The sequence below is a fragment of the Variovorax sp. VRV01 genome (assembly GCF_014852545.1).
Classification (GTDB): domain Bacteria; phylum Pseudomonadota; class Gammaproteobacteria; order Burkholderiales; family Burkholderiaceae_C; genus Variovorax; species Variovorax beijingensis_A.
The window spans coordinates 169,993-221,493 of the sequence record NZ_JACVBS010000012.1 but is presented as its reverse complement, the minus strand read 5'-3'; the positions used below and the strand labels follow the sequence as shown (position 1 = coordinate 221,493).

40 protein-coding genes, 2 tRNA genes and 1 pseudogene (1 of these 43 only partly in view) are annotated in these 51,501 nt (G+C 67.4%); 29 read left to right on the top strand and 14 right to left on the bottom strand.

The features are described from left to right. From tuf to IB278_RS21785, 17 genes and pseudogenes are all read left to right on the top strand, one after another. Positions 1-129 (top strand): annotated as a pseudogene (tuf, locus tag IB278_RS21865) (elongation factor Tu); the annotation flags it as partial. A 19-nt stretch (positions 130-148) separates the two neighbouring features. Further along, positions 149-224: transfer RNA gene (locus IB278_RS21860), tRNA-Trp, on the top strand. A 137-nt stretch (positions 225-361) separates the two neighbouring features. Continuing rightward, on the top strand, positions 362-745 hold the full coding sequence (gene secE / locus IB278_RS21855) for a preprotein translocase subunit SecE (RefSeq protein WP_025569410.1): 384 nt from the start codon (positions 362-364) through the stop codon (positions 743-745). After that, the gene (gene nusG / locus IB278_RS21850) at positions 746-1,357 is read left to right on the top strand and encodes a transcription termination/antitermination protein NusG (RefSeq protein ID WP_025569411.1); all 612 of its coding nucleotides are present in this window, start codon (positions 746-748) and stop codon (positions 1,355-1,357) included. It begins immediately after the preceding gene. 135 nt (positions 1,358-1,492) lie between these two features. Beyond that, the gene (gene rplK / locus IB278_RS21845) at positions 1,493-1,924 is read left to right on the top strand and encodes a 50S ribosomal protein L11 (protein WP_012745747.1); all 432 of its coding nucleotides are present in this window, start codon (positions 1,493-1,495) and stop codon (positions 1,922-1,924) included. Next, positions 1,925-2,623: a 50S ribosomal protein L1 gene (gene rplA, locus IB278_RS21840; RefSeq protein ID WP_012745748.1), complete on the top strand. Its 699-nt coding sequence runs from the start codon at positions 1,925-1,927 to the stop codon at positions 2,621-2,623. Between the two features lie 248 nt (positions 2,624-2,871). Next, positions 2,872-3,405, top strand: coding sequence for a 50S ribosomal protein L10 (gene rplJ / locus IB278_RS21835; RefSeq protein ID WP_012745749.1), 534 nt, complete (start codon positions 2,872-2,874; stop codon positions 3,403-3,405). Between the two features lie 43 nt (positions 3,406-3,448). Further along, positions 3,449-3,826 (top strand): 50S ribosomal protein L7/L12, encoded by a 378-nt coding sequence (rplL, locus tag IB278_RS21830; protein WP_012745750.1) that lies wholly within the window; start codon positions 3,449-3,451, stop codon positions 3,824-3,826. A gap of 254 nt (positions 3,827-4,080) precedes the next feature. Further along, on the top strand, positions 4,081-8,205 hold the full coding sequence (gene rpoB / locus IB278_RS21825; protein WP_145742366.1) for a DNA-directed RNA polymerase subunit beta: 4,125 nt from the start codon (positions 4,081-4,083) through the stop codon (positions 8,203-8,205). A gap of 21 nt (positions 8,206-8,226) precedes the next feature. Then, positions 8,227-12,456, top strand: coding sequence for a DNA-directed RNA polymerase subunit beta' (rpoC, locus tag IB278_RS21820; protein ID WP_192325386.1), 4,230 nt, complete (start codon positions 8,227-8,229; stop codon positions 12,454-12,456). A 102-nt stretch (positions 12,457-12,558) separates the two neighbouring features. Next, a complete protein-coding gene (locus IB278_RS21815) occupies positions 12,559-13,161 on the top strand; it encodes a LemA family protein (RefSeq protein WP_145742363.1) in 603 nt (200 codons plus the stop codon). A 141-nt stretch (positions 13,162-13,302) separates the two neighbouring features. Next, positions 13,303-14,631, top strand: a complete 1,329-nt coding sequence (rsmB, locus tag IB278_RS21810) for a 16S rRNA (cytosine(967)-C(5))-methyltransferase RsmB (RefSeq protein ID WP_192325384.1) — start codon at positions 13,303-13,305, stop codon at positions 14,629-14,631. Then, a complete protein-coding gene (locus IB278_RS21805) occupies positions 14,612-15,259 on the top strand; it encodes a DUF4390 domain-containing protein (protein WP_192325383.1) in 648 nt (215 codons plus the stop codon). Before rsmB ends, IB278_RS21805 begins: the two co-directional genes overlap by 20 nt. Further along, positions 15,256-17,586, top strand: a complete 2,331-nt coding sequence (locus tag IB278_RS21800; RefSeq protein ID WP_145742357.1) for a sensor histidine kinase — start codon at positions 15,256-15,258, stop codon at positions 17,584-17,586. Before IB278_RS21805 ends, IB278_RS21800 begins: the two co-directional genes overlap by 4 nt. A gap of 91 nt (positions 17,587-17,677) precedes the next feature. Then, on the top strand, positions 17,678-18,379 hold the full coding sequence (locus tag IB278_RS21795) for a response regulator (RefSeq protein ID WP_012745757.1): 702 nt from the start codon (positions 17,678-17,680) through the stop codon (positions 18,377-18,379). Between the two features lie 18 nt (positions 18,380-18,397). Beyond that, positions 18,398-18,473 (top strand) — tRNA-Phe (locus IB278_RS21790). Positions 18,474-18,668: 195 nt separating this feature from the next. Beyond that, on the top strand, positions 18,669-19,970 hold the full coding sequence (locus IB278_RS21785) for a methyl-accepting chemotaxis protein (protein ID WP_145742355.1): 1,302 nt from the start codon (positions 18,669-18,671) through the stop codon (positions 19,968-19,970). A 39-nt stretch (positions 19,971-20,009) separates the two neighbouring features. Here IB278_RS21785 and IB278_RS21780 read toward each other — a convergent pair whose 3' ends face one another. Then, positions 20,010-20,501: an SRPBCC family protein gene (locus tag IB278_RS21780; RefSeq protein ID WP_145742353.1), complete on the bottom strand. Its 492-nt coding sequence runs from the start codon at positions 20,499-20,501 to the stop codon at positions 20,010-20,012. 226 nt (positions 20,502-20,727) lie between these two features. Between IB278_RS21780 and IB278_RS21775 the strand changes: the two genes are divergently transcribed. The 3 genes from IB278_RS21775 to IB278_RS21765 are packed head-to-tail and all read left to right on the top strand — an operon-like array spanning position 20,728 to position 22,943. After that, the gene (locus IB278_RS21775; RefSeq protein ID WP_145742351.1) at positions 20,728-21,417 is read left to right on the top strand and encodes a dienelactone hydrolase family protein; all 690 of its coding nucleotides are present in this window, start codon (positions 20,728-20,730) and stop codon (positions 21,415-21,417) included. Then, a complete protein-coding gene (locus IB278_RS21770) occupies positions 21,414-21,797 on the top strand; it encodes a DUF427 domain-containing protein (protein ID WP_145742349.1) in 384 nt (127 codons plus the stop codon). Before IB278_RS21775 ends, IB278_RS21770 begins: the two co-directional genes overlap by 4 nt. Before the next feature lie 33 nt (positions 21,798-21,830). Then, entirely contained in the window at positions 21,831-22,943 is a 1,113-nt protein-coding gene (locus IB278_RS21765; protein ID WP_192325381.1) for a mechanosensitive ion channel family protein, read from the top strand. On the opposite strand, the gene IB278_RS21760 is transcribed toward IB278_RS21765, so the two are convergent. The 4 genes from IB278_RS21760 to IB278_RS21745 form a co-directional block, all read right to left on the bottom strand. Further along, a complete protein-coding gene (locus IB278_RS21760) occupies positions 22,931-24,337 on the bottom strand; it encodes a hypothetical protein (RefSeq protein ID WP_192325378.1) in 1,407 nt (468 codons plus the stop codon). The two genes, IB278_RS21765 and IB278_RS21760, sit on opposite strands and share 13 nt — an antisense overlap. Positions 24,338-24,558: 221 nt before the next feature. Beyond that, positions 24,559-26,184: a chaperonin GroEL gene (groL, locus tag IB278_RS21755; protein ID WP_145742344.1), complete on the bottom strand. Its 1,626-nt coding sequence runs from the start codon at positions 26,182-26,184 to the stop codon at positions 24,559-24,561. A 50-nt stretch (positions 26,185-26,234) separates the two neighbouring features. Beyond that, positions 26,235-26,555, bottom strand: coding sequence for a co-chaperone GroES (gene groES, locus IB278_RS21750; protein ID WP_145742341.1), 321 nt, complete (start codon positions 26,553-26,555; stop codon positions 26,235-26,237). A gap of 172 nt (positions 26,556-26,727) precedes the next feature. Then, positions 26,728-27,393 (bottom strand): diguanylate cyclase, encoded by a 666-nt coding sequence (locus tag IB278_RS21745; protein WP_192325376.1) that lies wholly within the window; start codon positions 27,391-27,393, stop codon positions 26,728-26,730. A 190-nt stretch (positions 27,394-27,583) separates the two neighbouring features. On the opposite strand from IB278_RS21745, the gene IB278_RS21740 reads away from it, so the two are divergent. Both IB278_RS21740 and IB278_RS21735 read left to right on the top strand, forming a co-directional pair. Beyond that, positions 27,584-28,681 carry a glycosyltransferase family 4 protein gene (locus IB278_RS21740; protein ID WP_192325400.1) on the top strand — a complete coding sequence of 366 codons (1,098 nt, stop codon included), beginning with the start codon at positions 27,584-27,586 and terminating at the stop codon, positions 28,679-28,681. A 2-nt stretch (positions 28,682-28,683) separates the two neighbouring features. After that, positions 28,684-30,834 (top strand): amylo-alpha-1,6-glucosidase, encoded by a 2,151-nt coding sequence (locus IB278_RS21735; RefSeq protein ID WP_145742336.1) that lies wholly within the window; start codon positions 28,684-28,686, stop codon positions 30,832-30,834. Positions 30,835-30,858: 24 nt separating this feature from the next. On the opposite strand, the gene IB278_RS21730 is transcribed toward IB278_RS21735, so the two are convergent. Further along, positions 30,859-31,965, bottom strand: a complete 1,107-nt coding sequence (locus tag IB278_RS21730; RefSeq protein ID WP_192325374.1) for an SMP-30/gluconolactonase/LRE family protein — start codon at positions 31,963-31,965, stop codon at positions 30,859-30,861. A 206-nt stretch (positions 31,966-32,171) separates the two neighbouring features. Here IB278_RS21730 and IB278_RS21725 point away from each other — a divergent pair, with 206 nt between their 5' ends. Beyond that, entirely contained in the window at positions 32,172-32,606 is a 435-nt protein-coding gene (locus tag IB278_RS21725) for a CBS domain-containing protein (RefSeq protein ID WP_145742332.1), read from the top strand. Between the two features lie 38 nt (positions 32,607-32,644). Here IB278_RS21725 and IB278_RS21720 read toward each other — a convergent pair whose 3' ends face one another. From IB278_RS21720 to IB278_RS21705, 4 genes are all read right to left on the bottom strand, one after another. Further along, positions 32,645-32,863: a hypothetical protein gene (locus IB278_RS21720; protein WP_225613058.1), complete on the bottom strand. Its 219-nt coding sequence runs from the start codon at positions 32,861-32,863 to the stop codon at positions 32,645-32,647. Between the two features lie 84 nt (positions 32,864-32,947). Beyond that, positions 32,948-35,146, bottom strand: a complete 2,199-nt coding sequence (locus tag IB278_RS21715; protein ID WP_192325372.1) for a copper-transporting P-type ATPase — start codon at positions 35,144-35,146, stop codon at positions 32,948-32,950. Between the two features lie 118 nt (positions 35,147-35,264). Further along, positions 35,265-36,788, bottom strand: a complete 1,524-nt coding sequence (locus IB278_RS21710) for an amidase (RefSeq protein ID WP_192325371.1) — start codon at positions 36,786-36,788, stop codon at positions 35,265-35,267. A 115-nt stretch (positions 36,789-36,903) separates the two neighbouring features. After that, on the bottom strand, positions 36,904-37,890 hold the full coding sequence (locus IB278_RS21705; RefSeq protein ID WP_145742324.1) for a Bug family tripartite tricarboxylate transporter substrate binding protein: 987 nt from the start codon (positions 37,888-37,890) through the stop codon (positions 36,904-36,906). A 144-nt stretch (positions 37,891-38,034) separates the two neighbouring features. Between IB278_RS21705 and IB278_RS21700 the strand changes: the two genes are divergently transcribed. Both IB278_RS21700 and IB278_RS21695 read left to right on the top strand, forming a co-directional pair. Then, a complete protein-coding gene (locus IB278_RS21700; RefSeq protein ID WP_145742322.1) occupies positions 38,035-38,949 on the top strand; it encodes a LysR family transcriptional regulator in 915 nt (304 codons plus the stop codon). A gap of 103 nt (positions 38,950-39,052) precedes the next feature. Next, a complete protein-coding gene (locus IB278_RS21695) occupies positions 39,053-39,430 on the top strand; it encodes an HU family DNA-binding protein (RefSeq protein WP_021005443.1) in 378 nt (125 codons plus the stop codon). Between the two features lie 75 nt (positions 39,431-39,505). Here IB278_RS21695 and IB278_RS21690 read toward each other — a convergent pair whose 3' ends face one another. Further along, entirely contained in the window at positions 39,506-40,414 is a 909-nt protein-coding gene (locus IB278_RS21690) for a LysR family transcriptional regulator (protein ID WP_145742320.1), read from the bottom strand. 153 nt (positions 40,415-40,567) lie between these two features. Between IB278_RS21690 and IB278_RS21685 the strand changes: the two genes are divergently transcribed. From IB278_RS21685 to IB278_RS21670, 4 genes are all read left to right on the top strand, one after another. Next, positions 40,568-41,671 carry a TRAP transporter substrate-binding protein gene (locus tag IB278_RS21685; protein WP_145742318.1) on the top strand — a complete coding sequence of 368 codons (1,104 nt, stop codon included), beginning with the start codon at positions 40,568-40,570 and terminating at the stop codon, positions 41,669-41,671. Further along, positions 41,668-44,637: an EAL domain-containing protein gene (locus IB278_RS21680; protein ID WP_192325369.1), complete on the top strand. Its 2,970-nt coding sequence runs from the start codon at positions 41,668-41,670 to the stop codon at positions 44,635-44,637. Before IB278_RS21685 ends, IB278_RS21680 begins: the two co-directional genes overlap by 4 nt. Positions 44,638-44,666: 29 nt before the next feature. Beyond that, positions 44,667-47,072: a diguanylate cyclase domain-containing protein gene (locus tag IB278_RS21675; protein ID WP_192325367.1), complete on the top strand. Its 2,406-nt coding sequence runs from the start codon at positions 44,667-44,669 to the stop codon at positions 47,070-47,072. Between the two features lie 147 nt (positions 47,073-47,219). Beyond that, complete coding sequence (locus IB278_RS21670) at positions 47,220-49,145, top strand: PAS domain S-box protein (RefSeq protein ID WP_145742313.1); 1,926 nt, start codon at positions 47,220-47,222, stop codon at positions 49,143-49,145. Between the two features lie 35 nt (positions 49,146-49,180). Here IB278_RS21670 and nadE read toward each other — a convergent pair whose 3' ends face one another. The 3 genes in view from nadE to IB278_RS21655 are tightly spaced (at most 18 nt apart) and all read right to left on the bottom strand, a layout consistent with a single transcriptional unit that may run on beyond the window. Continuing rightward, on the bottom strand, positions 49,181-50,029 hold the full coding sequence (gene nadE / locus IB278_RS21665) for an ammonia-dependent NAD(+) synthetase (protein ID WP_145742311.1): 849 nt from the start codon (positions 50,027-50,029) through the stop codon (positions 49,181-49,183). 18 nt (positions 50,030-50,047) lie between these two features. Then, positions 50,048-51,217, bottom strand: a complete 1,170-nt coding sequence (locus IB278_RS21660) for a phospholipase A (protein WP_145742309.1) — start codon at positions 51,215-51,217, stop codon at positions 50,048-50,050. Further along, positions 51,214-51,501 carry the 3' portion of a hypothetical protein gene (locus tag IB278_RS21655; RefSeq protein ID WP_145742307.1) on the bottom strand. The gene runs 177 nt beyond the window's last position, so the window shows 288 of its 465 coding nt (coding positions 178-465); its start codon lies beyond the right edge, outside the window; it ends in the stop codon at positions 51,214-51,216. Before IB278_RS21655 ends, IB278_RS21660 begins: the two co-directional genes overlap by 4 nt.

The window sequence follows — 51,501 nt, the reverse complement described above, 5'->3', positions numbered from 1 at the left end:
GGCGACAACGTCAGCATCACCGTGAAGCTGATCAACCCGATCGCGATGGAAGAAGGCCTGCGCTTCGCCATCCGCGAAGGCGGCCGCACCGTGGGTTCGGGCGTCGTGGCAAAGATCCTCGACATCTGAGCCGAGCAAAGAGTACCGGAGGGGTATAGCTCAATTGGCAGAGCGTCGGTCTCCAAAACCGAAGGTTGTAGGTTCGATTCCTACTGCCCCTGCCACTTAGGTGGCGCCTCCGAAAAACCCCCGTCGTTCGCCCGGCGGGAGGCTAAAAAGCCCATCGTGACCCGATGGGCTTCGGCGTCTCAAGAAGGCGCATTGAATTGAAGGCCGAAAGGCCACAGGAAATCAGCCGAACATGGCCACTTCTCAAATCGAAACCGTGAGCACGGGTGCCGACAAGGCCAAATTGGCCGCGTCGGTGCTGCTGGCAGTGGGCGCCATCGTGGCGTTCTACCTGCTGGCGCGCCAGGGCTCGCTGGTGCAATGGGCTGCGTTGCTGGTCGGCCTGGCCGCGGCCGTGGGGGCCTTCGGCAGCTCCGAGAATGGCCGCCAGTTGTGGGCTTTCGGCCGCGACTCGTGGCGCGAGGTCAAGAAAGTCGTCTGGCCGACCCGCAAGGAAGCCATGCAGATGACGGCCTACGTGTTTGCCTTCGTGGCGGTCATGTCTGTTTTCCTCTGGCTCACCGACAAGACGCTCGAATGGGTGTTTTTCGACCTAATTCTGGGCTGGAGAAAATAAATGACCGACGACGCAGTTGAAACCACGCCGAGCAGTCCCGAGGAGGAAAACACCTCGGTGCTGGCCCCCGCCGCCAACCCCGATCTGCGCTGGTACGTGGTGCACGCCTATTCGGGCATGGAAAAGGCCGTCGAGCGCAACATCATTGAGCGCATCAACCGTGCCGGCATGCAGGACAAGTTCGGCCGCATCCTGGTGCCGACCGAAGAAGTGGTCGAGATCAAGAACGGCCAGAAGCGCACCACCGAGCGCCGCTTCTTCCCGGGCTACGTGCTGGTCGAAATGATCATGGACGACGAGAGCTGGCACCTGGTGAAGCACACCAACAAGGTGACGGGCTTCGTTGGCGGCGCCAAGAATCGTCCGGCCCCGATCTCGCAGAAAGAGGTCGAGGGCATCGTCAGCCAGATGCAGCAGGGCACCGAGAAGCCGCGCCACAAGGTCGAGTTCACCGTTGGCGAATTCGTGCGCGTCAAGGAAGGCCCGTTCACCGACTTCAACGGCACCGTCGAGGAAGTCAACTACGAGAAGAGCAAGGTCAGCGTGTCGGTCATGATCTTCGGCCGCGCAACGCCTGTGGAGCTCGAGTTCAGCCAGGTCGAGAAGACCTGAGTCCGCCGGTCCTCGGACCGGAACCATTCCCGGCTGCGCGTTGTCCGACTCGGCGCGCGGCCTTGATCGAAGAGTCGTTCAACCCCGGGGAGCCGCGGCGAAAGCCAAGGCGATATCACCCGCAAGGAGCAAAGCATGGCGAAAAAAATCGTCGGCTTCATCAAGCTGCAAGTGCCAGCTGGTAAGGCCAACCCGTCACCACCCATCGGTCCCGCACTGGGCCAGCGTGGTTTGAACATCATGGAGTTCTGCAAGGCGTTCAACGCGCAGACCCAGAGCGTCGAGCCTGGTCTGCCGCTGCCGGTGGTCATCACCGCGTTCGCTGACAAGAGCTTCACCTTCATCATCAAGACGCCGCCGGCGATCACCTTGATCAAGAAGGCCATCAAGCTGGACAAGGGCTCGGCCCGTCCGCACACCGACAAGGTCGGCAAGATCACGCGCGCACAGCTCGAAGAGATCGCCAAGACCAAGATGAAGGACCTGACTGCCGCCGACCTGGACGCAGCAGTTCGCACCATCGCCGGCTCTGCCCGTTCGATGGGCGTGAATGTGGAGGGCGTGTAAATGGCCAAGATCACCAAGAAGCAAAAAGCGCTCGCAGGCAAGGTCGACAGCAACAAGCTGTATCCGCTGGCTGACGCGATCGGCATCGTGAAGGAAGCCGCCACCGCCAAGTTCGACGAATCGATCGACGTGGCCGTGCAGCTGGGCATCGACGCGAAGAAGTCTGACCAGGTCGTGCGTGGCGCCGTCGTGCTGCCCAACGGCACCGGCAAGACCAAGCGCGTGGCCGTGTTCGCCCAGGGCGCCAAGGCAGAAGAAGCCAAGGCCGCCGGCGCCGACATCGTCGGCATGGACGACCTGGCTGCCATGGTCAAGGCTGGCGACATGCCTTTCGACGTCGTGATCGCCGCCCCTGACGCCATGCGCGTGGTCGGTACGCTCGGCCAGATCCTCGGCCCGCGCGGCCTGATGCCCAACCCCAAGGTTGGCACGGTGACCCCGGACGTTGCCACGGCCGTGAAGAATGCCAAGGCTGGCCAGGTCCAGTTCCGCGTCGACAAGGCCGGCATCGTGCACGGCACGATCGGCCGCCGCTCGTTCGACAACGACAAGCTGCAAGGCAACCTCGCCGCGCTGATCGACGCTCTGGTCAAGGCCAAGCCGGCGACCAGCAAGGGCGTGTACCTGCGCAAGGTGGCGGTGTCGTCGACCATGGGCCTGGGTGTCCGCGTGGACACGCAGACCATCGCGGCGAGCTAAGCAAAGAGATTTGCCTCGCCCGCAAGGGCAGGGCGAATGTGGTGGGTCGCGGCAGCTCCGGTTGCCGCGAGCCATCCAAGACCGCTGGTGTGCAGGGCGCTGCACTTAATCGCCGGATCGATCCTTCCGGTATCCAGCGCAGATGGCGACCCCACTGCAAGGAATTTGATTTTTGTTCCTGACAGTTGGTCGCTGCATGAAGCGCGATCCGAGGCCTCGGCCGAAGGTCGCATTAAAAGGAGTAGACCTTGAGTCTGAATCGCAGTGAGAAAGAAGCGGTCATCAGTGATGTGACCAGCCTCGCCGCTAAAGCTCAAACGCTCGTGATGGCGGAATACCGTGGCATCACGGTGGCCGATATGACCAAACTGCGCAGCGAAGCTCGCAGCAAGGGTGTGACCCTCAGCGTGTTGAAGAACACGCTGGCACGCCGTGCTGTCGCTGGTAGCGCATTTGAGATCGTTGGCGACCAGATGACCGGCCCGCTGATCTATGGCTTTTCCGAAGACGCAGTGGCCGCCGCCAAGGTGGTGGCCGATTTCGCGAAGACCAACGACAAGTTGGTGATTCGCGGCGGCGCATTCGGCGGCAAGGCCCTGGACGTGAACGGCGTGAAGCAACTGGCCAACATCCCTTCCAAGGAAGTGCTGCTGGCGCAATTGCTGGGCTTGATGCAATCCCCGATCTCTCGTACCGCCCGCGTGCTCGCGGCGCTGGCCGAGAAGCGCGGTGGTGGCGAAGCTGCACCCGCCGATGCACCGGCCGAAGCGCAGGCTGCTTGAAGCTTGCGTTTGAAATATTCAACCCAATTGTTAGGAAACAAAAATGGCATTCGATAAAGACGCATTTCTGACCGCGCTCGACAGCATGACGGTCCTGGAACTCAACGACCTGGTGAAAGCCATCGAAGAGAAGTTCGGCGTGAGCGCCGCTGCAATGGCTGCCCCCGCCGGCGCTGGCGGTGGTGCTGCCGCTGCCGTGGCCGAAGAGCAGACCGAGTTCAACGTCATGCTGATGGATGCAGGCGCGAACAAGGTTTCGGCGATCAAGGCCGTGCGCGAAATCACCGGCCTGGGCCTCAAGGAAGCCAAGGACCTGGTGGAAGCCGCTCCCAAGGCTGTCAAGGAAGGCCTGTCGAAGGCTGACGCTGAAGCCGCCAAGAAGAAGCTGGAAGACGCCGGCGCCAAGGTGGAACTGAAGTAATTCAGACCCGCTAGAGGGCTGGAGGTGCCTGAAAAGGCCCTCCAGCCTTTGCCGCTTTCAGAGCGCACCCGAAAACCGGAAAAAAGACGGTTTTCGAGTGTCTTCTGACCCCGACTGCAGAAGACCCCTTGGTTCGGGCGATGTGCAACGCATCGCTGTCCGCCAACGGCTGGTAGTGGCCAGCCGCCAAGCAGTGGTGCCGTTCGCCCGGCACCGCTGACAAGTCGCTGAAGATCTCAAGCTCCGGAGCTCTCATGGCCCAATCGTCCGCGTACAGTTACACCGAACGCAAGCGCATCCGAAAAAGTTTCGGCAATCGCGACAGCGTCGTAGAAATCCCCTACCTGCTGCAGATGCAGAAAGACGCGTACACCGCGTTCCTGCAAGCCGGCATTCCTCCCAAACAACGCACCGTCGAAGGCCTGCAGGCCGCGTTCGACGCTGCCTTCCCGATCGTCTCGCACAATGGTTTTGTCGAGATGAAGTTCCTCGAGTACAACCTCGCGAAGCCGGCCTTCGACGTGCGCGAGTGCCAGACCCGCGGCCTGACCTTTGCCTCGGCCGTGCGCGCCAAGGTCCAGCTCATCATCTATGACCGCGAATCGTCGACCTCGCAGTCGAAGGTGGTCAAGGAAGTGAAGGAACAAGAGGTCTACATGGGCGAAGTGCCGCTCATGACCGAAAAGGGTTCGTTCATCATCAATGGCACCGAGCGCGTGATCGTCTCGCAGCTGCACCGTTCGCCGGGCGTGTTCTTCGAACACGACAAGGGCAAGACGCACAGCTCGGGCAAGCTGCTGTTCTCGGCCCGCGTGATTCCCTACCGCGGTTCGTGGCTCGATTTCGAGTTCGACCCGAAGGACATGCTGTACTTCCGCGTCGACCGCCGCCGCAAGATGCCGGTCACGATCCTGCTGAAGGCCATCGGCCTGAACCCGGAATCGATCCTCGCGAACTTCTTCGTGAACGACAACTTCCGCCTGATGGACAGCGGCGCCCAGATGGAATTCGTTCCCGAGCGCCTGCGCGGCGAAGTCGCGCGCTTCGACATCACCGACAAGTCGGGCAAGGTCGTGGTCGCCAAGGACAAGCGCGTGACCGCGCGCCACACGCGTGAACTCGAGCAGTCGGGCACTACGCACATCAGCGTGCCGGAAGACTTCCTGGTCGGCCGCGTGATCGCCCGCAACATCGTCGACGCCGACTCCGGCGAAATCCTGGCCAAGGCCAACGACGAACTGACCGAAGCGCTGCTGAAGAAGCTGCGCACGGCCGGCGTGCAGGACATCCAGGTGATCTACACCAACGAACTCGACCAGGGCGCGTACATCTCGCAGACCCTGCGCATCGACGAGACGGTGGACGAGTTCGCAGCCCGCGTGGCCATCTACCGCATGATGCGCCCCGGCGAGCCGCCGACGGAAGACGCGGTGCAGGCCCTGTTCCAGCGCCTGTTCTACAACCCGGACACGTACGACCTGTCGCGCGTCGGCCGCATGAAGTTCAACGCCAAGGTCGGCCGCGACGAATCGACCGGCCCGATGGTGCTGACCAACGAAGACATCCTGGCCGTGGTCAAGATCCTCGTGGACCTGCGCAACGGCAACGGCGAAGTCGACGACATCGACCACCTGGGCAACCGGCGCGTGCGCTGCGTCGGCGAACTGGCCGAGAACCAGTACCGCACCGGCCTGGCCCGCATCGAGAAGGCCGTGAAGGAACGCCTCGGCCAGGCCGAGCAAGAGCCGCTGATGCCGCACGACCTGATCAACAGCAAGCCGATCTCGGCCGCGCTGAAGGAGTTCTTCGGCGCCTCGCAGCTGTCGCAGTTCATGGACCAGACCAACCCGCTGTCCGAAATCACCCACAAGCGCCGCGTGTCGGCCCTTGGCCCGGGCGGTCTGACGCGCGAACGTGCAGGCTTCGAAGTGCGCGACGTGCACGTGACCCACTACGGCCGCGTGTGCCCGATCGAAACGCCTGAAGGCCCGAACATCGGCTTGATCAACTCGCTGGCCCTGTACGCCCGCCTGAACGAATACGGCTTCATCGAGACGCCGTACCGCCGTGTGGTCGACAGCAAGGTCACCAACGAGATCGACTACCTGTCGGCCATCGAAGAAGGCAAGTACGTCATCGCCCAGGCCAATGCGGCCCTGGACAAGGACGGCAAGCTGACCGGCGACCTGGTTTCGGCGCGTGAGGCCGGCGAGTCGATCCTGGTCGGCGCCGAACGCATCCAGTACATGGACGTGTCGCCCGCGCAGATCGTGTCGGTGGCTGCCTCGCTCGTGCCGTTCCTCGAGCACGACGATGCGAACCGCGCGCTGATGGGCGCCAACATGCAGCGCCAGGCCGTGCCCGTGCTGCGTCCCGAGAAGCCGATGGTCGGTACCGGTATCGAGCGCGTCTCCGCGGTCGACTCGGGCACCGTGGTCACGGCCACCCGCGGCGGTATCGTCGACTACGTCGATGCGACCCGTGTCGTGGTGCGCGTGAACGACGCCGAAGCGGCAGCCGGTGAAGTCGGTGTGGACATCTACAACCTGATCAAGTATCAGCGTTCGAACCAGAACACCAACATCCACCAGCGTCCGATCGTCAAGCGCGGCGACAAGATCGCCAAGGGCGACGTGATCGCCGACGGCGCATCGACCGACCTCGGCGAACTGGCTCTCGGCCAGAACATGCTGATCGCGTTCATGCCCTGGAACGGCTACAACTTCGAAGACTCGATCCTGATCTCGGAACGCGTCGTCGCGGAAGACCGCTACACCTCGATTCACATCGAGGAACTGGTGGTGATGGCCCGCGACACCAAGCTCGGCGCCGAGGAGATCACGCGCGACATCCCGAACCTGGCCGAGCAGCAGCTCAACCGCCTGGACGAATCCGGCATCATCTACGTGGGTGCCGAAGTGCAGCCGGGCGACACGCTGGTGGGCAAGGTCACGCCGAAGGGCGAGACCACGCTGACGCCTGAAGAGAAGCTGCTTCGCGCCATCTTCGGCGAGAAGGCTTCCGACGTGAAGGACACGTCGCTGCGCGTGGACCAGGGCTCGCAAGGCACCGTGATCGATGTGCAGGTCTTCACCCGCGAAGGCATCACGCGCGACAAGCGCGCCCAGCAGATCATCGACGACGAGCTCAAGCGCTTCCGCCTCGACCTGAACGACCAGCTTCGCATCGTCGAAGCCGACGCGTTCGACCGTATCGAGAAGCTGCTGACCGGCAAGGTGGCCAACGGCGGCCCGAACAAGCTGGCCAAGGGCACCAAGCTCGACAAGGCCTACCTGTCGTCGGTCGAGAAGTTCCACTGGTTCGACATCCGCCCGGCGGACGACGAAGTGGCCACGCAGCTCGAGTCGATCAAGAACTCGCTCGAACAGACGCGCCACAGCTTCGACCTCGCGTTCGAGGAAAAGCGCAAGAAGCTCACGCAGGGCGACGAGCTGCCCGCGGGCGTGCTCAAGATGGTCAAGGTCTACCTGGCCGTCAAGCGCCGCCTGCAACCCGGCGACAAGATGGCCGGCCGGCACGGCAACAAGGGTGTGGTGTCGAAGATCGTTCCGGTCGAAGACATGCCCCACATGGCCGACGGCACGCCGTGCGACATCTGCCTGAACCCGCTGGGCGTGCCTTCGCGGATGAACGTGGGCCAGGTGCTCGAAGTGCACCTGGGCTGGGCCGGCAAGGGCATCGGCAACCGCATCGGCGACCTGCTGCAGCAGGAGGCCAAGGTGGCCGAGCTGCGCAAGTTCATGGAGCAGCTGTACAACGGCTCGGGCCGCAAGGAAGACCTCAGCCTGCTGAGCGACACCGACGTGCTCGAAATGGCGGCCAACCTGTCTTCGGGTGCCACCTTCGCCACGCCGGTGTTCGATGGTGCCTCGGAGGAGGAAATCCGCGGCATGCTGAAGCTCGCCTATCCGGACGACATCGCCAAGCTCAAGGGCCTGACCGAGACGCGCACGCAGGCCTACCTGTACGACGGCCGCACCGGCGACCAGTTCGAGCGTCCCGTCACGGTCGGCTACATGCACTTCCTGAAGCTGCACCACTTGGTGGACGACAAGATGCACGCCCGTTCGACCGGCCCGTACTCGCTCGTCACGCAGCAGCCGCTGGGCGGCAAGGCGCAGTTCGGCGGCCAGCGTTTCGGCGAAATGGAAGTGTGGGCGCTGGAAGCCTACGGCGCCGCCTACGTGCTGCAGGAAATGCTGACGGTGAAGTCCGACGACGTGCAAGGCCGTACCAAGGTGTACGAGAGCATCGTCAAGGGCGAACACTCCATCGAAGCCGGCATGCCGGAATCGTTCAATGTGCTGGTCAAGGAAATCCGTTCCCTGGGCCTGGACATCGAACTCGAACGTTCTTAAGTTGAAAAGGGAAAGAGTCTTATGAAATCGCTACTCGACCTGTTCAAGCAATTCACGCCCGATGAGCATTTCGATGCCATCAAGATCGGCATGGCTTCGCCCGAGAAGATCCGTTCGTGGTCCTTCGGCGAGGTGAAGAAGCCCGAGACGATCAACTACCGCACGTTCAAGCCCGAGCGCGACGGCCTCTTCTGCGCCAAGATCTTCGGCCCCATCAAGGACTACGAGTGCCTGTGCGGCAAGTACAAGCGCCTGAAGCACCGCGGCGTGATCTGCGAGAAGTGCGGCGTCGAAGTCACGCAGACCAAGGTGCGCCGCGAGCGCATGGGCCACATCGACCTGGCCGCGCCCTGCGCCCACATCTGGTTCCTGAAGTCGCTGCCGTCGCGCCTGGGCCTCGTGCTCGACATGACGCTGCGCGACATCGAACGCGTGCTGTACTTCGAAGCCTACGTGATCACCGACCCCGGCATGACCCCGCTGAAGAAGTTCGGCATCATGTCCGAGGACGACTATGACGCGAAGCGCAAGGAATACGGCGACGAGTTCGTCGCCAAGATGGGCGCCGAAGGCATCAAGGATCTGCTCGAGGGCATCGAACTCGACAGCGAGATCGAACGCCTGCGCGGCGACCTGACCGGCTCCGAAGTCAAGGTCAAGAAGAACTCCAAGCGCCTCAAGGTGCTGGAGGCCTTCCGCAAGTCGGGCATCAAGCCCGAGTGGATGGTGCTCGACGTGCTGCCCGTGCTGCCGCCGGACCTGCGTCCGCTGGTGCCGCTGGACGGCGGCCGCTTCGCGACCTCCGACCTGAACGACCTGTACCGCCGCGTCATCAACCGCAATTCGCGCCTGCGCCGCCTGCTGGAGCTGAAGGCTCCGGAAATCATCGCGCGCAACGAGAAGCGGATGCTGCAGGAGGCTGTCGACTCGCTGCTGGATAACGGCCGCCGCGGCAAGGCCATGACGGGCGCCAACAAGCGCGCGCTCAAGTCGCTCGCCGACATGATCAAGGGCAAGAGCGGCCGCTTCCGCCAGAACCTGCTGGGTAAGCGCGTCGACTACTCGGGCCGTTCGGTCATCGTGGTGGGCCCGACGCTCAAGCTGCACCAGTGCGGCCTGCCGAAGCTGATGGCGCTCGAGCTGTTCAAGCCCTTCATCTTCTCGCGCCTCGAAGCCATGGGCATCGCGACGACGATCAAGGCTGCGAAGAAGGAAGTCGAATCGGGCACGCCGGTGGTCTGGGACATCCTGGAAGAAGTGATCAAGGAGCACCCGGTGATGCTGAACCGTGCGCCTACGCTGCACCGTTTGGGCATCCAGGCGTTCGAGCCGATCCTGATCGAAGGCAAGGCGATCCAGCTGCACCCGCTGGTTTGCGCGGCCTTCAACGCCGACTTCGACGGCGACCAGATGGCCGTCCACGTGCCGCTGTCGGTGGAAGCGCAGATGGAAGCCCGCACGCTGATGCTGGCCTCCAACAACGTGCTGTTCCCGGCTTCGGGCGAACCCTCGATCGTTCCTTCGCAGGACGTGGTGCTGGGTCTGTACTACACGACCCGCGACCGCATCAACGGCAAGGGCGAGGGCCTGATCTTCTCCGACATCGGTGAAGTGCAGCGCGCGCTCGACGCCAACGAGGTCGAACTCACCGCCAAGGTGGCAGTGCGCATCACGGAGTACACCAAGGACAAGGAAACCGGCGAATTCACGCCTTCCACGTCGCTGGTGGACACCACCGTGGGCCGCGCGCTGCTGTCCGAGATCCTGCCCAAGGGCCTGCCGTTCTCGAACATCAACAAGGCGCTGAAAAAGAAGGAGATCTCCAAGCTCATCAACGTCTCGTTCCGCAAGTGCGGCCTGAAAGAGACCGTGGTGTTCGCCGACAAGCTGCTGCAGAACGGCTTCCGCCTGGCCACCAAGGCCGGCATCTCGATCGCCATCGACGACATGCTGGTGCCCGCCGAGAAGCACGGCATCATCGAGCGCTCGGCCAAGGAAGTGAAGGAGATCGAGCAGCAGTACGTCTCCGGTCTCGTGACCTCCGGCGAGCGCTACAACAAGGTGGTGGACATCTGGGGCAAGGCCGGCGACGAAGTGTCGAAGGTCATGATGGCCAAGCTGTCCAAGCAGAAGGTCATCGACCGCCACGGCAAGGAAGTGGAGCAGGAGTCGTTCAACTCCATCTACATGATGGCCGACTCCGGCGCCCGCGGTTCCGCAGCGCAGATCCGCCAGGTGGCCGGCATGCGTGGCCTGATGGCCAAGCCGGACGGCTCGATCATCGAGACGCCCATCACCGCGAACTTCCGCGAAGGCCTGAACGTGCTGGAGTACTTCATCTCCACTCACGGTGCCCGTAAGGGTCTGGCCGACACGGCGCTGAAGACGGCGAATTCGGGCTACCTGACGCGCCGCCTGGTCGACGTGACGCAGGACCTGGTGGTCACCGAGCAGGACTGCGGCACGCACGGCGGCTACCTGATGCGCGCCATCGTCGAAGGCGGTGAAGTGATCGAGTCGCTGCGCGACCGTATCCTGGGCCGCTCGGCTGCCGACGACGTGCTGCACCCGGAAAACCGCTCGGTGCTGCTGAAGGCCGGCGAGATGTTCGACGAGGACAACATCGAAGAGCTCGAGGCGCAAGGCGTCGACGAGGTCAAGGTGCGTACCGCGCTGACCTGCGAAACCCGCTTCGGCATCTGCGCGACCTGCTACGGGCGCGACCTGGGCCGCGGCGGCCTGATCAACATCGGCGAAGCCGTCGGTGTGATCGCTGCGCAGTCCATCGGCGAACCCGGCACGCAGCTCACGATGCGTACCTTCCACATCGGCGGTGCGGCATCGCGTGCAGCGGTGGCCTCGAGCGTCGAAGCCAAGTCCAACGGCGTGATCGGCTTCAACGCCACGATGCGCTACGTGACCAACAGCAAGAACGAGCTGGTGGTGATTGCACGTTCGGGCGAGATCGTCATCCATGACGAACACGGCCGCGAGCGCGAACGCCACAAGGTGCCGTACGGCGCGATCCTGGCGGTCAAGGCCGACCAGCAGATCAAGGCCGGCCATGTGCTTGCCAACTGGGATCCGCTGACGCGCCCGATCATCACGGAATTCGCCGGCAAGACGCAGTTCGAGAACGTGGAAGAAGGTCTCACCGTCGCCAAGCAGGTGGACGAAGTGACCGGCCTGTCGACCCTGGTCGTGATCGATCCGAAGCGCCGCGGCGCTGCCAAGGTCGTGCGTCCGCAGGTGAAGCTCATCGACGCCTCCGGCGCCGAAGTGAAGATCCCGGGCACCGACCACTCGGTGACGATCGGCTTCCCGATCGGCGCCCTGGTGCAGATCCGCGACGGCCAGGACGTGGGCCCCGGCGAAGTGCTGGCGCGCATCCCGGTCGAAGGCCAGAAGACCCGCGACATCACCGGCGGTCTGCCGCGCGTGGCCGAGCTGTTCGAGGCCCGTTCGCCGAAGGACAAGGGCATGCTGGCCGAGATGACCGGTACCGTGTCGTTCGGCAAGGAAACGAAGGGCAAGATCCGCCTGCAGATCACCGATCCGGAAGGCACGGTCTGGGAAGACCTCGTGCCGAAGGAAAAGAACATCCTGGTGCACGAAGGCCAGGTGGTGAACAAGGGCGAAAGCGTGGTCGACGGCCCGGCGGACCCGCAGGACATCCTGCGCCTTCTGGGTTCGGAAGAACTCGCGCGCTACATCGTGGACGAAGTGCAGGACGTGTACCGCCTGCAGGGTGTGAAGATCAACGACAAGCACATCGAGGTGATCGTTCGCCAGATGCTGCGCCGCGTCGTGGTCGACAACATCGGCGATACCAGCTACATCTCCGGCGAACAGGTCGAACGCAGCGAAATGCTCAACACCAACGACGCCCTGCGCGCCGAAGGCAAGATCCCCGCGACGTTCACCAACCTGCTGCTGGGTATCACGAAGGCATCGCTGTCGACCGACTCGTTCATCTCTGCCGCTTCGTTCCAGGAAACGACGCGCGTGCTGACCGAAGCCGCGATCATGGGCAAGCGCGACGAGCTGCGCGGCCTGAAGGAAAACGTCATCGTCGGCCGCCTGATTCCCGCGGGCACCGGCATGGCCTACCACCAGGCGCGCAAGGCCAAGGATCAGATGGACGAGGCCGAGCGCCGCGCCATCGCCGAATCCGAAGCCGCCGAACTAGCTGGTTCGACCAGCGATGTTCCCACCACGGCCGACGCCAGCGAAGGCGCCGCGTCCGAATAACTGGGTAGCATCACCGGCCATGACCGGTATCCGACGCCCCCCGACCGCCCCCGGTTGGGGGGCGTTTTTCTTTGAGTTGTCTATTGCGAAGCGTTTTTGCCGATGAGCGTGTTGCCCGATTCGATGGTCGGCTGGATCGTCATTGCCGTGCTCCTGTTCTGGTTTGTGGGCGCTTACAACCGGCTCGTGCGTCTGCGCGCGGCCGTGCTCCAGGCCTATGCCACGCTCGATGCGGCCTTGCGGAAGCAGCTGGATTTCGTCCAGGCCAGCATCACGGCCGCCCTGCCGGAAAAGGATGCGTCCAGCCATTCGTCGGCCGTGGCGCCGCTGCAGGCCGCCACCACCCAGCTGGCGACCCTGCTGGGCGCCACCCGGCTGCATCCGCTCGACCCCGGCGGCATGGCCGCGCTGGCCACGGCGCTGCAGGTGCTGATCACGGCCTGGCAGCGCCAGCATCCGGACGCGGTGACGGTCTTCGAGGCGGACGGAACGCTCTCGCGGCCGGCGCCGCTGCTGCCGGCCGGCGCCGGTGCGGCCTCCGGCACGCTCGAACCCATGGCCTGGCCCGAGCCTTCGGCCGCGGCGGAAATCGCACGCAGCCAGTTCAACCTGGCGGTGGGGCAGTACAACGCCGCCATCGTCCAGTTTCCGGCGCTGCTGGTGGCATGGATGGTGCGTTTGCGTCCGGCCGCGCCGTTGCTTTGAAGCCGCCCGGACGCCGGCGCTGCATTTTTTCTTCGTACGCTCGCGGGGCGCCGCGCCTGCGGCGCGCCCGTTGACGCCCATTACCATCGCCCCAACTTGTCAGAACTATCTTCCGATCATTCCGCCGGCACCGCGCCGCCGATGCAACCGCCGCTATGGCGCCAGCTGCAGCTGACTGCGGCGGCGCTCGCGTCGATTCGCGCCGGCAGCTCGGGCAACGTCGCGTTCGAAGCCGTCGAGCCCGCCATGCGCCCCGGCGTGCAGGCGCTCGGTTTCCAGGTGCTGCGTTGGCTCGGCCGCGCCGAGGCCCTGCGCCGCCACCTGGCCAAGCGCACGCCGCCGCCACTGCCCGACGCGCTCCTGTGCACCGCATTGGCGCTGGCCTGGGATGCGCAGCACGCGCCCTACGAGCCCTTCACCCTGGTCGACCAGGCCGTCGAGGCCGCCAAGCGCAATCCCGCCACGCGCGCGCAGGCGAGCTTCATCAATGCCTGCCTGCGCCGCTTCCTGCGCGAGCGCGACGAGCTCGTGGCCGCGACCGACCATGAACCGGTCGCGCAGTGGAACCATCCGCGCTGGTGGATCGAGCGGCTCAAGCGCGACCACCCGCGCGACTGGCAGCGGGTGCTCGCCGCCGACAACGCGCAGCCGCCGATGACCCTGCGCGTCAACCTGCGCAAGACCACCGTGGCTTCCTATCAGCTCGCGCTCCAGGCAGCGGGCCTCGAGGCCGTCCGGGTAGGGCAGGCGGGCCTGCAGCTGGCGCGTGCGCGCCCGGTGCAGCAGCTGCCCGGCTTTGCCGACGGCGAATGCTCGGTGCAGGATGCCGCCGCGCAGCTGGCGGCGCCACTGCTGCTCGAAGGCCTGCTGCCCGCGGCCGGAGCGGCACCCCTGCGCGTGCTCGATGCCTGCGCCGCCCCCGGCGGCAAGACCGCGCACCTGCTGGAATTCGCCGGCCCGGCGGCCGTCGAGGTGACGGCGCTTGAGGTCGATGCCGCCCGCAGCCGCCGCATCGACGAAACCCTGGGCCGGCTCGGCCTGTCCGCCAGGGTGCTGGTGGCCGACGCCGCGCGGCCGTCCGCCTGGTGGGACGGCACGCCATTCGACGCCATCCTGCTCGATGCGCCGTGCACCGCCTCGGGCATCGTGCGGCGCCATCCCGACGTGCGCTGGCTGCGCCGCGAGAGCGACACCGCCCAGCTGGCGGTCCAGCAGGCGGCGCTGCTCGCGGCCCTCTGGCCCCTGGTCCGGCCCGGCGGCCGGCTGCTCTATTGCACCTGTTCCGTCTTCCGGGAAGAGGGCTCGCAACAAATCGATGCGTTCCTTGCGCACAACACCGACGCCCGATTGGAGGCATCGCCAGGCCATTTGCTTCCCCAAAGCGGGGCGAATGCCCGCGCCGTCCCGGACAATCCCTCAGGTGACCACGACGGCTTCTTCTACGCCCTGCTTGAAAAACGTCCGCGCTGAGGCTCGCAGGCGGCGCATCCTGGCGCCGCTGGCCGGGCTCCTGCTGGCCTGGGCATTGCTCTTGACCTGCCTGCTCCCGATTGCGGTGGCGCAGGGGCGCGTCGTGCCATCGGTCACCCAGATGCGGCTGGAGCAGGCCGACGACGGCGTCTATCTCACCGCGGCCGTGCAGTTCGAGCTGCCCTCGCTGGTCGAGGAGGTGCTCGACAAGGGCATTGCCATCTATTTCGTGGCCGAGGCCGAGGTCTTCCAGGAGCGCTGGTACTGGACCGACCGCAAGGTGGCGCAGGTCACGCGCCACATGCGGCTGGCCTACCAGCCGCTCACGCGCCGCTGGCGGCTCAACGTGTCGCCGGTGCCCATCACCGGCGCCGCGGGATTCGGCGTTTCGCTGAACCAGAACTTCGACAGCCTGGCCGACGCCATGGACGCCGTCAAGCGCGTCGGCCGGCTGCGGCTGGGCGACGCGGCCGAAGTGGGCGACGAGCCGCTGCACCAGGTCGTGTTCCGCTTCCGGCTCGACACCTCGCAGCTGCCGCGCCCGTTCCAGATCGGCGTGGTCGGCCAGGCCGACTGGAACATCGTGGCCGAGCGCAGCGCCAAGCTGGCGCTGGAGAAGCAGCGGTGAGCAACAAGCCGCGCAGCGGCGCAGCGGCCACGCCCGCCGCCCGCCGCGCGCGCGCGCTGCGCTGGGCCGTGGGCGTGGGCGCCGCGCTGGTCACGGCCATCGGCCTGGTGCTGATGTTCCTGCTGGCCCAGGCCACCAACAACCGCGCGCTGTACGAGCGCTACTACGTGCGCCTGTTCGGCATCAACGTGGTGGTGGCAGTGCTGCTGGTGCTGGTGATCGGCTGGGTCGCCTTCCGGCTGCTGCGGCGGCTGCGCCAGGGCAAGTTCGGCAGCCGCCTGCTCATCAAGCTCGCGGCCATCTTCGCGCTGGTGGGCGTGGTGCCGGGCGCGCTGGTCTACGTCGTGTCCTACCAGTTCGTCGCGCGTTCGATCGAGAGCTGGTTCGACGTCAAGGTGGAGGGCGCGCTCGACGCCGGCCTGAACCTCGGCCGCGCCACGCTCGATTCGCTCGCGGACGACCTGGCCGCCAAGACGCGCGTGGCCAGCGCCCAGCTGGTGCAGGTGCCCGATGCGAGCGCCGGCCTCGTCCTCGAGCGCATCCGCGACCAGCTCCAGGCCAGCGACGTGGTGCTCTGGACCGGCACTGGCCAGCTGGTCGCCGGCGCCGGCGCCTCGCGCTTCCAGCTCAACCCCGAGCGGCCGACCACCCAGCAGCTGCGGCAGGTGCGCGCCGACCGCGCCATCGCCCACATCGAAGGCCTGGACGAAACCGCGCCGCCGGGCGCCAATGTGCCGCCTGCCAGCGTGCGCGCCCTCGCGATGGTGCAGCGGCCGGGCTTCGACTTCGACACGGCGCCGCGCTTCCTGCAGGTGACGCAGCCGCTGCCGCCTGCGGTGGTGGCCAACGCGCTCGCCGTGCAGGAAGCCAACCGCGAATACCAGGAGCGGGCCCTGGCCCGCGAGGGCCTGCGGCGCATGTACATCGGCACCCTCACGCTGAGCCTTTTCCTGGCCGTGTTCGGCGCCGTGCTGCTGGCCGTGCTGTTCGGCAACCAGCTCGCGCGGCCGCTGCTCGTGCTGGCGGACGGCGTGCGCCAGGTGGCCGGCGGCGACCTGCGGCCGACCGCCGTGCTGCAGGGCAAGGACGAGCTGGGCGGCCTCACGCGCTCCTTCGCCGTCATGACCCAGCAACTGGCCGATGCCCGGGGCGCCGTCGAAAAGACCATGGGCCAGCTCGACGCCGCCCGCGCCAACCTGCAGACCATCCTGGACAACCTGACCTCCGGCGTGATCGTGCTCGACGCCAAGGGCACCATACTTTCCACCAACCCAGGCGCCACCCGCGTGCTGCGCGCGCCTTTGGCCGCCTACGAGGGCATGCCGCTCGCCCAGGTGCCCGGGCTCGCGGACTTCGGCAACAGCGTGCAGCAGCAGTTCGACGAGTTCCAGGTCGAGCGCCTGCAGCATGGGCTGGACCACTGGCAGCACGCCTTCGAACTGCATGCCAGCGGCACCGACCTGCCGCAGCAGGACAGCGCCATCAACATCGTGGCGCGCGGCGCGGAGCTGCCGGGGGCCGCGCGGCTGCTGGTGTTCGACGACATCTCCGAAATCGTTTCCGCCCAGCGCGCCCAGGCCTGGGGCGAAGTGGCACGCCGCCTCGCCCACGAGATCAAGAACCCGCTCACGCCCATCCAGCTCTCGGCCGAGCGGCTCGAAATGAAGCTCTCCGGCAAGGTCGCGCCGCCCGAGCAGGCCGTGCTCGTCAAGTCGGTCAAGACCATCGTCGACCAGGTCGACGCCATGAAGCGGCTGGTCAACGAATTCCGCGACTACGCCCGCCTGCCCGCGGCCGACCTGAAGCCGGTCGACCTCAACGCGCTGCTGGCCGACGTGCTCCAGCTCTACAGCGCCGAGAACGCGCCCATTGCGCTGCGCTCCGAGCTGGACGAGCGCTGCCCGCCGATCCGCGGCGACGCCCAGCAGATCCGCCAGGTCATCCACAACCTGCTGCAGAACGCCCAGGACGCCGCCGAGGCCGCCGCCAGCACCACCGGCCGCGCCGGCGAGGTCGTCATCCGCACCCGCCTGGGCGATTCGGGCCAGCGCGTGCGCCTGACCGTGCAGGACAGCGGCCCGGGCTTTGCCGAGAACATCCTCAAGCGCGCCTTCGAGCCCTACGTCACCACGAAAACAAAAGGTACAGGTTTGGGACTGGCCGTGGTCAAGAAGATCGCGGACGAGCACGGCGCCCGCATCGAGCTTTCCAACCGCGTTGTCGATGGGGCTGTAGCAGGGGCGCAAGTCTCGCTATCATTCGCGCTGGCAGGCGAGCCGCAAACAGCGGTCGCTCACACCGAAGATCCGAAGTCTTCCGCCGCCTGAGCGTGAAAGAAACCCGTCGCGCACAGACGATGGGGCGGCTGGCGGACCCTACACACATTGCAGATACCGGCGCATACAACAAGCAGCACTCATGGCAAACATTCTCGTGGTCGATGACGAGCTGGGCATTAGGGACCTGCTCTTCGAAATTCTCAATGACGAAGGCCACAACGTGGAGTTGGCGGAAAACGCGGCCGAGGCCCGCGCAGCGCGGCAGCGCGCACGGCCCGACCTCGTGCTGCTCGACATCTGGATGCCCGACACCGACGGCGTTACGCTGCTCAAGGAATGGTCCACCGCCGGGCTGCTGAGCATGCCCGTCATCATGATGAGCGGCCACGCCACCATCGACACCGCCGTCGATGCCACCCGCATCGGCGCCTTCGCGTTCCTCGAGAAACCCATCACGCTGCAGAAGCTCCTGAAGGCCGTGGAGCAGGGCCTTGCGCGCGAGAACGCCAGGCGCGCGGCGGCCGGCGTGGTGCCCCCGGCCCCGGGCATCAATCCCTCGGCTGCCATCACCACCACCGGCGACAGCCTGCTGCTGGCCTCGCTCGCCTCCGTGCCGGTGCCCGACGCCGGCCCGCAGTCGACCCAGAGCTTCGACCTCGACCGTCCGCTGCGCGACGCGCGCGACGGCTTCGAGAAGGCCTACTTCGAATTCCACCTGGCCATGGAGAACGGCTCGATGACCCGGGTGGCCGAGAAGACCGGCCTGGAACGCACCCACCTCTACCGCAAGCTCAAACAACTTGGCGTCGATCTTTCGAGAGGGCGCAGAAGCGCTGTATAATTTAAGGCTGCACACCAAGGCCCGGTAGCTCAGTTGGTAGAGCAGCGGATTGAAAATCCGCGTGTCGGTGGTTCGATTCCGCCCCAGGCCACCAAATTACTGCGTCTCTCAAAGGCGCAACCCCAAAAAGCCCCAAGCAAATCAACAGCTTGGGGCTTTTTGCATTCCGAAGCGCCTCAGTTTTCGAAACCCCGGGTTTACGCCTGGGTCCGAACCCTCAAGTTTCCGCACAGCACTGCCGATATTCCTGGCAACTGGCCCCGCGTCGGCGGCCGTCATGGAAAAGCACATGCGCAATTGGAAGATCAGTGCCCGGCTGGGCGCGGCGTTCGGGATCGTGTTGCTGTTGATGGCGACGGGGCTCGTGATCGGGATCGCGGGCCTTCAGGACATCGCCGCCGGCGTCGCCCCGGAACTGGCATGGCGTATCGGCTCGGCACAGAAGCTCATGGCCGGCTTCGGGCTCGCCGCGCTGCTGGCCGGCGTCGGCTGCAGCGTCTGGCTTGCGCGCAGCATCATGCAGCCCCTTGGCGAGGCGATCTTCATTGCCGAGACCGTGGCCTCGGGCGACCTCAGCAAGGAATTCGAGACAGAGCGCGGCGGCGATTTCGGGCGGCTGCTGCGCGGCATGGGCGAGATGGAAGATACGCTGACGGACGTGGTGACGCGCATCAAGGCGTCGACCGATTCGATCGTGGTGGCATCCGGGCAGATCGCTGCCGGCAACCAGGAGCTGTCCTCGCGCACCGAGGAGCAAGCGAGTTCGCTCGAGCAGACCGCGGCCTCGATGGAAGAGCTCACGAGCACCGTCAAGCAGAACGCCGACAACGCTCGCCAGGCCAACCAGCTCGCGCTCTCGGCTTCCGAAGTGGCGGTCAAGGGTGGCAGTGTCGTGGGGCAGGTGGTCGACACCATGGCGTCGATCAATGCCTCGTCCAGGAAGATCGTCGACATCATCGGCGTGATCGACGGCATCGCGTTCCAGACCAACATCCTGGCGCTGAACGCCGCAGTGGAAGCCGCGCGTGCAGGCGAGCAGGGCCGCGGCTTCGCAGTCGTCGCGTCGGAAGTGAGGAGCCTTGCACAGCGCTCGGCGGCGGCGGCCAAGGAAATCAAGGGCCTGATCGACGATTCGGTGGGCAAGGTCGACGTGGGCAGCGCGCTCGTCGGCGAGGCCGGCAAGACGATGGAAGAGATCGTGAGCGGCGTCAAGCGCGTGACCGACATCATCGGCGAGATCACGGCCGCGAGCCATGAACAGGCGCAGGGCATCGAGCAGGTGAACCAGGCGATTGCGCAGATGGACCAGGTGACGCAGCAGAACGCGGCGCTGGTCGAGGAGGCGGCGGCCGCGGCCCAGTCGCTGCAGCAGCAGGCCGACAGCCTCTCGCAGGTGGTCGCAACCTTCAAGCTCGACGACGATGAAGAGGACGGACTCGCCGCCGCGCCGCCCAGGCCCGCACCCGTCCAGGCGCGTGTCGTGCAGCCGATGCAGCCGGCTCGGCGTGCCCTTGCCGCCGCAACGCAGCGCAAACCGGCGGCTGCCATTGCGGGAGCATCCGCTGCCATCGGAGACTGGGAGACCTTCTAAGCCCGTGCGTGCGTGCCGGCCGCGGGCGGCCAATGACTGTCAGGCCGGCTGCCAGCCAGCCTTGTGCGCATCGGGGTTCTTGTCCGCGACAAGATTCAGCCTGATGCCATGCTCGAGAAACGCCTTGAGCCCTGCAAGCGTCCAGGTGAAGCCTTGAGTCGACTCGGCAACGTACTTGAAGAGTTCGTCTCCATCACCTGTCCATCCAGACTCCGTGATGACGACATAGGTCGTTCCATCCTCGCGCGCGGAGAACTTCCATTCGACCGTCGTGCGGCCGCTGTACCCATCCCACTCGATCACGATGCGCTTGTCGGGTTCGATGTCTTTCACGAGCACCGACGTGGATGTTCCATACATCTCCCAGTCCCATCTGACCTCATGACCGGTCTCGAGCCGGCCGCTGCTTTGGGTGAACCAGAAGCTGGTTGTCACACGGGGGTCGATGAACGCCCCGAACACCTCTGCGACAGGCTTGCGGATGAGCATCTCCGTTTGTGCGACAGGTGCTTTCGTGATCTCGACTTTCATGGAGGACCTCCGTGCCAGTTGATATTGGCATGAAGAGCTCCGCACCATGAGCACTCGGCGCCATGGACCCACCCGCAGTGCAGTTTTCTTTCAATATGCAACGCTGCACTCCACCTACGCCAATGTGAGCATCGCCCTACAGAAGAAGCGCTGCAAAAAAATAAGCTGACCGATGGCGAGGCCGAGCAGATGAGATGAAGTGCCTCGTGCAAAGGAAGCCAAAAAATTGGACCCCCCATCCAGAACCTTCGAGCGCCGCGCGCTCCGCATTCCGCTGCGCTCTTCCGTGACGCTGGAGGCTGACCTGTGCCTGCCGGCGGCCTCGCGCGGGATCGTGCTGTTTGCGCACGGCAGCGGCAGCAGCCGCTTCAGTCCGCGCAACCGCCAGGTCGCGGAGAGCCTCAACGAGGCCAAGCTGGCCACGCTGCTCGTCGACCTCCTGACCTCCGACGAAGAGGCCATCGACGAGCGCACGCGTGAGCTGCGCTTCGACATCGACATGCTGGCCGACCGGCTCGTCGGGCTGACCGACTGGCTGGGCGACTGCGAGCCCGCCGCGGGCCTGAGGATCGGCTACTTCGGCGCGAGCACCGGCGCCGGTGCCGCGCTGGTGGCGGCGGCGCAACGGCCCGACGCGGTGCACGCCGTGGTCTCCCGCGGCGGACGGCCCGACCTGGCCGGGCAGGCGCTCGAGCGCGTGCGTGCACCCACGCTGCTGATCGTCGGCGGCAACGACGGGCCGGTGATCGACATGAACTGGCAAGCCCTTGCGGCGCTGCGCGGCGAGAAGCGGCTTTCGCTCGTGCCCGGTGCAACGCATCTTTTCGAGGAACCCGAAGCGCTGGGCGCGGTGTCGAAGCTGGCGCGCGACTGGTTTCGGGACCATCTCGATCCCTCCAGGAGTACGAAGAAATGAGCAAATCACCCGGACACCAGAAATGGCCCGACCACCAGGTGCGCGAAGAGCCGCTTCGCCAGCCGATGGAGGTCGAGGTCGAAGGCGTGGTCGTCGCGAGCTCGGCGGACGTGATCAAAGTTGTCGAAGACAAGTCGCCGGTGCGCTACTACTTTCCGCGCACCGACGTCCGCACGGACAAATTGAAGCGTTCGCAGACCACGACCGAATGCCCGTTCAAGGGCACCGCGAGCTACTACAGCCTGAACGTGGGCGAGCGGCAGCTGGCCGACGCGATCTGGTCCTATGAAGATCCGTACGACGAGCACCAGGCGCTGAAGGGCCGCATGGCTTTCTACGACGAGAAGTTTCCAGAGATCCATGTCCGTCCGAAGAACTGAGACGCCGGAACGCACGCATAAGGCTGCCCGCGCATGAATGAAGCGCTTGACGCGCTGGCCGATGCAACGCTGCTGGGGCTGGCCGTGCCCGACCTGGCGCTTGCAGCGGCCGCAGCCCTTGCCGCCTACCTGGCGATGCGGCTGGTGCTGCGCTACGTGATCGGGCGTGTGCGCAGCCTCGCCCAGCACACCAGCAATCGCGTCGACGACACGGTGGTCGAGGTGCTGGCCGGCACCAATCACGCGTTCCTGGTGCTGGCCGCGCTGCTGGTCGGCGTGGGCATGCTCGACCTGCCCGAGCGCTGGAACCAGCGCGTCGGACAGCTGTGGTTCATTGCGCTCGCGCTGCAGGCGGGCCTGTGGTTCACCCGGGCCATCGGCTTCGGGCTGCGCCGCTACGAGCAGCGCCACTCCTCCGCGAGCAGGACGCAGATCAGCGCGTCGGCCATGCTGATGTCGTGGTCGATGCGCACCGTGCTGTGGGCGGTGATCCTGCTGGCGGTGCTGTCGAACCTGGGCGTCAACATCACCGCCTTCGTGGCCAGCCTTGGCGTGGGCGGCATTGCGATCGCGCTTGCGATGCAGAACATCCTGGGCGACCTGTTCGCCTCCCTCTCCATTGCGGTCGACAAGCCGTTCGAGGTGGGCGATGCGATCGGCATCGGCGATCTCTCGGGCACGGTGCAGCACGTGGGCCTCAAGACCACGCGGCTGCGCAGCCTGAGCGGCGAGCAGATCGTGATCGGCAACACCGACCTGCTCAAGCAGACCGTGAAGAACTATCGCCGCATGGACGAGCGCCGCATTGCCTTCAAGTTTGGCGTGAGCTACCACAGCACACCCGAACAGCTGGAGGCCATACCGGGCATCGTGAGGCGGTTGATCGAGTCGCGGCCGTCGCTGCGGCTGGACCGTGTGCACTTCCAGGCCTTCGGCGAAAGCTCGCTCGACTTCGAGGTGGTGTACTTCGTGACCACGCCGGACTACGGGCTCTACATGGACGAGCAGCAGCGCCTGAACCTGCAGATGATGCGCGAGTTCGCACGCCTGGGCGTGGAGTTTGCGATTCCGGCGCGATCCCTGCATGTGCTGTCGCCCGAGGGCCGGCGCGCGGTGGCGAAGGAACTGGCCGCTCAGGAGGCGTAGGAACGCTGCAGGCAGTGCGCCACCGACGCCAGCAGGTCGTCCGGATGCAGCATGGCCGCGCGTGCCTTCTGCGCGGTTTCGTACTGGTGCAATGCGGCCTGCAGCCGCGGTGCCGTGGCCAGCGCGTGCCAGACCGGGGCCAGCGCGGCATGCGTTGGCGCTTCGCCGCGCGCGAGCTGCTGCGCGAAGACGAGGCTCGCGGGCTCGGCGAGCAGCACGGCCTTGGTTGCGGCGCCCAGCGGCTGCGGCAGGGCTTCGGGCGGTGCCGAGCAGCAATAGATCACGTGGGGCGGCAACAGGCGGCGGATCGGGCGCAGGCCCTGCAGCGATGCGCCGGCGATGCGCTGCTCGCCGTCGGCCGATGCAAAGGCGTAGACCGCTTCGGCACGGGCCTGCGCAAGGCGCCGCAGGCCGCGCAGCAGGCGCGGAAAGTCGGACGTGGCGGCGGCCGGCGATGCCTTGGTTTCGGCGAGGAGAACGAGGTCGGCGCCGCCCGCATCGCCGCGCACGATGGCGGCATCCCATTCTTCCTTGGCCTTGTTCGCTTCTCCCGGAAACCCGCGCGGCGTGCGAAGGCCGCGTGCGACGCGGTAGGTGGCGGCTCCCTTGCGATGGCGGTTCAGCATGCCGGCGATCTCGCGGAACGCCTCGACCGCGGCCTGCTCGGCGATCCGGCCCTGCTGTGCCGATGCGCGCCCTTCGGCGGCCGCGGCATCGCTGCCCGCGAGTGGCCCGCGCCGTTCGCACAGCGCCTGGTAGCGCTGCACGCTCTCGCGCCGGAGCAGTTCGCTGCCGCGTACCAGCCGTTGCAGTGCGGGGCTGGAGCGGATCGCTTCCAACGGCGCGCCAAAGTTTCCGGTGCCGCGAAGTTCCTGCGCGAGCGGCTGTGCGAGGGCTTGCGCAAGCTCCGGCCACGCGCCCGCTGCCGCAAGGCCGTGCAGCCGGACCAGCGCGTCGCGCACGGCGCCGGCCGCTTCGTGCCGCAGCTTGCCGGGGTGCGCGATGGCGTCGACGGCCACCCTCAGGGTGCGCAGATCGGCCGCGCGCTGCCGGGACAGCTGCACATGCTCATGCACCTGCGCGTCCTGCGCTTGCAGCATGGCGGCCTGAAATGCCGGGTCGCCGCGTTCGGGCGCGAGCGCCTCGCGGATCAGTTGCGCCAGCGCGCGGGTGAAAAGCGCCTGGATGCCGTCCCGGCCGGGCAGCGCCGCGGGCGAAGCCTTCTCGGTGCGCGCAGCCTCGATCGCAAAGGCGAGGGTGGCATCGGTGCCGCCCGCCACGGCCGCCTCGGCATCGGCCGGCAGGGGCGGCAGGCGGTACCTGCGCGGCGCGGTGCGCAGGGCAGCCAGGAGAAGGGCGTCGAGGTGATGCTGTTGTTGCTGCTGCAAATCCATTCGAATCCTGCTGCTGGATGTCGCCCGGGGGCTCCGGTCGGAAGCCACCGTGCACTCTACGCCGTCCAGGCGCGTTGGCGCAGGCGGCGCGGCCTCCGCGGCGGGCATGCCGATTGAGCCAACTGCGCCAAGGCTGCTTGCTCGACGCGCGGCGCGAAGGACAAAAAAAGCGGCGCCCCGCGAGGGACGCCGCTTCTTGCTTCATGGCGAATCGGCCGGGCTCAATAGTCCATGCCGCCCGCCGGCATCGCGGGCGCCTTCTCGGCCGGCTTCGGCAGCTCGGCCACCGTCGCGTCGGTCGTGAGGATCAGGCCCGCGATCGACGCCGCGTTCTGCAGCGCGGTGCGCGTGACCTTGGTCGGATCGACCACGCCGAGCTGCACCAGGTCGCCGTACTCGCCGGTGGCCGCGTCGTAGCCATGATTGCCCTTGCCTTCGAGCACCTTGGCCACGACCACCGAGGGCTCGACGCCCGCGTTCTCGACGATCGCACGCAGCGGCGCCTCCAGCGCGCGCAGCGCGATGCGGATGCCCGCGTCCTGGTCGGCATTGGCGCCCTGGAGCTTAGACACCGCGGCGCGTGCGCGCAGCAGCGCCACGCCGCCACCGGGCACGATGCCTTCCTCGACGGCCGCGCGCGTGGCGTGCAGCGCATCGTCGACGCGGTCCTTCTTCTCCTTCATCTCGACCTCGGTCGCGGCGCCCACGCGGATCACCGCCACGCCGCCCGCGAGCTTGGCCACGCGCTCCTGCAGCTTCTCGCGGTCGTAGTCGCTGGTCGCCTGCTCGATCTGCGCCTGGATCGACTTCACGCGCGCATCGATCTGCGCCTGGTCGCCCGCACCGTCGATGATGATGGTGTTCTCCTTCTGCACCTCGACGCGCTTGGCGCGGCCCAGGTCCTCGAGCGTTGCCTTGTCGAGCTGCTTGCCGGTTTCCTCGGAGATCACCGTCGCGCCCGTGAGCACCGCGATGTCCTCGAGCATCGCCTTGCGGCGGTCGCCGAAGCCCGGCGCCTTGACGGCCGCCACCTTGAGCACGCCGCGCATGGAGTTGACCACCAGCGTGGCAAGCGCCTCGCCCTCGACTTCCTCGGCCACGATCAGCAGCGGCTTGCCGGCCTTGGCGGCCGCTTCGAGCACCGGCAGCAACTCGCGGATGCTGGAGATCTTCTTGTCGTGCAGCAGCACCAGCGGCTCGTCCAGGTGCGCCACCTGCTTCTCGGGGTCGTTGATGAAGTACGGGCTCAGGTAGCCGCGGTCGAACTGCATGCCCTCGACCACGTCGAGTTCATTCTCGAGCGACTTGCCGTCTTCCACCGTGATCACGCCTTCCTTGCCCACCTTCTCCATCGCGTCGGCAATGATCTTGCCGATGGACTCGTCGGCATTGGCCGAGAGCGCCGCCACCTGCGCGATCTCCTTGCCGGTGGAGATGGGCTTGGAGAGCTTGCGCAGTTCCTCGATCACCGCGGCCGTGGCCTTGTCGATGCCGCGCTTCAGGTCCATCGGGTTCATGCCCGAGGCCACGTGCTTCATGCCTTCCTGCACGATGGCCTGCGCGAGCACGGTGGCGGTGGTGGTGCCGTCGCCGGCCACGTCGGCCGTCTTGGAAGCCACCTGCTTGACGATCTGTGCGCCCATGTTCTCGAACTTGTCGGCCAGTTCGATCTCCTTGGCCACCGACACGCCGTCCTTGGTGATGGCGGGTGCGCCGAAGCTGCGTTCGAGCAGCACGTTGCGGCCCTTCGGACCGAGCGTGACCTTCACGGCATCGGCAAGGATGTTCACCCCCGCGACGATGCGCTGGCGGGCGTTGTCGTGGAACCGGACGTCCTTGGCAGTCATTTTTTCATCACTCCTTTCTCAACAGGTCTGGGACATCTTCTTCGTCATCGTCAGGCGACGCGCTTGAGGCCGCCGCGCTCGCTGGTCTCGATGGTCGCGAGCACGTCGTCCTCGCGCAGCACCAGCAGTTCCTCGTCGTCGACCTTGACCGTCTGTCCCGCGTACTTGCCGAAGAGCACCTGGTCTCCGGCCTTCAGCTGCAGGGGCCGCAGCGTGCCGTCGGCGAGCAGCTTGCCCTGGCCGACCGAGAGCACCTCGCCCTGTTCGGGCTTCTCGGCGGCCGAGTCGGGGATCACGATGCCGGAAGCCGTCTTGCGCTGCTGTTCGATCCGCTTGACGATCACCCGGTCGTACAGAGGATGAAGTTTCATGTTCGATCTCCTAAGCGATGCAGGTCATCAAAAAGAGAACCTGCGCCGGCACGCGGCCGGCGCATGTGGGTTCACGTTGCTGCCGGCCGCAAGAGGCCGGCGCGCGAGAGCTATGGGCGCGCGCGCGGCGCTTCAAGGGCCTGCCGCGCGCATTTTTTTGTGACGATTTTTTTCAGGGCCCGCCCAGCACGAGGCGGTGGCTGCGGCCCAGCCGGTAGACGGTGGTGCGGCGTGCCGCGGCATCGGCCTGCCGCGGCTGCGGCATGACGGGGCAGGGCAGCGCGCGCCCGCCGCTGTCGTCGAGCGTGTCGTCGCCGCCCTGCGGCTCCTGCACCGCGGCCCAGATGCCGCGCTTGCGCGGACGGAACAGCCAGCGCAGGTAGCCGCGGTGCGCCGCCAGGCGCATCAGCTCTTCGCGGTCGGGGGCATCGGCCATCAGGTGCGCGCCGTCCTGCGCGTCGTCGTCGTAGTAGCCGAAGGCGCGCCGCCCATCGCTGACTTCGGTGGCCGGCGCGCCCAGGCGCCACCACGCGGGCCGCTCGAGCCGCTCCACGTCCCAGGCGCCGAGCTGCCAGGCGGCTTCGAGCAGCGAACGCTCGAGCTCGTCGAACGCATCGAGCCGGCCCGCGGGCACGTCCAACTGCGCCATCGACTGCGGCACCGGCCGCGCCGGCAGCGGCACGCCCGGCAGGCGAAGCGGTGTCCGCCGGAAGAAACCGTGCCAGTGCAGCGACAGCAGCGCCGGCGCCTGTTCGCGCGCCACCGCGGTCACGGTCACCGCATAGAGCGGCAGCCGCATCGCATCCGACTGGTCCGCGACGGTTTCAAGAATGTTCATCGAAAAACCTCCTGTCACGAGCTGAAAAATCTAGAGCAAGCCCGCGCCGCGCGCAAGCGGCGCAGGCCGCGCAGGCGGCTCTTGAAAGCGGTCGGGCCCACCCCAAAATATGCGCACGGAGGCTGCGCCGCCTCCATTCTTCGCCTTGTTCCTTGTTCATTCATTCCCTTGCGAGGAGATTGTCTTGACGATGAAGATCGCGCAGATCGCGCCCCTGTACGAAGCCGTTCCGCCGCGGCTCTATGGCGGCACCGAACGGGTCGTTGCCCACCTGGCCAATGCGCTGGTGGACCAGGGCCACGAGGTCACGCTGTTCGCCTCCGCGGACACGCAGACCCGGGCCCGCCTGGCGCCCATGCGGGCCCAGGCCCTGCGGCTGGACCCGGCGCCGCTGAAGTCCGACCTGGCCAGCCACCTTTGCATGCTCCATGAGGTGCGGCGACGAGCGCACGAGTTCGACGTGCTGCATTTCCACGTCGACCTGCTGCACTTCCCCTTCTTCGAGGACATGGCCGGCCGCACGCTCACCACGCTGCACGGGCGCCTGGACATTGCGGACCTGCCCGGCGCGTACATGCGCTGGAACCAGTTTCCGCTGGTCTCCATCTCGCGGCACCAGCGAAAGCCGCTGCCCTTTGCCAACTGGCTCGCGACCATTCCGCACGGACTCGAAGAGACCCCCTATGCCTTCGAGCCAAACCCCGGCGGCTACCTGGCCTTCCTCGGCCGCATCTCGCCCGAGAAGCGGCCCGACCGCGCCATCGAGATCGCCAGGCGCGCGGGGCTGCCGCTGAAAATCGCGGCCAAGGTCGACGCGGCGGACGCGACCTACTTCGCGCAGAAGATCCAGCCGCTGCTGGACGATCCGCTGGTCGAGTTCATCGGAGAGATCGGCGACGCCGACAAGGCCGCCTTCCTCGGCGGTGCGCGGGCGCTGCTCTTTCCGATCGACTGGCCCGAGCCCTTCGGCCTGGTGATGATCGAGGCCATGGCCTGCGGCACGCCGGTGATCGGCTGGCGCTGCGGCTCGGTGCCCGAGGTGATCGAGCACGGCGTGAGCGGGCTCATCGTCGAGGACGAGGCGCAGGCCGTCGAGGCGGTGCATGCCATCGGCGGGCTCGACCGCCGCCGCGTGCGGCAGGCCTTCGAGCGGCGCTACACGGCGCAGGGCATGGCCAGCGCCTATGTCGAGCAGTACGCGCGCCTGGCCGGCGGCGGCAAGCTCCTGCCGCAGGAGCCGCAGGAGCCGCAAGAGCTGCAAGAGCCTCTCTACCGCGAGGCCGCCTGAGCATGAGCATGAGCGCCGAAGTGCCCGCCACCGAGCAGGCCGAGACCGCGCCCGAGCGCGCGGTGCAGCATGCCTTCGTGCTCAAGGAGGGCGACACCTACTTCGTGATGGACGGCCACGGCGACGTGGGCGGCGGCGTCGACGGGCTGTTCCACGACGACACGCGCATGCTGTCGACCTTCGTGCTGAGGCTGGCTGGCGCGCGGCCGCCGCTGTTGTCGAGCGGCGTGAGCCACGACAACGTCTTCTTCACCGCCAACCTCACCAACCGGCCGCTGCCGGTGCTCGGGTCGACGTCGATGCCGCAGGGCGTGATCCACATGGAGCGCAAGCGCTTTCTCTGGGGTGCGCGGCTGTTCGAGCGCATCCGGCTGGTCAACTACGGCGACCAGCCGGCGCAGGCGCCGCTCGCGCTGCAGTTCGGCGCCGATTTCCGCGACATGTTCGAGGTGCGCGGCCAGCGGCGCGCGCGGCGCGGCGAGATCGGCACGCCCGAGGTCGGTGCGCAGGGCGTGGTGCTGCGCTACCAGGGGCTGGACACGGTCACACGGCTGGCCTGCATCGATTTTTCCGAGGCACCGCAGCGCCTGGACGCGGGCACCGCGGAATTCGCCGTGCCGCTGGCCGCGCGCGGCCACTGGACGCTCTACCTGGAAGTGGGCACCGAGCCCGCGCGGCCCGGCGCCGAGCGCTTCCGCGAGGCCTGCGTGCTCGCGCGCTGGCGCATGCGCCAGCGCCAGCGGCGCGGCTCGCGGCTGCACGCCTCGGGGCGCCTGTTCCAGGCCTGGCTCGACCGCTCGCGCGCCGACCTCGCGCTACTCACCACCGATCTGCCCACCGGCCCCTATCCCTATGCGGGGATCCCGTGGTTCTCGACGCCGTTCGGGCGCGACGCGATCGTCACGGCCTTCCAGACGCTGTGGATCGATCCGAGGCTGGCGCAGGGCGTGCTCGAATTCCTGGCGGCGCGGCAGGCGCACCAGACCTCGAGCTTCCGCGATGCGGAGCCCGGAAAGATCATGCACGAGACCCGCAAGGGCGAGATGGCCGCCGTCGACGAACTGCCCTTCGGCCAGTACTACGGCGGCGTCGATACCACGCCGCTGTTCGTGGCGCTGGCCGGCGCCTATGCGCAGCGCACCGGCGACCGCGCCACCATCGATCGCATCTGGCCCGCGCTCGGCGCGGCCTGCGAATGGATGGAGCGGAACATGGCGCGCCATCCCGATGGCCTGCTCGCCTACCAGCGCGGTGAAGCCAGCGGCCTGGTCAACCAGGGCTGGAAGGACAGCCACGATTCCATCTTCCATGCCGACGGCCGCACACCCGAAGGGCCGATCGCGCTGGTGGAAGTCCAGGGCTATGCCTATGCGGCCTTTCTCGCGATGTCGGCGATGGCCGAGTGGCGCGGCGATGCGGGCGCGAGCCGCTGGCGCCAGCGCGCGGCGGCCATGCGCCTTTCGGTCGAGAGCCGGTTCTGGCTCGACGACCTGGGCTTCTATGCGCTGGCCATCGACGGCGCCAACCAGCCTTGCCGCGTGCGTGCTTCCAATGCGGGCCACCTGCTGTTCGCCGGCCTGCCGAGCGCCGAGCGGGCCCAGGCCGTGGGCCGCCAGCTGCTGTCGTCCGCCTTCGCATCGGGCTGGGGGGTTCGTACCCTGCCGGCGGAGGCGGTGCGGTTCAATCCGATGTCCTATCACAACGGATCGGTGTGGCCGCACGACGCGGCCCTGTGCGCGGCCGGCCTCGCGCGCTACGGCGAGCGCGACGGCGTGGTGCGCATCCTGGACAACCTGTTCGAGTCGGCCACGCACTTCGGCATGCGGCTGCCGGAACTGTTCTGCGGCTTCGACCGCGAGCCGGGCCAGTCGCCCGTGGCCTATCCGGTGGCATGCCTGCCGCAGGCCTGGGCCGCCGGCTCGGTCTTCATGCTGCTGCAGGCCTGCCTCGGCCTGCAGGTGGACGGCATCCGGCGCGAGGTGAAGATCGTGCAGCCGCGGCTGCCGGCCGACATCGACCAGCTGCACGTGCAGCGGCTGCGGGTGGGCCAGGCGCGGGTGGACCTGCATTTCCAGCGGCTCGAGGAGCGCATCGTCGTGGTCGCGCAGACGGCACCCGGCACGCCGGGCGTCCAGGTCAACCTGCAGCTCTAGCGCGGCGGCCGGCCGGCCCGCACGCTAGACCGCGCCGTGCGCCTCCACGTAGAGCGCATAGAGCGAATGGCTGCTCGCCATGTAGAGGCGGTTGCGCTTGGGCCCGCCGAACTCCAGGTTGGCGCAGCGTTCCGGAAGGCGGATGAAGCCGATCGGCTTGCCGTCGCGGTTGAAGACCTTCACGCCGTCCATCTCTTCGGATTTTCCGAGCGGCAGGTGGGCCTTCAGGCCGCCGCCGACGTCGGTGGGTTCGGGCGCGAATGCGCCGTTGAAGCCCCATCCGCACCAGAGGTTGCCGTCGCGGTCGACGCGGAATCCGTCGAGCGCGCCGGGGCCGTCCGCGTCGATGAGCTTGGTCTTGTTCGACACGCTGGCGCCATCGGCTGCAACGTCGTAGCTCCAGATGCTGCGGTTGGGCGTGCCCTTCCACTCGACCACGTAGAGCTTCTTCTCGTCCGGCGAGAACGCGAGCCCGTTCGGGTTCACCAGATCGGTGATGACGGCGCTGAGCTTGCCGTCGCTCGCGATGCGGTAGACGTTGGTGGTGGCCTGCTCCGGCGTGGCCTTCGATCCTTCCCACTCGCCGTTGATGCCGAAGGTCGGGTCGGTGAACCACACGCTGTCGTCCGACTTCACGACCACGTCGTTGGGCGCGTTGAGCTTCTTGCCCTCGTAGCTGTCGGCCAGCACGGTCATGCGGCCGTTCTTCTCGGTGCGCACCACGCGGCGCGTGACCGAATGCTCGCAGGTGACGAGGCGGCCCTGGCGATCGCGCGTGTTGCCGTTGGCATAGTTGGCGTTCTGCTTGTGCACCGTGAACTTGCCGGTCTTCTCGTCGTACTTCATGAGCCGGTTGTTCGGAATGTCGCTGCACAGCAGGTAGCCGCCCTCCGGAAAGTACACCGGCCCCTCGGCCCAGCGCATGCCGGTGCCCAGCTGCTCGACGGTGCTGCTGTAGATGCGGTACTTGGCAAAGCTCGGATCCAGGATCAGCACCGACGGGTCCGGGTAGCGCTGGTTGGGCTTGAAGTCGAAGGACTGCGCGCCGGCCAGCCCGGCGAAGGCGGCCAGTCCGGAGCCCGCGGCATTCTTCAGGAAGCGGCGGCGAGGCTCGAGGGCTTTGTTCTGCATCTGTAGATCTCCTTTGTCGTCGTTGTGGAAAACCGGCGGACGCCGATCTTACGTACCCGCCGTGCGCAGCCGGGCCCTTCGCTGCGCGAAGTGCGACATGGCTTACTTGCGGTCCCCGAGACTGCCGACACGGCCCGCCCGCCGCCCGCCTAAGCTGGGTCTTGCAGCGAACCTGCGATCCGACTCTGCTGCAGAAGGGACATGCGATGACTCAGGTTCATGAAGTGATGACGCGCGGCGTTCGCACAGTGGCACCGGGCGACACCATCGTGCAGGCGGCCAAGGCGCTCGAGGAGCTCGAGGTGGGCGTGCTGCCGGTCTGCGACGGCAACCGGCTGGTCGGCGTGGTGACCGACCGGGACATCGCCGTGCGCGGCGTGGCCCGCGAGATCGATCTGGGCGCCTCGCCGGTCAAGCAGATCATGACCGCCGACGCGTACTGGTGCTATGCCGACGACACCGTCGACGAAGCGCTCAGCCAGATGAGCGCGGTGCAGATCCGCAGGCTTCCGGTGGTCGACCGCGACAAGCGCCTCGTGGGCATCCTGTCGCTGGGCGACGTGGCGGCCAAGGGCGAGGCCGGTGCGGCGGCCGATCCGCTCGGAAAGATCTCCGAGCCTGCGCGGCCGAGGCACTTGTAGCAACGGCCCGCGGGCCGCGCGTCAGCGGCTGGTTTCTCTCAGGCGCTCTGGTTGGCGGGCTGGCTGGGCGCGCGCCGGCGAATCTCGCTGTGGAGCGCGCGCTGTCCCGCGGCCAGCGCGGCTTCATAGGTGTCCGCCGGATCGAAGGCGTCGCGAAGCACCTTGGGGTTCGCTCCTTCCGCATCCGTTTCGAGCAGGCGCCAGACAAATGAACCGAGGGCTGGCTCCTCGATGATGAGTTCGATGGGCTGTGTCATCCGTCCAACTTGCATGAATCCGCGCCAGATGTATGTAGGCCGAATTCGAATGCTGCCGGCCCGGCGCCCGATGGCGCGGCAAGATCAGCCGGGCTTGCCGCCTGCGCCCTCTGCCCTCAGCCGCAATGCATTGCTGATGACCGACGCCGAGCTCAGGCTCATCGCCAGCGCCGCGATCATCGGCGACAGCAGCCAGCCGGTGAACGGGAACAGCACGCCCGCGGCCAGCGGCACGCCGAGCGCGTTGTAGACGAACGCGAAGCCCAGGTTCTGCTTCATGTTGGCGATGGTCTTCTCGGAGACGATGCGCGCCTGCGCAATGCCGCGCAGGTCGCCCTTGACCAGCGTGACCTGGGCGCTGTTCATCGCCACGTCGGTGCCGGTGCCCATCGCCACGCCGACGTCGGCCCTGGCGAGCGCGGGCGCATCGTTGATGCCGTCGCCGGCCATCGCGACGATGCGGCCTTCTTGCTGCAGCTTCTCGACCAGCGCCAGCTTGTCGGCCGGCTTGACTTCGCCGTGCACTTCGTCGATGCCCAGCCTGGCGGCCACGGCGCGCGCGGTGGTCAGGCCGTCGCCCGTGGCCATGATCACGCGCATGCCCGATGCCTTGAGCGCCGCCAGCGCTTCCACGGTGGTGGCCTTGATTGGATCGGACACGGCAAGCAGGCCGGCAAGCCTGCCGTCGACGGCCAGGAACATCACGCTGGCCCCTTCGGCGCGCAGCGCCTCGGCTTGCGGCCGGAGCGCGTCGACCGGCACGCCAAGCTGATCCATCAGCGCGGTGTTGCCGAGCGCCAGCCGCTGGCCACCGACGCTGCCGTTCACGCCGATGCCGCTCGCGGACTCGAACTCGTCGGCCGCGGCCAGTGAGAGATTGCGCTCGCGCGCCGCACGCACGATGGCATGCGCCAGCGGATGCTCGCTGCCCTGGTCCAGGCTTGCCGCGAGGCGCAGCACATCGTCCTCGGTGAAGCCGGGCAAGGCCACCGCGCGTTCGAAGCTCGGCCTGCCTTCGGTCAGCGTGCCTGTCTTGTCGACGATGAGCGCATCGACCTTGCGGAAGTTCTCGATGGCGGCCGCATCGCGGAACAGCACGCCCTGCGTGGCGGCCTTGCCGGTGGCCACCATGATCGACATCGGCGTGGCCAGGCCGAGCGCGCAGGGACAGGCGATGATGAGCACCGCCACCGCATTGATGAGGCCGTGGGTCCAGCTTGGCGCCGGCCCGAAGAATCCCCACGCGAAGAAGGTCAGCAGCGCGATGCCGATCACGGCCATCACGAAGTAACCGGCCACGTGGTCGGCCATGCGCTGCATCGGCGCGCGGGAGCGCTGGGCCTGCGCCACCATCTGCACGATGCTCGCGAGCACGGTCTGCGAGCCGACCTTTTCCGACTGCATCACCAGCGCGCCGCTCGTGTTGAGCGTGGCGCCGATGAGCTTGTCGCCCGCCCGCTTGGTCACCGGCAGCGGCTCGCCGGTGAGCATGGACTCGTCGACCGCGCTCGCGCCCTCGACCACCACGCCGTCCACCGGCACCTTTTCGCCGGGCCGCACGCGCAGTTTGTCGCCGACGTGCACGTGGGCGATCGGGACGTCTTCTTCAGTGCCATCGGCGCCGATGCGCCGCGCCGTCTTGGGCGCAAGGCCCAGCAGCGACTTGATCGCGGCCGAGGTCTGCGAGCGCGCCTTGAGTTCGAGGATCTGGCCGAGCAGCGTGAGCGAGATGATCACCGCGGCCGCCTCGAAGTACACCGCCACGCGGCCCATCGACATGAACGCGTCGGGAAACACGCGCGGCGCCACCGTGGCCACCACGCTGTAGGCGAAGGCCGCCGCGGTGCCCAGGCCGATGAGCGTCCACATGTTGGGGCTGCGGTTGGCGACCGATTGCACGGCGCGCCTGAAGAAGGGCCATCCCGCCCACAGCACGATGGGCAGCGAAAGAACCAGCTCGATCCAGCTCTGCGTGGCCATCTCGAACCACTGCAGCCGGTGCCCCGCCATTGCGAGCACGGCCACGGCGAGCGTGAGCGGCAGCGTCCACAGGAAGCGGCGCTTGAAGTCGCGCAGCTCGGGGTCTTCGCCCTCGTCGAGCGTCGGCATCTCGGGCTCCAGCGTCATGCCGCACTTGGGGCAGCTGCCCGGATGGTCCTGCCGGATCTCCGGATGCATCGGGCAGGTGTAGATGGTGCCGGCGGGCGCAGGCGCGTGCGCATGCGGCGCGCGGTGGCCTTCGTGATGCGGATGCTGCGGTGCCCCGGAATGCACGTGGTTCATCGAGTGCTCCAACGAGAAAACAAAAAGATGCTGCGCACCACGCGCAGCGCATCGCCAGTTTCCAGGTTGACACCGTGTCAAGGTCAAGGCCGGCACGGTGGCCGGCCGCGCGGCTTTCTCAGACGGCGGAGGTGGCGGCTGCAGGCGCGCTGCTGCCCGCACCGGGCGGCGCCGTGACAATCGACGTGAGCGCGGGTTCGGCCGCGCGCAGCGATGCGATGTCGGGCCGCGGGCGGCGCAATTGCGCGTCGGCCGCGAAGGCCTTTTCCATGGCGTGCGCCGCGGCCAGCACCTGGTGGTCGGCCCTGAACGCGCCCACGACCTGCAGCCCGAAGGGCATGCCCGCGTGGTCGAGGCCACAGGGCAGCGCCAGCGCCGGATGCGTGGTCAGCGTGACCACGTAGGTCAGCGCGAGCCAGCGGTAGTAGTTCGCCTGCTTTTCGCCGTTGATGGTGTCCGCATACAGCTGGGTCCATGGAAAGGGCGACACCGGCGTGGTGGGCGAGAGGATCAGGTCGTAGTCGGCGAAGGCGGCCTGGAAGCGCTTGATGAGCCGGGTCTGCTCGGCCTGGGCCCAGGCGCTGTCGAGCAGGCTCATCTGCGCACCCATTTCGTAGTTGGCGCGGGAGTTGGGACCCAGGCTGGCCGGGTCGCGCTGGTAGGCGGCATGCATGCCGGCCACGAAGGCCTCGGCGCGCAGCACGTCGAAGCAGCGGTGCGCTTCGCCGAAGTCGAATTCGACCTGGTCGCAGCACTTGAACAGGTGCTGCATCGCGCCGATCTTGCTGCGCATGGTGGCACGGATGCCGTCGTCCACCGCGCAGGTGCCGAAGTCTTCGGTCCATGCCACGCGCAGTTGGCTCAGGTCGATGCCGGCGGGCTTCAGGAAGCTGAGCGGATCGAGCGGATAGCTCAGCGGATCCCCCGCGTGCATGCCGGCGGAAGCGGCCATCTGCAGGCAGGCGTCTTCCACCGTGCGGCCCATCGGGCCCACGACCGAGATCGGCGTCCAGCCCAGCGGCTTGCGCACGCTCGGCACGATGCCCGGCGAGGGCCGGAAGCCCACCACGCCGCACTTGGCGGCCGGAATGCGCAGCGAGCCGCCGGTGTCGGAGCCGGTGCACACGGGCAGCATGTCGCAGGCCAGCGCGGCGGCCGAGCCGCCGGAGGAGCCGCCGGCATTGAGGTTCGGGTTGAAGGGATTGCCGGTGGCGCCCCACACCTCGTTGCGCGAATTGGCGCCGGCGCCCATCTCCGGAACGTTGGTCTTGCCCGCCACGATGGCGCCGGCCCTGCGAAGGCGCGCCACCAGCTCGATGTCTTCCTGCGGCACGTGGTCGCGGAAGATCGCGGAGCCCCAGGTGGTGAGCAGGCCTTCGGTGGGTTCGAGATCCTTCACGCCGAGCGGCAGGCCATGCAGCAGGCCCAGCGTGTCGCCGCGCATGACGGCGCTTTCCGCCGCCCGGGCCTCGGCCCGCGCGCGCTCGAAGCAGGTGGCGGTCACGGCGTTGATGAAGGGGTTCACGCGCTCGATGCGCGCGATGCAGGCTTCGAGCAGCTCGACCGGCGAAACCGCCTTGCTGCCGATGAGCCGGCGCAGTTCGACGGCGGAGTGTTCGATCAATTCGGTGTGGTTGCTCATGTCGGTTGTTGTTCCATCGGGCTGAGGCCAGCGCGCCCGCGGGACGGGCTTTGCCCGGCCGCCGGGTGCGCCCCCCAGTGGGGGGAGGCGCCGAAGGCGCTTCGGGGGGCGTCCATCAGTCAGCGGTGATGTTGGCGCGCGCGGCGATGGCGCGCATCAGCGGCAATTCCTTGGCGATCAGTTCGCTCACGGCGGCCGAGTTGCTGTAGCCCGGCTCCAGGCCCTGGGCGGCGAGCTTGGCGCGCGTGTCGGGATCGGCCATGGTCGCGGCCAGCGCCTTTTCGAGCCTGGCCTTCACGTCGGGCGGGAGGCCCTTCGGCGCCGCCAGCGCCAGCCAGCTGTCGGTGTTGATTTCGGGGTAGCCGCTCTCGGCCATGGTGGGCACGTCGGGCAGCAGCGTCGAGCGCTTGGCCGTGGTCACGGCAATGGCCTTGATCTTGCCGCTCTTGAGCTGCGGAATGGCCGCGCTCACGGTGTCGATGCTGAACGGAACCTGCCCACCCATGAGGTCGGTCATGGCCGGCGCGCTGCCCTTGTAGGGCACGTGCGTCATCTTGAGGCCGGCGGCATGCAGGATGGTCTCGCCGGCGAACTGCGAGGTGGTGCCGGTGCCGAAGGACGCGTACGAATACTTTCCGGGCGAGGCCTTCACGTAGTCGACGAACTGCTTGACGGTCTGCACCGGCACTTCGCTGTTCGCCAGCAGGATGAGGCCCACGCGCCCGGCCAGGCCGATCGGCTCGAAGCCCTTGACCGGGTCGTAGGGCAGGTTGGGGCGGATGGCGGGATTCACCGTGAAGGTGGTGCCCGAACTGATCAGCAGCGTGTAGCCATCGGGCGCCGCCTTGGAGACATAGCTCGCGCCGATCACCGTGCCGGCGCCGCCGCGGTTCTCGATGACCACGGGCTGGCCGAGCTCCTTGCCCAGGCGCTGGGCAATCACGCGCCCGTTCACGTCGGTGGCGCCGCCGGGCGGAAAGGGAATCACGAGCGTGACCGGGCGCGACGGAAACCCGGTGTCGGCGGCCAGCGCGGCGAGCGGTGCCAGGCCAAGGCAGGACAACAGCAGCACCATGCGGGCGAGTGCGGGGAGGCGTTTCATGAAGGACTCCTGGAGGAACAGAGCGGGGATGCAGGTTCATCCTAGGAGCCGCAAAGCGCTGCCACAAGCGCAATGTTTAGAATTGTGGATTGCCGATTCGGCAATCGACAAATGCGCGTCGCCCCGCTGCGACAAGGAAGAAACATGTCGCTTCACACGCTGCAGGAGACCGCGGTCCGCTACTTCCTGGAGGTGGTCCGAACCGGGTCGGTGAAGGAGGCCGCGCTCAAGCTCAACGTGGCGCCTTCCGCCGTGAGCCGGCAGGTGGCGCGCCTGGAGCGCGAGCTCGACACGCTGCTGTTCGACCGGCACGCGCGCGGCATGGTGCCCAATGCGGCCGGCGAGCTGCTGGCCGCGCATGCCAAGCGGGTGCAGCAAGACATCGAGCGCGTGGCCGGCGAGATCCAGGGCCTGCGCGGCCTGCGCAGCGGGCGCGTGCGCGTGGCGAGCACCGAGGGCTTCGCGTTCGACTTTCTTCCCACGCTGATCTCGCGCTTTCGCGCCAGGCACGAGGGCATCCGCTTTCATCTGGAGGTCTGTCCGCCCCACGAGATTCCCGGCCGCATCCGCGACGGCGAAGCGGACGTCGGCATCACGCTGAGCGCGGTGCCCGAGCCCGGCATCCGGATCGAGCTGCGCCACCCCAGCCCGATCCTCGCCGTGATGGCCAGCGACCATCCGCTGGCGGCGCAGCGGCAGCTCTCGCTGCGCCAGGTGGCGGCCTATCCGCTGGGCCTGCCGCCGCGGGACAGCTCCATCCGGCAGCTGCTCGATATCAGCTGCAGCCGGCAGGGGCTGCAGTACGTGCAGGCCATGTCGAGCAACCATGCGAATGCGCTGGTGAGCTTTGCGGCCGCGGGCGGCGGCACCATCGCCTTCTATGGCGAGCTGTCGATCCGCACGCAGCTGAAGTCGAAGGCGCTGGTGGCCATCCCGCTGAAGGACCGCGAGATGAACGAGCGCCACCTCGAAGTCGAGACGCTCGCGGGCCGCTCGCTGCCCGATGCAGGCAAGGCTTTCGTGCGGTTTTTGACGGATGCCATCCAGGCCTCGGCCTGAGGGCGGCCGCGCGTGCGCTACACTCCGCGCCGCTTGCAGCCGGCCTCAGCCGCTGCGCCGTCATTGGCAACATGACGAGAACAAACCAAAGGAAATTTTTCAAGTGAACCGTATCGAACTGGTCGAAAAGATCGCCACCGCCCACAACGTCAGCAAGGCCGAAGCCGCCCGCATCCTGGAAACCGTCACGGGCTCCATCGTCGCCGCAGTGAAGAAGGGCGACCCCGTCCAGCTCATCGGCTTCGGAACCTTCAAGCAAGTGGCGCGCGCCGCACGCACCGGCTTCAACCCGCAAGCCGGCGCAAAGATCAAGATCGCCGCGCAGAAGGTGCCCAAGTTCGTGCCGGGCGCAGCGTTCAAGGCCGCCATCGACCCCAAGGCTGCAAAGCGCAAGGCCGACAAGGCAGCCGCCAAGCCCGCCGCCAAGAAGGCAGCACCGGCCAAGAAGGCCGCACCCGCCAAGAAGGCTGCCAAGAAGTAATGAATGGATCGCAGCCGCAAGGCTGCCTCCACGCAGGACGGCCCTCGGGCCGTTTTCTTTTTTCCGGGGCGGCTCTCAGGCTGGCGTTCCCAGCCGCGCGAGGACCAGATCGTGCAGTGTCTGCGCCGCCACCGAGAGGCTGCCCTCCCGGCGCTGCACCAGGTAGATGGTGCGTGTGAGACCGGGCAGCGGCAGCGGCCGCGTCACCAGCGTCTCGCGCTGGAAGTGGAAGAGCGTGAGCTCCGGCACCACACTGATGCCGATGCCGGCCTCGACCAGCCCCATCACCGTGGCCAGGTGCTCGACCTCGAACACGGCGTTGAGCCGCAGCGGGTGCAGCGCCGCGTCGAGCGACTGGCGCACGCTGCTGTTGCGCGCCATCTGGATGAAGGGCCATGGCGCGAGCTGCCGTGCCGTGAGCCTGGCGGCGCTGGCGAGCGGATGGTCCTTGCGGCAGACCAGGTGAAAGCGGTCGCCGCAGAGCTTGCGGCCGCGCAGGTCGCTGGCTGCGGCGGCGCCGGCGCCGGTTGCCGCGAGCGCGAAATCCGCCTGGTGGCTGCGCAGCTGGGCAATGCAGGCGTCCGACAGCGCGTCGTGCAGCTCGACCGTGATGCCGGGCCACGCCTGCATGAACTCCGCCAGGATCGCCGGCAGCCGTCCTGCCGCCAGGGAGGGCAGGGCCGCCACGCTCACGCGGCCCTTGCGCCGCTGGGCATGGTCGGCCAGGTCGCCGATGGCGCCCTGCATGTCGTCCAGCAGCCGCCGCGCCGAGGGTTCGAACAGCCGGCCCTCGGGCGTGAGCTGCACGCTGCGCGTGTCGCGGTCGAACAGCCGCGCGCCGAGCGTTTCCTCGAGCGTGCGGATCAGTGCACTGAACGCGGGCTGCGACAAGTGGCAGGTCTGTGCCGCGCGCGTGAAGTTGCGCTGCTCGGCCAAGGCCGTGAACGCGCGCAGTTGGCGGCTGGAAAGCTCGGGCGCTGGCATCGGTCTGGAATCTGGGTGAGTGGAGCCGGGAATCCGGGCCTGTGGATGGTATTCCTGTGCCCTGTACGCAACGTGCCTTGGCGATTCCGGCCGGTGGGCGCCAGAAACGGCGTTTTTGTAAAAAATTTGTGACTTAAGGCCCAATTCGGCATCATGATCCGGGCCATGAGGTCCGGCGAAGTTTCTCCCGCTTGGCGACGCGTGCTCTGGGCGCATGTTGCCGTTCTTTTTTTTCTTGCTTTCACTGCAACGAACAGCAAGGCTCAGCAGCCGGCGTCTGCGCAGGGTCTGCGGATCGTGGGCGGGCTGGCGAGCGTGAGCCAGTACACGCTGCATGAAGAGCGCTTCTGGAGCCAGGACCTGCGCCGCCTGAGCGGCGGAAAGTACAGCGCGAGCATCGTTCCGTTCAACCAGGCGGGCGTGCCGGGGCAGGAAATGCTCAATCTGATGCGGCTGGGCGTCATTCCATTCGGCACCGCGTTGCTCAGCCAGGTCAGCAACGAGTATCCCGAGCTGGGCACGCCCGACATTGCCGGACTGAATCCCGACATGCCCACGATGCGGCGGGTGGTCGCAGCCTTCAGGCCCTACCTCGAGAAGACGCTGCGCGAACGCCATGGCGTCGAGCTTCTCGCGGTGTACGTCTACCCCGCCCAGGTGATCTTCTGCAAGCGGACCCTGACGCGGCTTTCGGACCTGGCGGGGCGGCGCGTCCGCGTTTCGGGCAGCAGCCAGGCCGACTTCATCCGCGCGCTCAACGGCGTGCCCGTCTTCACCGAATTTTCGGAGCTCATGGCCAACATGAATTCGGAGAACACCGAATGCGCCATCACCGGTGCGATGTCCGGCAACACGCTGGGCCTGCACAAGATGACGAGTTCGCTCTACACCATGCCCATCAGCTGGGGCCTGGCCGTCTTCGGCGCCAACGCGGATGCCTGGAATGCGCTGCCTGCGGACCTGAAGGCCCTGTTGAAAGCCGAGCTGCCGAAACTCGAGGCCGCGGTCTGGAACGAGTCGGAGCGCGACACCGGCAACGGCATCGCGTGCAACACGGGCGCCGCGACCTGCACGAAGGGCACCAAGGGCGCGATGGTCGAGGCGCGCCCGTCCGCGGATGACGAGCGGCGCCGGCGCGAGATTTTCGCCACCAGCGTGCTGAGCCGGTGGGTGCAGCGGTGCGGGGCCGTGTGCGCGGAAGTGTGGGACCAGACCGTCGGTCCCATCGCCGGGATCAAGGCGCCTGTCGGGCAGTGACCAAGCCTGTGCCCAGCCGCATCACCGGCTTCGTCTACGGCGTTTCGGCGCTGTTTCTCGCGGCCGTGCTCGCCATTGCCGGGCTGATGGCATGGCAGATGTACCAAAAGGAGATTGCCGACAGCGAGGCCCAGGCCGTGCGGTTCATCGGCACCTCGGAGGCTGCGCTCAACCGCAGCCTGCTCGGGGCGAACACGCTGCTGGCTGGCCTGGGGCAGTTTCTGCGCAAATCCGGCGAAGGCAGCATCGCAAGCGACCTCGCGCAGGCCGAGACCGCGCAATTGATCGAAACCAGCGTTCGCCAGAGCCTGCTGGCCCGGTACGTCGCCTTCCTGACGCCCGAGGGCCGGGTGATCGGGTCTTCCGACCGGCGGGGAGCGAAGCTGGCGGTACAGCTGCCCGACGGATTCCTGAAGGAGGCTCTGGCCCATCCGGGATCCGTGATGTCGATCAGCACGCCCTCGATCAGCCCGGTGACTTCCCAGCAGGTGCTGTATCTTGCGCGCGTCCTCACGCTCGCGGACGGCGGCAAGCTGGTCGCGGTGGCCGAGGTGCAAGTCTCGATGCTCACCACCATCCTTGCGCAGGGGGCCAACATCAGGGGGCTCGAAGTCACGCTGGAGCGCGAGGGCGGGCTGATGCTGGCCAGCATGCCGCCGCGCGACGATCTTGCGGGGCGCACCATCAGCCCCGCCCTGACGGACCAGGCGGACGGGCGTCCCCGGCGCATGCTTTCCCGGCTCAGCGGCGCGCCGGCCATCGTCGTTGCCCGGCCCACGCTGCACCGAAGCCTGCTGATCGTCGCGAGCATTCCGCTCGAGTCCGCCCTCGCGGACTGGCGCAGGGACAGCAATGTGGTTGCGGCCGCGGCCCTGGCCTTCATGCTGATGATCCTTGCGGTCACCTACTTCGCCCTCGCGCAGCTGCGGCGACAGTGGCGCGCGCGCGCCGAGCTGCTGCGCTCCAAGGCTACGCTGGACCAGGCGCTCGAATCCATGGTGGACGGTTTCGTGCTGCTCGATCCCAATGACCGCGTCGTCACCTGGAACCGCCGCTTCGTCGATTTCTTTCCCTGGGCAGAGCCCTTGCTGGCCCCGCAGGTGCCGTTCCAGCGCATCACGGAACTGAACGCGCGCCACCTGATGACGCAGAACGAGCAGGAGATCACGCTGCTGAACGGGCAGGTGATCGTTGCGGTGAACAGTCCCACGCCCGACGGCGGCCTGGTGTGCGTCTACCGCGACGTGACCGAGAAGAAGCGCCACGTCGCCGACATCCTCGAAGGCAAGGCGCAGCTGCAGGCCACGCTGGATGCCTTGCCCGACGTGCTGATGGACGCCGGCATCGACGGCCGCTGCTACAGCTTCCATTCGCCGCGCCGCCCCAGGCCCGCGTTCAAGGTGCGCGAGCCGGTGGGCAAGCTGATGTCGGACCTGCTGCCGGCGAATGCCGCGGCCGAGGTGATGGTGGCGCTGCGCGATGCCTTCGAAACCGGCTTTTCCACCGGCCGGCAGTTCGAGATCCGGACCGCGCGGGGCGTCACGTGGTTCGAGATCTCGGTCTCCCGCAAGGTAATCGGCGAAGGCGCCGCCGCGCGCTTCATCGTCATCCTGCGCGACATCACCGAGAGCAAGCTGGCGGCCCGCGAGATCGAGCACCTGGCCTTCTACGACATTCTCACGGGCCTGCCCAACCGCCGGCTGCTGCTGCACCGCCTGCAGGCCACCATCGACGCGAACGTGCGGCGCTCGCGCCACGGCGCGCTGCTGTTCCTGGACCTGGACGATTTCAAGACGCTCAACGATGCGCTCGGGAACGCCACGGGCGATGAACTGCTCAAGCAGGTGGCGCTGCGGCTGCAGGACAGCCTGAAGGAGGGCGGCACGGTCGCGCGGCTGGGAGGCGACGAATTCGTGGTGCTGCTGGACAACCTCAGCGACGACGCCGGCGTTGCCGCGATGCAGGCCAATACCGCCGGCGAGGCCATCCTCACGGTGCTGAACGAGTCGTTCCAGCTCGCGGACCACCAGTACCACAGCACCGGCAGCATCGGCGCCGTGGTGTTCAGCGCCACGCAGCAGTCGCTGGAGGATCTGCTGAAGCAGGCGGACATCGCCATGTACTACGCCAAGTCCGCAGGCGGCAACGCGCTGCGTTTCTTCGAGGCCTCGATGCAGACCGCCATCACGGCCCGCGCAACGCTGGAGAGCGAGCTCCACGCGGCGCTGGCGGGCGAGCAGTTCGTGCTGCACTACCAGTCCCAGGTGGCCTCCAATGGCCACGTGGTGGGCGCCGAGGTGCTGATCCGCTGGCAGCATCCGGTGCGGGGCGTGGTGCAGCCCGGAGGCTTCATCGAGCTGGCGGAGGAAACCGGGCTGATCGTGCCGATCGGCATGTGGGTGCTGGAGACGGCCTGCATCCAGCTCGAGCGCTGGAGCCACGATGCGAGGCGCCGGCACCTGCGGCTGGCGGTGAACGTCAGCGCGCGCCAGTTCCGCACCGACGACTTCGTGGAACGCGTGCGCGACGTGCTCCGGCGCACCGGCGCCGACCCGACGCGGCTGGAGCTCGAGCTCACCGAAAGCCTGCTGCAGGACAAGGTCAGCGAAACAATCTGCAAGATGCAGTCGCTCGCGGCGTTGGGCGTGCGCTTTTCCATGGACGACTTCGGCACCGGCTTCTCGTCGCTCTCCTACATGACCCAGCTGCCGCTGAACCAGATCAAGGTCGACAAGTTCTTCGTGCAGAGCATCGGCATCGATCCGAAGGTCGAACTGATCATCCAGGCCATCATCGGCATGGCCCGCAATCTCGATCTCGAGATCGTGGCGGAGGGGGTCGAAACGCAGCAGCAGTTCGAATTCCTCCAGGCGCACGGTGCCATGCTGTGCCAGGGCTACCTGTTCAGCAGGCCGGTGCCGCTCGACCAGTTCGATGCCCAGCTGGATGTCGAGATGGCGAGCTGAACGCACGCCGCGCTCACGAGGCCACTGCGATGCGCCTTCCATTCCCCGCCGTCCCCCGCCTGAGCCTGCGCGCGCGCCTGTCCGCCGGCGTGCTGGCGATCGTCTTCCTGACGACCATGGGGGTCACCGCCGCCGCGCTCCATTTCCTCAAGCGCAGCATGGAGGCGGCCATCGCCGGTGAGGAGTTCGAACGGATATCGGCCATTGCCGGAGCCGTGGACCAGAAGTTCCTGAGCCGGCGCACCCTGCTCAAGGCCTTCGGCGACGGCATCGAGAGCCGCAGCCTGGCCGGCCCCGGGGAACTGCAGGACCTGGTCATGCAGCACGGCTCGCTGAGGGAGGCGTTCGACAACGTGGCCTTCACCGGCATGGACGGCGAACTGGTGGCCAACCTCAACGGCACGCAGCCGATCGGCAAGGTCAACATCAAGGACCGCGAATACTTCCAGCGCACGGTCGCCGCCCGCGCGGGCGTCATCTCCAAGCCCTTTCGCAACCGCGTGAGCGGCCTGGCGCAGATCGCCCTGACCGAACCCGTGCTCGATCGCGGCGGCAACGTCGTGTATGTCATTACCGCCTTCGTCAACCTCAAGGAAAAGAACTTCCTGGGCGAACTTGCCAACGTGAAGTTCGGCAAGAGCGGGTACATGTTCATCACGGACACGGACGGCATCGTCATCGACCACCCCGACAGGTCCCGGCTGCTTCAGCGCGCGGACGCCGGCGGGGCCCGCAACCCTGCCACCGAGCGCGCCATCGCCGGCTTCGAGGGCACGATGGAGGCCGTCGATCCCGCGGGCGTCCATGGCCTCTACGCCTTCAAGCGCATCGGCCAGACCAACTGGGTGCTGGGCGCGATGTATCCGCGGAATGAGGCCTTTGCCCGGATCGACCGGATCGAGCGCTATGCCTGGGCCGGCGCACTGCTGCTGACGCTGCTGGCCGGGGGGCTGGCCTTCATGACCGCGCGGGCGCAGCTCGCACCCCTGTCGCGCCTGCGCGAGCACATGCAGGTCTCGCGCGCCGCCACCGCCTATGCGCCCATGCAGGAGGCGCCGCCGGACGACGAGGTCGGCGATCTCTCGCGGACCTTCGACCTGCTGATGTCGGAGCGGCAGGCCGCCAACGAGAAGCTGGCCGCCAGCGAGAGATTCCTGCGCGACGTGACCGACAACCTGCCGGCGGTGGTGGCCTACTTCGACAGCAGCCAGCGCTGCCTTTTCGCGAACAAGGCCGGGCTCGGGATGCGCGGCAGGACCATGGCCGACATCGGGCGCATGACCATGCAGGAGTCGCTGCCCGACCACGTCTACCAGCAACTCGTGCCCGGCATCGCCAAGGTGCTCGCGGGAACGCCGACGCGCACCGAAGGCACCTACGAGCGCAACGGCAAGCTGGGCTTCTTCGAATGCCATCTGGCGCCCGACATCCGCGACGATGGCGTATTGGCCGGCTACTACGTGATGACCTTCGACGTGAGCAAGCGCAAGCAGGCCGAAATGCACAGCGCCGGAAGCGAGCGGCGCCTGCGCGGGCTGACCGACAACGTGCCGGCGCTTCTTGCCGAGCTGGACCTCGAGGAGCGCGTGGTCTTCTGCAACGGCAAATACCAGGCCTGGCTCGGCGTCTCGCCGGAGGCGATGACGAACCGCCCCATCCACGAGGCCATCGGCGAGGCGCACTACGAAATCCGCAAACCGCTGCTGGCGCGGGCATTCGCGGGCGAGGTGGTGTCCTTCGAGCAGACCGCCAGCCTGCTGATCGGCGAGCGGACCTTGCAGACCACCTATCTGCCCCAGCGCAATGCGCAAGGTGCGGTTACCGGGCTGTACATCCTGTCGAACGACGTCACCGAGCTCAAGCAAAAGCAGATGAAGCTGGATGCCCTCGCGCGCGAGGATGCGCTCACCGGGCTGCCCAACCGCCGCTCGTTCGAGGAGCATGCGCGCGACGCCATGGCCAGGTCCCGGCGCGCCGGCCTGCCGGTCTGCCTGCTGTTCCTGGACATCGACTACTTCAAGTCCATCAACGATTCGCTGGGCCATGCGGCGGGCGATGCGGTGCTGCGGGAATTTGGCCGCCGGCTGAGGGAGAGCGTGCGCGAAACCGACATGGCGGCGCGCTACGCGGGCGACGAGTTCGTGATCCTTCTCGAAGGCGCCAGCGGCGCCGCCGAGGCGCAGGTGGTGGCCGGCAAGGTGCTGGCCGCCATGCGGCCGCCTTTCCACCTGCCCGGCCGCACGCTGCAGGCCACCACCAGCATCGGCGTCGCGATTTCGGAGGAGGACGAGGATTTTCCGTCCCTGTTCGTGCGCGCGGACACCGCGCTCTATGCGGCCAAGAAAGAGGGAAAGAACCGCTTCATGATGGCGGCGCCCAGGCCTGGAAACCCGGGCGGTGCGCCGTGGCCGCGCGAAGAGCCTTCCAGCGCCTGAGGCCGGCAGCACCGCGCATGCGGTGCGCAATCTGGACCTTGTCCTACGCGAAAAGTAACCATGGCTGGCCTAAATTGGCACCACCGTTTCACGACGGGCACCGCACGCCGTGGCATCGATCGCGCGGCCACTGAAGGGAAAAGAGCAATGGCAGATCACGGCGCTGGGAGTGCACCCCTGAACCAACGCACTCTGACCGACGCCGATTTCAGGCTGATGGTCGATTCGGTCACCGACTACGCCATCATCGTCCTCGATCCTGGCGGCATCGTCATCAGCTGGAACGAGGGCGCCCGCAAGCTCAAGGGATACGACGCTCCCGAAATCCTGGGGCGGCACTTCTCGCTTTTCTATCCGACCGAGCTGCTCGAGCAGAACCGGCCGGAACACGCACTCGAAACGGCACGCCGCGATGGCCGCATGGAGGAAGAAGGCTGGCGCCTGCGCAGCGACGGCACGCGCTTCTGGGCCAGCGTGGTCATCACGCGGATCACCGGCTCGGGCGGAGAAACCCGCGGCTTTTCGCTGATCACGAGGGACCGCAGCGAGAACCGCCGCCAGGACGAGATGCTGCGCATGAGCGAGGAGCGCTTCCGGCTGCTGGTCGAGGGCGTGAAGGACTATGCGATCTTCATGCTCGACCCGGGCGGCCACATCGTGAGCTGGAATCTCGGCGCGCAGAAGAACAAGGGCTACGAGGCCTCGGAAATCATCGGACAGCATTTCTCCAGGTTCTATCCGCCAGAGGTCGCTGCCAGCGGCTGGCCCGAACAGGAACTGCGCAATGCGCTGCGGGACGGGCGCTTCGAGGACGAGGGCTGGCGCATCCGCAAGGACGGCAGCCGGTTCTGGGCCAGCGTGGTGATCACCGCGCTGCACGATGCCACCGGCAGGCACCGCGGCTTTGCCAAGGTCACGCGCGACCTCACGGAGCGCCGCCGCGTGACCGCGCTGGAGGACGAAGGGCGCCGCGTGACGAACTTCCTTGCGATGCTCGGGCACGAACTGCGCAATCCGCTGGCGCCGATCTCCAACGCGCTCGAGCTCCTCAAGCGGGAGAAGACGGAGTCGGCCGCGGTCGTGCACACCCGCGACATCATCGGCCGGCAGCTGCGCCAGATGACCCGGCTGGTGGACGACCTGCTCGACGTCGGCCGCATCACGAGCGGCAAGATCCAGCTCGAGAACAAGCCGGTCCGGCTGCGCGATGCCATCGCCGAGGCCATCGAGGCGGTGCGCCCGCTGATCGACGGCAAGTCGCAGACCCTGCACCTGCAGATGCAGGATGCGGACCCCTGGATCGCGGGAGACAGCGCGCGCGTCATCCAGATCGTCAGCAACCTGGTCCACAACGCCGCAAAATTCGCCGGGAACGGCGGCAACATCCACGTGTCGCTCTCGCGAAGCGCAGCGGATGCGGACATCAGCGTGCGCGACGACGGGCCCGGCATACCGCCGCAGGACCTGCAGCGGATCTTCGACCTGTTCGTGCAGGGCGAGCAGAACCTGGCCAGGACGCAGGGCGGGCTGGGCCTGGGGCTCAGCCTGGTGCAGCAGCTGACGACGCTGCATGGCGGGCGCGTCAGCGCGTTCAGCACCGGCAGGCCAGGCGAGGGCAGCGAGTTCGTGGTGCAGTTCCCGACCACTCAGGCGCCGGTCGCCATGCTCGAGGCGCAGCCGCGGCCGGTGGGCGAGCAGCGCGTGCTGGTGGTGGACGACAACGTGGATGCGGCCGAGACCATGGCGATGCTGCTGGAGGCGCTGGGCTACAAACCCAGCGTCGTGCATGGCGGGCTGGCCGCCATCGAGGCGGTGAAGGCGCAGGACCCGGATGTGGTGCTGCTGGACATCGGCCTGCCCGACCTGAGCGGCCATGAAGTCGCGCGGCGCGTGCGCGCGGAGATGGTCAACCCCCCGCCGCTGATCGCCGTCACCGGCTACGGGCAGGCCAGCGACAGGGACACCAGCCTGGAGGCCGGCTTCCGGGCCCATCTGACGAAGCCGGTCGATGTCGACAAGCTCTCGGCGCTGCTCGAGCACCTGCTGGAGCCGCCTCGCTTCAAGGCCGCATAGAGGCGCGTAGAGCCGCGCAGAGCCGGGCTGGAAAGCTAGGCCGGGTGCGGCGGCTCCACCGGCAGCGCGCGCTTGTGGGCGCTCTTGCGGTGCGTGGCAAGAATGATCTCGCGCGCCGCCGCAGCCACCGGCTTGCCTTCGAGGAAATCGTCGATCTGCTCGTAGCTCACGCCGAAGGCGTCTTCGTCGGGCTTGCCCGGCACCAGCGACTCGAGGTCCGCCGTGGGCACCTTGAACACCAGCTCGTCGGGCGCGCCGAGCCGCTGCGCGAGGGCCCGCACGCGGCGCTTGTCGAGGCCGGTGAGCGGCGTCACGTCGGCCGCGCCGTCGCCGAACTTGGTGAAGAAACCCATCAGCGCCTCGGCCGCATGGTCGGTGCCGATGACGATGCCGTCGTGCGCGCCGGCCACCGCGAACTGCGCGATCATGCGCTGGCGCGCCTTGATGTTGCCGAGCACGAAATCTTCGTGCGCCGCGTCGCGGAAGGCCAGGTCCCCCTTCTTGAGCGCCGCGAGCATGCCGTCGGCCGCGGGGCGGATGTCGACGGTGAGGATGCGGTCGGGCCTGATCACCGCGAGCGAGGCCTGCGCCTCGTCCTCGTCCTTCTGCACGCCGTAGGGCAGCCGCATCGCGATGAAGGTGGCGCCGTAGCCCTGCGCGCGCAGCCTTTCGACGGCGCGCTGCGCGAGGCAGCCGGCGGTCAGCGAATCGACGCCGCCGCTGATGCCGAGCACCAGCGCCTTGAGGCCGGTGCCTCGCAGGTAGTCCGCAAGAAAGGCGGTGCGCCGCTCGATTTCCGCCGCGGCATCGAAGACGGGCGCAACATGCAGCGCCGCGATGATCTCGCGCTGTGTGGCGTCGACGGGAGTCAGGTGCTGATCCATGAAGCGATCCTTGCTTGCCTAGAAATCCACCAGGCTCAGGCCGATGCTGAGCACGGTGCGCTTGCGGTTGTAGTCCACCAGCGTGTCGCCGTAGCCGTGGAACAGCTGCGTATGGAAGCGCAGGTTGCTCTTGGTCGAATCGCCGATGGCCTTGAGCCATTCGAGCCGCACCGAACCGCGGCCGCTCTCGCGCAGGTTGTTGCGCACCGTGATGCCCAGGGTGTTGTCGCGGTTGAAGTTCCAGCGGCCCGTGACTTCGGCGCGGCCGATGTAGTTGGAGATGTCGGGGTTGTCGTCCTTCGCGGCCTCCTCCGACATGCGCTGCCAGATGCGTCCGGTGACGGTGAAGCGGTCGCCCAGTTCGGCGCCGCCCATCAGGTAGACGCGGTTCCAGCTGCGCGATAGCGGCAGGCTCTGGCCGTTCGACTGGTGCACCACGCCCACGCCCGCATAGCGCCAGCGCCAGCCGCCGGGCAGGTTGAAGTCCAGCGGATAGACATACATCAGCTCGGGCTCGTGGTCGGTGGTGCGGAACGGCCGCGAGATCGAGCCGTTGAACAGCTGCCAGGTCGACTGCTGCGAGTAGGCGAACCACAGCGAGTCCTTCCTGGCGGGCTCGTTCTGCGTGAGCAGGCCCTGGGCGATCTTGGTACGCACCGACAACCCGATGCGCATCTCGTTGGCCTGGTAGGCCACGGGCGTGCCGGTGTGGCCTTCCGAGGGCGAGGTGGGCGTGCCGGGCTTGCTGCTGGCGGCCGAGGCCGACACGTTCAGCGGCCGATAGCCGCGGAACCCGAAGGTGCCGCAATCGGTGCCGTTCTCCAGCTCCCAGAAGCGCGACAGCGCCGAGTACTGGCGGTCGCGGCAGCCTTCGTTGGTGTCGACCGAAATCACGCGCGTGGCCGGTATCGAGGCGTCCACCGGCGGTGCCGGCTGCGTGTTGGCCAGCACCGGCGGCGCCACGGGCACCGAAACCGACGGCAGCGTCTGCTGCTGCGCCCAGCGGTCGAAGCAGGCCAGGCGCGCTTCGTTGCTGTTGCCGAGCGCGGCGCACTGCTGCCAGGTCAGCTGCGCGTCGGCCAGCGGGCTGCGTGGCTGGTCGACGGCCTGCGCATGCGCGGTGGCGGTGCCCAGGCAGGCCGCGAGGGTCGCCAGCCCGGAGAAGATGGCGTGTGTTCGTTGGGTCATTGGTTTCCTTGCGTCCCCCCTGTTTTGTTCAGCACGAACGGATGCGTGCTTTCGTCCGCGGCGTTGCGCCACGTGCCCCTGAATTCCCGGCCGCAGGAGCCGGGCTGCAGGGTGCCGGCCCAGACGCCGCTGATGGCGCGGCCATCCAGCGATTCGTCGATGGAGAGGGCGCCGTCGTCGTCGACGTCGCCCGCGAGCTGCGCCACCTCGGGCCGGGCGCTGCCGCCCGCGGCGTCGCGTGTGATGGTGCCGCGCACGCCGGCGTAATCGGGGTGTTTGCCGAG

Excerpts from the sequence above, each read along its gene's own strand:
- groES (WP_145742341.1), bottom strand. The coding sequence starts at position 26,555 with ATGAAACTTCATCCTCTGTACGACCGGGTGATCGTCAAGCGGATCGAA.
- nusG (WP_025569411.1), top strand. The coding sequence starts at position 746 with ATGACCGACGACGCAGTTGAAACCACGCCGAGCAGTCCCGAGGAGGAA.
- IB278_RS21735 (WP_145742336.1), top strand. The coding sequence starts at position 28,684 with ATGAGCATGAGCGCCGAAGTGCCCGCCACCGAGCAGGCCGAGACCGCG.
- IB278_RS21815 (WP_145742363.1), top strand. The coding sequence starts at position 12,559 with ATGAGCGTGTTGCCCGATTCGATGGTCGGCTGGATCGTCATTGCCGTG.
- IB278_RS21770 (WP_145742349.1), top strand. The coding sequence starts at position 21,414 with ATGAGCAAATCACCCGGACACCAGAAATGGCCCGACCACCAGGTGCGC.
- IB278_RS21705 (WP_145742324.1), bottom strand. The coding sequence starts at position 37,890 with ATGAAACGCCTCCCCGCACTCGCCCGCATGGTGCTGCTGTTGTCCTGC.
- IB278_RS21685 (WP_145742318.1), top strand. The coding sequence starts at position 40,568 with ATGATCCGGGCCATGAGGTCCGGCGAAGTTTCTCCCGCTTGGCGACGC.
- rpoB (WP_145742366.1), top strand. The coding sequence starts at position 4,081 with ATGGCCCAATCGTCCGCGTACAGTTACACCGAACGCAAGCGCATCCGA.
- IB278_RS21765 (WP_192325381.1), top strand. The coding sequence starts at position 21,831 with ATGAATGAAGCGCTTGACGCGCTGGCCGATGCAACGCTGCTGGGGCTG.
- rplK (WP_012745747.1), top strand. The coding sequence starts at position 1,493 with ATGGCGAAAAAAATCGTCGGCTTCATCAAGCTGCAAGTGCCAGCTGGT.
- rplL (WP_012745750.1), top strand. The coding sequence starts at position 3,449 with ATGGCATTCGATAAAGACGCATTTCTGACCGCGCTCGACAGCATGACG.
- rsmB (WP_192325384.1), top strand. The coding sequence starts at position 13,303 with ATGCAACCGCCGCTATGGCGCCAGCTGCAGCTGACTGCGGCGGCGCTC.
- IB278_RS21780 (WP_145742353.1), bottom strand. The coding sequence starts at position 20,501 with ATGAAAGTCGAGATCACGAAAGCACCTGTCGCACAAACGGAGATGCTC.
- IB278_RS21730 (WP_192325374.1), bottom strand. The coding sequence starts at position 31,965 with ATGCAGAACAAAGCCCTCGAGCCTCGCCGCCGCTTCCTGAAGAATGCC.
- IB278_RS21745 (WP_192325376.1), bottom strand. The coding sequence starts at position 27,393 with ATGAACATTCTTGAAACCGTCGCGGACCAGTCGGATGCGATGCGGCTG.
- IB278_RS21725 (WP_145742332.1), top strand. The coding sequence starts at position 32,172 with ATGACTCAGGTTCATGAAGTGATGACGCGCGGCGTTCGCACAGTGGCA.
- secE (WP_025569410.1), top strand. The coding sequence starts at position 362 with ATGGCCACTTCTCAAATCGAAACCGTGAGCACGGGTGCCGACAAGGCC.
- nadE (WP_145742311.1), bottom strand. The coding sequence starts at position 50,029 with ATGGATCAGCACCTGACTCCCGTCGACGCCACACAGCGCGAGATCATC.
- IB278_RS21690 (WP_145742320.1), bottom strand. The coding sequence starts at position 40,414 with ATGCCAGCGCCCGAGCTTTCCAGCCGCCAACTGCGCGCGTTCACGGCC.
- IB278_RS21720 (WP_225613058.1), bottom strand. The coding sequence starts at position 32,863 with ATGACACAGCCCATCGAACTCATCATCGAGGAGCCAGCCCTCGGTTCA.
- IB278_RS21700 (WP_145742322.1), top strand. The coding sequence starts at position 38,035 with ATGTCGCTTCACACGCTGCAGGAGACCGCGGTCCGCTACTTCCTGGAG.
- IB278_RS21760 (WP_192325378.1), bottom strand. The coding sequence starts at position 24,337 with ATGGATTTGCAGCAGCAACAACAGCATCACCTCGACGCCCTTCTCCTG.
- IB278_RS21660 (WP_145742309.1), bottom strand. The coding sequence starts at position 51,217 with ATGACCCAACGAACACACGCCATCTTCTCCGGGCTGGCGACCCTCGCG.
- IB278_RS21670 (WP_145742313.1), top strand. The coding sequence starts at position 47,220 with ATGGCAGATCACGGCGCTGGGAGTGCACCCCTGAACCAACGCACTCTG.
- IB278_RS21740 (WP_192325400.1), top strand. The coding sequence starts at position 27,584 with ATGAAGATCGCGCAGATCGCGCCCCTGTACGAAGCCGTTCCGCCGCGG.
- IB278_RS21795 (WP_012745757.1), top strand. The coding sequence starts at position 17,678 with ATGGCAAACATTCTCGTGGTCGATGACGAGCTGGGCATTAGGGACCTG.
- groL (WP_145742344.1), bottom strand. The coding sequence starts at position 26,184 with ATGACTGCCAAGGACGTCCGGTTCCACGACAACGCCCGCCAGCGCATC.
- IB278_RS21675 (WP_192325367.1), top strand. The coding sequence starts at position 44,667 with ATGCGCCTTCCATTCCCCGCCGTCCCCCGCCTGAGCCTGCGCGCGCGC.
- rpoC (WP_192325386.1), top strand. The coding sequence starts at position 8,227 with ATGAAATCGCTACTCGACCTGTTCAAGCAATTCACGCCCGATGAGCAT.
- rplA (WP_012745748.1), top strand. The coding sequence starts at position 1,925 with ATGGCCAAGATCACCAAGAAGCAAAAAGCGCTCGCAGGCAAGGTCGAC.
- IB278_RS21715 (WP_192325372.1), bottom strand. The coding sequence starts at position 35,146 with ATGAACCACGTGCATTCCGGGGCACCGCAGCATCCGCATCACGAAGGC.
- IB278_RS21785 (WP_145742355.1), top strand. The coding sequence starts at position 18,669 with ATGCGCAATTGGAAGATCAGTGCCCGGCTGGGCGCGGCGTTCGGGATC.
- IB278_RS21710 (WP_192325371.1), bottom strand. The coding sequence starts at position 36,788 with ATGAGCAACCACACCGAATTGATCGAACACTCCGCCGTCGAACTGCGC.